Consider the following 55851-nt stretch of genomic DNA (forward strand, 5'->3'; position numbering starts at 1 on the left):
GCCGATGGTACTGCAGGGGGGACCCTGTGGGAGAGTAGGACACCGCCGGACACCATTCACGATGGCCACCCAGAAATGGGTGGCCATCGCTGTTTAACCGGTCGGTCTCTGTTCGAGGACGAACAGGGCCGGCCGGAGCGACGATGACCGTCGTCGCCCGACTCCGGAACGAGGAGCAGCGATGACTCAGCACGACCCGACGCCCTCTCCGGAATCGAGGCCGCTCCAGAACGGCTTCGACGCCGTGGAGGAACACGTCCTGTCAGACGAGCTCCTCCGGATCGAGCAGACTCCGCTCAACGAGAGGGCAGCCGGATACGTCCAGCTGCAGGAGCAGCTGCGCATCCGACTCGAGAACGCGGACCGCGACCGATGACCGACGACTCGCGACTCGACTCGGCTCTCGCCGAACGGGGTATCGCCCGATCCCGCACCCATGCCGCTCGGATGATCGCCGACGGTCTGGTGACGGTGGACGGCGTCCCTGCACTGAAGCCCTCGATCCGCGTGCGCGACGATCAGGACGTCGCGGTCGCCGGCCTCGACCACTACGTCAGCCGCGCCGCCCACAAGCTGCTCGCCGCCCTCGACACCTTCGCGACGGTGCGAGTCGCCGGCCGGAACGCTCTCGACGTCGGGGCGTCGACGGGCGGGTTCTCGCAGGTCCTGCTCGAGCGCGGCGCCGCCTCGGTGATCGCGCTCGACGTCGGGCATGCCCAGCTCGCTCCGCGGATCCGGTCCGACGATCGCGTCCACGTGGTGGAGGGGTTCAATGCGCGGGATCTCACCACCGCCCGGCTCGCCGAAGCCGCCAGGACCGAGATCGTCCCGGACCTGGTCGTGTCCGACGTGTCCTTCATCTCCCTGCGGATGGTTCTGCCTCCCGTCGCCGCCTCTGTGGATCCGCTCGCCGACTTCGTGGTGCTGGTGAAGCCGCAGTTCGAGGTCGGCCGCTTGGGAGTGCGGGAGGGGATCGTCCGGGATCCCGAGCTGCGTCGCGAGGCTCTCTCGGACGTCCTGTGGTCGGCGTGGGACCTGGGGCTCGGCGTCGTCGGGCTGGCCGAGTCGCCACTCCCGGGGGGCGCTGGGAATCGTGAGTATCTGGCGCACCTCCACCGCGACCGCGGAACGATTCCGACAGAATGGAGGGACGCGGTCACCGCGCTCACCACCGGGTGACGCGATCGTGTCCGCCGCTGTCGACCGACCAGAAGGACACACCCTCGATGCAGTCCCCTCGTGACGAGCGCAACATCCTCGTCGTCGCCCACACCGGACGGACGGACTCCCTCGATGCGGCGGTCCTCGTCGTCGAGCGTCTCCGGAACTCCGGCGCCCACCCCGTCCTCTGCGCCGACGACAAGGGCGACATCGTCGCGGTCGCTCCGGATCTGAGCGACGTCGCCGTGCTCGGGTCCGACGTGCCGCTCGAGTCCATCGAGCTCGTGTTCGTGCTCGGCGGGGACGGGACCATCCTCCGCGCAGCGGAGATCGTCCGGTCCGGGACGGCCCCTCTGCTCGGCGTGAACCTCGGCCACGTCGGGTTCCTCGCGGAGAGCGAGCGGGACGATCTCGACGACGCCGTCGCCCGTGCGCTCGACGGCGACTACGCGGTCGAGGAGCGGATGACCCTGCAGGTGCGCGTCAAGATCGACGAGGCCGTCGTCTACGAGACCTGGGCGCTCAACGAGGCCACGGTCGAGAAGGGCAGCCGCGAGCGGATGCTCGAGGTCATGGTGGGCGTCGACGGACGTCCGCTGTCGAGCTTCGGCTGCGACGGCATCGTCGTGTCCACTCCGACCGGTTCCACCGCTTACGCCTTCTCCGGGGGCGGCCCCGTCGTGTGGCCGACCGTCGAGGCGATGCTCCTCGTTCCGCTCAGTGCCCATGCGCTCTTCGCGCGGCCCCTCGTCGTGGGCCCGTCGTCGAGCCTCGCCGTCGAGGTCAAGGAGAGGACCGACGGCGTCGGTGTCCTCTGGGCCGACGGCCGGCGCGCCTACGAGCTGCCGCCGGGAGCGCGCGTCGTCTATCGGCGCTCGCCCGTGCCGGTGCGCTTCGCGCGCCTGCACGACGCCCCCTTCACCGATCGACTCGTGCACAAGTTCGGTCTCCCCATCCGCGGATGGCGGGGGTCGGCGGAGACGGAGTAAGGCCCGATGCTCGAAGAGCTGCAGATCCGCGACCTCGGAGTGATCGCCGAGGCGACGCTCCCGCTCGGACCGGGCTTCACCGCTGTCACCGGCGAGACCGGCGCAGGCAAGACGATGGTGGTCACGGCGCTCGGCCTCGTGCTGGGCGCGCGCTCGGACGCGTCCGCGGTGCGCTCGGGAGCGAAGCAGGCCTGGGTGTCGGGGCGCTGGCTGGTCCCAGAGCAGGGCCCGGTCGCCGAGCGCGTCCACGACGCCGGCGGCGATCTCGACGGCCCGGAGCTGCTCCTCGCGCGCTCGGTCTCGGCGGAGGGACGCGGGCGAGCCGTCGTCGGCGGCCGGAGCGCACCGGTCAGCGTGCTGAGCGAGCTCGCCGATCAGCTGGTCGTCGTGCACGGGCAGTCGGACCAGATCCGCCTCCGCTCCGCCGCGGCGCAGCGCGAGGCGCTCGACCGGTTCGGCGGACCCGGTCTCGCCGACGCCCTCCGCGACTACGCGAGCGCCTTCGAGCGTTGGCGGGCCAACCGGGAGGAGCTCGACTCGCTCACCGAGGCCCGGGAGACGCGCGCCCGCGAAGCCGAACGGCTCCGCTCCGCCCTCGCCGAGATCGAGGTGGTCGCCCCCCAGCGCGGGGAGGACGTCGAGCTCGCGGCGCAGTCCGCCCGGCTCGGGAGCATCGAGCAGCTCCGGCTCGCCGCCGGCGAGGCCCGCGAGGCGATCTCGTCCGAGGAGCTGGACGGGCGGGACGCGCTCGGGCTCCTCGAGACGGCGCGGCGCGTGCTGGAGCGGGCGGCCGAGCACGACGCCGCGCTGCAGCCGACGGTCCAGACGCTCGGCGAGGCGGCGGTGCTCCTCGTCGACGCCGCCGGAGGGCTCTCCTCGTACCTGGCGGAGCTCGACCTCGACGGCGCGCACGACCTGGAGCTGATCGAGAACCGTCGGGCGGAGCTGTCCCTGCTCGCCCGCACCTACGGACCGACGCTGGACGACGTGCTCGACCTGGTGGACTCCTCCGGACTCCGCCTGCTCGAGCTCGACGGCGACGACGAGAGGATCGCGGCTCTCGAGGCCGACACCGCGGCCGACGCGGACCTCGTCGACCGCCTCGCGACCCGGCTGACCGAGCTGCGGACCGCGGCGGCCGCCGAGCTGGGGGAGCGGGTCAGCGACGAGCTCACCGCGCTGGCCATGGCGGATGCGCGCCTGCACGTGAAGGTGACGGCCGCGGGGGAGCCGAGCATCCACGGGCGCGACTCCGTCGAGATGCTGCTCCAGCCGCACACCGGGGCCGCACCCCGGCCCCTCGCCCGCGGAGCCTCGGGAGGCGAGCTCTCGCGGGTGATGCTCGCGATCGAGGTCGTGGTCGCCGCCAACGACCCCGTGCCGACGTTCGTCTTCGACGAGGTCGACGCAGGGGTCGGCGGAGCGGCGGCGATCGAGATCGGCCGACGGCTCGCGCGGCTCGCCGAGACGTCGCAGGTCATCGTGGTGACCCACCTCGCGCAGGTCGCCGCATTCGCCACGAACCACCTCCGCGTCGAGAAGGGCTCGGACGGCGCGGTGACCTCGAGCGCCGTGACGCAGCTCGACTCCGAGGAGCGGGTGTCCGAGATGGCGCGCCTGCTCTCGGGGCTCACCGACTCCGCCAACGCTCTCGCTCATGCGCGGGAGCTCCTCGAATCGAGTCGGCGGGGCTGATCGCGAGCGGCCCTGGACGACATCGATCCGTCCCGGACGGTCCGCCGCCGCCGTTCTGCTGTTACCGTGGAACCCCGTGGTGGACTTTACGAACGCGGGCCTTTCCTCTTCTTCTCCCTCGGATCCCGAGGGCTCCTCCGGGTCCTCGACCCGGAACGCTTCGACGGCCGGGCAGGACGCCCCCTCGAAGATCACGAAGCACATCTTCGTCACCGGCGGTGTCGTCTCCTCGCTCGGCAAGGGACTCACGGCCGCGAGCCTGGGCAACCTGCTGACCGCGCGCGGGCTGCGCGTCGTCATGCAGAAGCTCGACCCGTACCTCAACGTGGACCCGGGGACGATGAACCCGTTCCAGCACGGCGAGGTCTTCGTGACCGACGACGGCGCCGAGACCGATCTCGACATCGGCCACTACGAGCGCTTCCTCGACATCAACCTGAACCAGGCCGCGAACGTCACGACCGGCCAGATCTACTCGCGGGTCATCGCGCGGGAGCGCGCCGGCGAGTACCTCGGCGACACGGTCCAGGTCATCCCGCACATCACGGACGAGATCAAGCGGCGCATGCGCCTCCAGTCGGAGGACGACCCGCAGCCGGACGTCATCATCACCGAGATCGGCGGCACCGTCGGCGACATCGAGAGCCAGCCGTTCATCGAGTCGGCCCGCCAGGTCCGCCACGAGCTCGGCCGCCGCAACGTCTTCTTCGTGCACGTCTCGCTGGTGCCCTTCATGGGCGCCTCCGGCGAGCAGAAGACCAAGCCCACCCAGCACTCCGTCGCGGCGCTGCGCTCGATCGGCATCCAGCCGGACGCGCTGGTGCTGCGGAGCGACCGGCCCGTGTCGGAGTCGAACAAGCGCAAGATCGCGCTGATGTGCGACGTCGACGAGCAGGCCGTGGTCAACGCCAAGGACGTCGCGTCGATCTACGAGATCCCGCAGATGCTCAACGAGCAGGGCCTCGACGCCTACATCATCGACCAGCTGGGCCTCCCGGCCGGCGAGGTCGTCTGGGACGGCTGGTCGCGACTGCTCGAGGCCGTGCACGAGCCCAAGCACGAGGTCACCATCGGCCTGGTCGGGAAGTACATCGACCTGCCCGACGCCTACCTCTCCGTGACGGAGGCTCTGCGGGCCGGCGGCTTCGCGCAGCAGACGAAGGTCGCCATCCGCTGGATCGCCTCCGACGGGCTCGAGGACCCCGAGGCTGCGGCCAAGGCGCTCTCCGAGCTCGACGGCATCTGCGTGCCCGGCGGCTTCGGCATCCGCGGCATCGAGGGCAAGCTCGGCGCGCTGCGCTTCGCGCGGGAGAACGGGATACCGACCCTCGGGCTCTGCCTCGGCCTGCAGTGCATGGTCATCGAGTACGCCCGCAACGAGGCCGGCCTCGAGGGGGCCTCGTCGTCGGAGTTCGACCCGGAGACGGAGTTCCCCGTCATCGCGACGATGGCCGAGCAGGTCGAGATCCTCGCGTCCGGGGACATGGGCGGCACGATGCGCCTCGGCCTCTACACGGCCGAGCTCGCCGAGGGCTCGATCGTCGCCGAGGTGTACGGCGCACCTGAGGCTGCCGAGCGCCACCGTCACCGCTACGAGGTCAACAACCGCTACCGCGACCGGATCGCCGAGGCGGGGCTCTGGTTCTCGGGCCTCTCGCCCGACGGCCACCTCGTGGAGTGCGTCGAGCTGCCCCGCGAGAAGCACCCCTACTACGTGGGCACGCAGGCGCACCCGGAGCTCCGCTCGCGCCCGAACGCCGCGCACCCGCTCTTCCGCGGTCTCGTGACCGCCGCCCTCGAGCGCCAGGAGGCCTCGCGCCTCTTCCCGGCATCGGAGGCGGGCGCCGATGAGTGAGCCGCTGTCGGACGAGCTCGTCGAGCCGGAGGTCCTGACCAGTGAGCGCGTCTTCGACGGAATGGTCTGGGGCGTCCGCGCGGAGACGTTCCGCTACGGCGGCGGCGAGCTGCGCCGGGAGTTCCTCGATCACACGGGAGCTGTCGCCGTGCTGGCCCTCGACGACGACGACCGCGTCGCCCTGATCAAGCAGTACCGTCACCCGGTCCGCACCCGCGAGTGGGAGATCCCGGCCGGCCTGCTCGACGTGGAGGGCGAGGATCCGCTGGTCGCCGCTCAGCGGGAGCTGGGCGAGGAGACGGACCTGCAGGCCGAGCGCTGGGACCTGCTCTCGGAGTTCGCCACCTCGCCGGGCGGCAGCGACGAGGTCGTCCGGATCTACCTGGCCCGCGGGCTCTCGTCCACCGGCTCCGCCTTCGACCGCGAGGCGGAGGAGGCCGACATGGAGCTGCGGTGGGTGCCGCTGGACGAGGCGGTCGAGGCGGTCCTCGCCCGCCGGGTGCAGAACCCCTCGCTGACGATCGCGGTGCTCGCGGCGCACGCGTTCCGCTCGCGCGACTGGGACGGGCTGGGCGACGCGTCCTCGCCGTGGACGCGCCACCCGCGGGTCCGCCACCCCCGGGGGTGAGCCCCCGCGCCTGCGCCGAGGCGTACCTCCGGCAGGCGAGCGTGGAGCGCGGGCTCTCGGCGCACACGCTCGCGGCCTACCGGCGCGACCTGGAGCTCTACCTCGGCTGGCTCGAGGAGCGCGGGACCGTCGATCTGGCGCAGCTCGGACGGGTCGACGTGGGGGAGTTCTCCTCCTGGCTGGCCGCACGCCCGGAGCGGCCGCTCGCGGCGAGCTCGCGCGCACGGATCCTCTCGAGCGTCCGAGGGCTGCACCGCTTCGCCCTCGAGGAGGGGGTCGTCGCGGACGACGTGGCCCGGGACGTGGTGCCGCCGAAGATCCCGATGACCCTGCCGAAGGCGGTCACGGTCGAGCAGATGGCGGCACTGCTCGACGCGGCGCGCGGCGAGGAGCTCGCGGACCTGCGGGACCGGGCCCTGCTGGAGCTGCTCTATGCGACGGGCGCGCGCATCTCGGAGGCGGTGGACCTGAACGTCGACGACGTGGTCGCCGCGGAGGTGGTGCGGCTGACGGGTAAGGGGTCCAAGCAGCGGATGGTGCCGCTCGGCCGCTTCGCCCGCGAGGCGGTCGACGAGTACCTCGTCCGTGCGCGGCCCGAGCTCTCGCGGAGGGGGCGCGCGACGCCGGCGCTCTTCCTGGGGGTCCGCGGGAGCCGCCTGTCGCGGCAGAGCGCCTGGCTGGTCATCCGCGCCGTCGCCGAGAAGGCCGGGCTGGACCGGGAGATCTCGCCGCACACCTTCCGGCACTCGTTCGCGACCCACCTGCTCGCGGGCGGTGCCGACGTCCGCGTGGTGCAGGAGCTCCTCGGGCACGCCTCGGTGGCGACGACGCAGATCTACACGCTGGTGACGGCGGACACGCTCCGGGACGTCTACACGTCCGCGCACCCGCGAGCGCGGCGCTAGAGCCGCGGCCCCGCGCGGCGGGGCGCGGCGGCCGGGGAGCGGGGCGCCGGTACACTCGTCGGAGGCCGCGCGAGAGCGCACGCCGCCACGGAAGCGAGGACGACGCAGGTGACACGCAAGACGGACGACAAGGCCGAGCTCACCGGTCTCGAAGCCCCGACGCTCGGCCCGACCGGCCGCCCCCTGCGCGACTTCCCGCTGCCGGTGGAGCTCACCGGTCACGGCCCCGCTCGGATCATCTCGCTCTGCAACCAGAAGGGCGGCGTCGGCAAGACGACGACGACCATCAACCTGGGCGCGACCCTCGCCGAGTACGGCCGCCGCGTGCTGGCCATCGACTTCGACCCGCAGGGCGCCCTCTCGGCCGGCCTCGGGGTCACGACCTACGACGCCATCACGATCTACGACCTGCTCCTCGGCACCGTGAAGGACCCGGCCGAGGCGATCCGGAGGACCCGCGTGCCGGGCCTGGACGTCATCCCGGCCAACATCGACCTCTCCGCCGCCGAGGTCCATCTCGTCAACGAGGTCGCGCGCGAGCAGATCCTCGCTCGCGTGCTCCGCAAGGTGAGCGCGGACTACGACGTCATCCTGATCGACTGCCAGCCCTCGCTGGGTCTGCTCACGGTCAACGCGCTCACCGCGAGCCACGGCGTCCTCATCCCGCTCGAGTGCGAGTTCTTCGCGCTGCGCGGCGTCGCCCTGCTGATCGAGACGATCGACAAGGTCCGCGACCGGCTCAACCCGGTGATCGAGCTCGACGGCATCCTGCCCACGATGTACGACTCCCGCACCCTGCACTCGCGTGAGGTGCTCGACCGGGTGGTCGACGCCTTCGGCGACAGCGTGCTCGAGACGGTGATCGGCCGCACGGTGAAGTTCCCGGACGCCAGCGTGTCCGGCGTCCCGATCACCCAGTTCGCGCCCGAGCACAACGCCGCGAAGGCGTACCGCAAGCTCGCCAGGGAGCTGATCTCGCGTGGCGCGGTCGCCTGAGGTCCTCCTCGAGGAGCGCGCCGCTCCCACCGGGTTCCACCTCGCGCTGACCAACTTCGAGGGTCCGTTCGACCTCCTGCTGAGCCTCATCGCGAAGCAGCAGGTCGACATCACCGAGATCGCGCTGAGCGCCGTGACGGACGAGTTCCTCTCGTACCTGCACGGGATCGACTCGCTCGAGGGGCTGGACCGCGCGTCGGAGTTCCTCGTCGTCGCCGCGACGCTCCTCGACCTGAAGATCGCCGGACTCCTGCCCCAGGGCGAGCTCGTGGACGCGGAGGACGCGGCGCTGCTGGAGGCGCGAGACCTGCTGTTCGCCCGGCTCCTGCAGTACCGGGCCTTCAAGCAGGTGTCGTCGTGGTTCGCCGAGCGGATCGCGATCGAGACCGCCCGCCACGTGCGCGACGTGCCTCTGGAGGAGGAGTACCGGTCCGCGAAGCCGGAGCTCGTCTGGACCCTGTCGCCCGCCGACTTCGCCGCCCTCGCGACCGTCGCCCTCGCTCCGCGCGAGCTGCCGACGGTGGGCCTGGACCACCTGCACGCCCCGCAGATCAGCATCCGGGAGCAGGCCGCCCACGTCGTGGCGATGCTGCGCGCCCGCGGGAGGGCCACCTTCGGCGAGCTGATCGCGGACGCCGACGAGAAAGGCGTGATCGTCGCGCGCTTCCTGGCCGTGCTCGAGCTCTACCGGCACGCCGCGATCTCGTTCGACCAGCCGGAGCCGCTCGGCGAGCTCACGCTGCGCTGGGTCGCCGAGCAGTGGAGCGATGCGAGCCTCGCCGCGCTCGGAGCCGACTATGACTCCTGACGCCGGCCCCGGGACCGTCGCGTTCGAGATCGACCGGGCGATCGAGGCGATCCTGATGGTCGCGGACGAGCCGCAGCCGCTCGCCTCCCTCGCGACCGCGCTGTCGAGGCCGATCGCCGTGGTCCGCCAGTCGATCGAGCGCCTGGTCGCCGACTACGACGGCGCCGACGGGGCGATCCGCCGGGGCTTCGAGCTGCGCGAGGTCGGTGCCGGCTGGCGGATCTACGTGCGCCGCGAGTACGACCCGGTGGTCAAGGACTTCGTCCTGACGCAGAACCCGACGCGGCTCTCGCAGGCGGCGCTCGAGACGCTCGCCGTGATCGCCTACAAGCAGCCGGTCTCGCGCGGTCAGGTCGCGCAGATCCGCGCGGTCAACGTCGACTCCGTCGCGCGCACCCTCCTCGGCCGCGGCCTCATCGCGGAGGTCGGCCACGACCCCGAGACGGGCGCGGTCCTCTACGGCACCACCGAGCAGCTGCTCGTGCACCTCGGCCTCACCTCGCTCGACGAGCTGCCGAAGATCTCCCCCCTACTGAGCGACGGAAGAGACGGATTCGATGAGCGCGCCTGACAGCGGCCCCGACGGCGAACGACTGCAGAAGGTCCTCGCGGCAGCGGGGGTCGCCTCCCGACGAGTGGTCGAGGAGATGATCGTGGCGCGGCGGATCCGCGTCAACGGCGAGGTGGCGGACGAGCTCGGCCGCCGCATCGACCCGGCGACCGACCGGATCGAGGTCGACGGGGTCGCGGTGCAGCTGGACACCTCGCGCCGCTACGTCATGCTCAACAAGCCGATCGGCGTCGTCAGCTCGCTGGCGGACGAGAACGGACGCACCGACCTCAGCCTCTACACGAAGAACTTCGAGGAGCGGCTGTTCAACGTCGGGCGCCTCGACGCCGAGACCTCGGGCCTGCTGGTGCTGACCAACGACGGCGAGCTCGCCCACGTCCTCGCGCACCCGTCGTTCGGAGTGACGAAGACCTACATCGCGAAGGTGCACGGGCAGGTGCTCCCGCAGACGATCGCGACGCTGACCTCCGGGATCGAGCTCGACGACGGACCGGTGGCCGCCGACAAGGCGCGTCTCCTCGGCCGGCCGGAGGGCCGCTCGAACGCCTCGCTCGTCGAGATCACCCTGCACTCCGGTCGCAACCGGGTCGTGCGCCGGATGATGGCGGCGGTCGGCCACCCGGTGATCGAGCTCGTCCGGCGCCAGTTCGGGCCGCTGCACCTGGGCACCCTGCGCTCGGGCGATCTGCGCGACCTGACCCGGGAGGAGCTGGGCGCGCTGCTCACGATCGCGCGGCAGGGCGGCGAGGCGGTGGCGGCCGCTCCCGCGGTCCCCTCGAAGAAGGTGAGCGCGGGTGCGCGGCGGCCCCGGCCTGACAGCGGCGAGCGCGTCGCCCCGGCGGAGCGCGGCTCGGCCGGGCGATCCTCGGATCGCGGCGGATCGTCCGGACGGTCGTCCGACCGCGGCGGCTCGGCGGGACGGTCGTCCGATCGCGGCGGCTCCTCCGCCGGCGGCGGGCGGAGCGACGGTCCTCCGCGCCGGTCCGGCGCCGACAAGCAGCGCCGCGCCGATCGCTAGGCTGTCGGGGTGAACGAGCTCCTGCACCCCGCGCCGCCCGCGATGCGGACGACCGGGACGGTGCGGGTGGTCGGCTCCGGACTGCTCGGCGCCTCCATCGGCCTCGGCCTCGCCTCCCGCGGGATCGACGTCGTCCTCGACGACGCCTCGCCCGCTAGCCTCTCCCTCGCCATCGACTACGGGGCCGGCCGCGCCGCCTCCCCCGACGACCGGCCCTCCGTCGTCGTCGTCTGCGTCCCCCCTGACGTCACCGCGAGCGTCGTCGAGCGCGAGCTCGCGGCGCACCCCGGAGCCGTCGTCACCGACGTGGCGAGCGTCAAGACCCAGCCGCTGCGCGAGCTGCGCTCCCGCGGCGTCGACCTCGCCCGCTACATCGGCTCGCACCCGATGGCCGGCCGCGAGCGCGGCGGACCGGTCGCCGCGCGGGGAGACCTCTTCGTCGGCAGACCCTGGGTGATCTGCCGCGACGGCGAGACCGCGCCCGACGCGCTCGCAAGGGTGGAGGGCCTCGCTCTCGACCTCGGCGGCACCATCGTCGAGATGGACCCGGAGGAGCACGACCTCTCGGTCGGCCTCGTCTCGCACGCCCCGCAGGTGATCTCGTCACTGCTCGGCCAGCGCCTCCTCGACGCCCCGAACGCGGCGCTCCGCCTCGCCGGGCAGGGCGTCCGCGACGTCTCGCGCCTGGCGGCCTCGGCCCCCGAGCTCTGGATGCAGATCCTGGCCGCGAACCGCGAGCACGTCGTCGCGGTGCTCGACGCCTTCCGCGACGACGTCGCCGCGGTCGCCGACGCGCTCCGCGACCTCGAGGCGCCCGGCTCGCGCCGCGTGCTCGCCGAGCACCTCGCCGCGGGCAACGCCGGAGTGGCGCGCCTGCCCGGCAAGCACGGCCAGGACCAGCGCTTCTCGACCCTGATCGTCCTCGTCGACGACTCTCCCGGAACCCTCGCGCGGCTCCTGGTGGAGATCGGCGAGGCGGGCGTCAACCTCGAGGACGTGCGCCTCGAGCACGCGCAGGGGCGTCGAGTGGGTCTCGCCGAGATCTCGGTCGTGCCCGAGGCGGTCGCGCCGCTGACCGAAGAACTGACCATACGCGGCTGGAGGATCGCCGGATGAGCACCGAGCAGAACAGGCAGGAGGGCGGCCTGAACAGGATGACGCCCGCCCGCCGGGCACAGCAGAGCATCCCGGAGGACGGGGGCGCGGCTCCCGAGCGCGAGGCGCGCTCCGAGGCCGCCGAGCAGGGCGACTTCGGCGAGTCCGTCGTGGTCGCCATCGACGGCCCGGCCGGCAGCGGCAAGTCCAGCGTGTCGAGGGCTGCCGCCCTCCGCCTCGACTTCGAGTTCCTCGACACGGGAGCGGCCTACCGCGCGCTCGCCTGGCACGGGCTCGACCGCGGCCTCGACTTCGAGGACCAGGACGCGATCGTCGACGCGCTCGACGGCTTCGACTACTCCATCGGCACCGACCCCGAGTCGTACTCGGTGTGGGTCGGTCCGACCGAGGTGACCACCGCCATCCGCGAGCCCCGGGTGACCGCGCGCGTCTCGGCCGTGGCGAAGGTCCCCGAGGTCCGTCGGAGGATCACCCTGCTGTTCCGGAGGATCATCGGCGAGACGCGTCGGGAGGGCATCATCGTCGAGGGCCGCGACATCACGACGGTCGTCGCACCGACCGCTCCGGTCCGGATCCTGCTGACGGCGAGCGAAGAGGCTAGAATGGCCAGGCGTTCGCGCGAGGTCACCACGGAATCCGCCGAGGCGACGGGTCAGGCGCTGCGGTCGAGGGACCGCGCCGACTCGCAGGTGGTCGACTTCATGAACGCCGCAGAAGGAGTCACTCTTCTCGACTCCACTCATCTCGACTTCGAGCAGACCGTCGACGCGGTCGTCGCCGAGGTCCGAACTTCGAGAGCAAGGGCCGGTCATGGCACAGGACACGCACGTCGGTGACGACGAGCTGAACTTCGGAGACGACGACCTCGTCGAGCGCCTCGGCGACCTCGACGAGCAGCTCGCCTCCTCGCGCGCGCAGGCGCTCCGCAGCGGACTCGAGGACTACGACCTCGACGAGGAGGACCTCGACCTCCTCGAGTTCGCCGGGGAGGACTCGGACGACGTCCGCTACCTCCCCGCCCTCCCGGTCGTGGCGATCGTGGGCCGCCCCAACGTCGGCAAGTCCGCGCTGGTGAACCGCATACTCGGCCGCCGCGAGGCCGTCGTCGAGGACACCCCGGGCGTCACGCGCGACCGCGTGTCCTACAAGGCGGAGTGGATCGACCGGGCGTTCACCATCGTCGACACCGGCGGCTGGGAGCCCGACGCCCGCGGCATCGACGCCTCCGTCGCCATGCAGGCCGAGATCGCCATCGACCTCGCCGACGCCGTCATCTTCGTCGTCGACGCGAACGTCGGCGCGACCGCGACCGACGAGCACGTCGTGAAGCTGCTGCGCAAGACGAAGAAGCCGGTCTTCCTCGCCGCCAACAAGGTGGACGACGCCCGCCAGGAGCCGAACGCCGCCTCGCTGTGGTCGCTCGGCCTGGGCGAGCCCCGCCCCGTCTCGGCCGTCCACGGCCGCGGCGTCGCCGACCTTCTCGACGCGGTGCTCGAGAAGCTCCCTCTGGAGTCGGCCGTCGCCAAGCGCGAGGTCGGCGGGCCGCGCCGCGTCGCGATCCTCGGCCGCCCAAACGTTGGCAAGTCCAGCCTGCTCAACAAGGCGGCGGGGGAGGAGCGGGTCGTCGTCAACGAGCTCGCCGGCACCACGCGCGACCCGGTCGACGAGCAGGTCGAGATCGCCGGCAAGGTCTGGCGCTTCGTCGACACCGCGGGCATCCGCCGCCGCGTGCACCTCCAGCAGGGCGCCGACTTCTACGCGTCGCTGCGCACCTCGACCGCGCTCGAGAAGGCCGAGGTCGCCGTCGTCGTCCTCGACGTCTCGCAGCCGATCTCGGAGCAGGACGTCCGCATCATCGACCTGGTGCTGGAGTCGGGCCGGGCGCTCGTGCTCGCCTTCAACAAGTGGGACCTCCTCGACGACGAGCGCCGCCGCTACCTCGAGCGCGAGATCGAGACCGACCTCGCCCACGTGGCGTGGGCGCCCCGCGTCAACATCTCGGCCCGCACCGGCCGCCACCTCGAGAAGCTCGTGCCGGCGCTCGAGCTCGCCCTCGAGTCGTGGGACACGCGCATCCCGACGGGCAAGTTCAACGCGTTCCTCGCCGAGCTCACCGCGGCGCACCCGCACCCCCTCCGCGGAGGCAAGCAGCCCCGCGTGCTCTTCGGCACGCAGGCCTCGTCGCGCCCGCCGACATTCGTCCTCTTCACGACCGGGTTCCTCGACCCGGGCTACCGCCGCTACATCGCGCGCCGCCTGCGCGAGATCTACGGCTTCCAGGGGTCGCCGGTGAACGTCAACATGCGCGTCCGCGAGAAGCGCGCGCGCTGAGCGCAGCCGTACCGTGTCCGGCCCGTGGGAGCTCCTCCCGCGGGCCGTCCGCGTCTCCGGGAGGAGCGGTCGTCGAGTCGAGGGGGCGGATGCTGCTGCCGAGGCGTCACGGCCGAGCGGGACAGCTCTCTCGAGAGGGAGCGAGGAGCCGCGCGGTCCGGCTTGCGGAGTTGCGGCCGCCCTCGAGCCGAGCGGTCGACTCTCTCGGCGAGCGTCTGCGCAGCGGCGCCCGACGAGGCCGGTCAGTCGCCGGTGGCGAAGGGCCACCACGGCGGCAGGAGCCGTCGGTAGGCGGCGAGGTAGCTGCCGGGATCGCGGGGCGCGGGCAGACGGAGCCACTGCTCCATCAGGCCGACGGAGCCCGCCGCGAGGAACGAGGCCGTCGCGTCCTCGAGGAAGCCGAGCGGTGCGTCCGCGGCCGGGACGTCGAGGATCCCCGTGTCGAGCGTCGCGGAGACGGCGGTGCGGAAGTGCCCTGCCAGCATCGCGCGGAGGCCCGAGTCCCCGCCGGGGGCGTCGAAGGCGCGGAGGTAGAGGTCGCGGTGGCCGTCCAGGTGGCCGAGGACGCGGGAGGTGCCCTCGCGGATGCTCGCGTCGGTCGCGGCACCGCTCCGGAGCTGCTGGAGGTAGCCCTCCCGGATCGCGTCGAGCTCGTCCTGCAGGGCGGCGCAGAGCAGCTCCGCGGCGGACGAGGCGTGGGCGTAGAAGGTGGAGCGGTTCACGCCGGCGAGATCGGTGATCTCGGAGACGGTGAGGGTGGCGACGTCGCGGCCGGTCGCGAGTTCGACGATCGCCCGGTGCAGGGCCACCTGTGATCGCTTCTGCCGCGCATCCACTGCTGACGCCTCCCGAGCTGCCGACGGCGCGTCGACCCGTGCCGACGCGTTCCGCCCAGCGAGTCTACGGGGCCCGCTCGTTTTCACTTCCGGCGTCGGCATCCGCTAAGGTAGTCGAGTTGCCCGGGCCTCGGCCCGGTCTGCCACGGGCTGTGGCGCAGCTTGGTAGCGCACTTGACTGGGGGTCAAGGGGTCGCAGGTTCAAATCCTGTCAGCCCGACGGAAAGCCCTGATGAGACCACTGGTCGTCGTCAGGGCTTCCGTCGTTTCCGGGCCTCGTCGTGACGCTGCGGACCGCTCACCGGAGCGCTGCGGCGACCTCGGCGAAAGCCACGCGACGTCGAGCGGAGCGCGCCTCCCGCTCGGCGGGATCCCGTGCCCAGAGCGCCTGTCGCGACGGATGGAAGGTGCGGATCACCGTGAGGCCGCGCTCGCGCTCGATCGCCGGGTGCCGCCTGAGGAGGCGCCGCCAGCCGTGATCGGCGTCGCCGCCCTGCAGGAGGACCACCTCGACGTCGGGGGCGAGCGCGAGCAGATGCAGGACGGTCTCGACGCCGGCGTCGAGCTGCTCGGCGTTCGGGGCCCGGTTGATGTACCAGGGGTAGGCGTTCCACGGCAGCAGGTCGGCGGGGGCGAGGCCCACCTCGTCCATCAGCCCGGCCATGAGCTCCGCCGTCGGGTCGTCGTTCTCGGTGCAGAGGAAGCCGCTTCCGATGCCGTCCTGAGTGGCGGGGCCGGGATCGCGGAGGACGCTGAGGACGCGCGCCTCCACTCCGCCGTGCAGGGGCGCGACGTAGGGCAGCCAGCCGCGTCCGTAGGGGTTCCGCAGCTCGTCGACCCAGCGGTTCACGGGAGCCACGTGCGGTGCGTAGCGCTGCTCCCACTGGGCGCGGCGGAAGGAGAGGTCGGCCATGGAGCGGGGCATGTCCGCACCCTAGAGGGTGACCGGGGCGGCGCGGCACCCTTCCTGGTCGTCGGCCGTGCCGGCGGCGTCCGGACTGAGAGGCCGGAGCGGCATGCACGGCGTCTCCCCGACCGCCCGCAAGGGCGGCGGCAGGCCGGCTCCCTAGCGTCGGTGGACGTGACCCACTCCGCTCCGCTCGCCCGCTGGTGGCGCGAACGCTGGTGGGCGCGGCTCACCCTCCTCGCGATCCTGTGCGGTTCGACGGCCCTCACCGGCTGGAATCTCGCCCGGGGCGGAGACGCCGTCTTCTACGAGGCGGCGGCACGGTCGATGTCGGAGTCGTGGCACGCGCTGGCGTTCGGAGCCTTCGATCCCGCCGCCACGGTGACGCTGGACAAGCTGGCGGGGTTCGCGGTGCCGCAGGCGCTGAGCATCCGGCTGTTCGGCATGTCGACGTCGTCGATCGCGCTGCCGCAGCTGATCGAGGGGCTGATCACGGTCGCGGCGTGCTCGGTCGTCGGGCTCCGGTGGGGCGGCCGGGGGCTCGGGCTGGTCGCGGCGGCAGCGGCGGCGAGCACGCCGATCTTCGTGTCGATGTTCGGGCACCCGATGGAGGACGGGCTGCTCACGGCGGCACTCGCCGTGGCGCTGGTGTGGTGGCAGCGCGCGGTGCTGACGGAGCGGTGGTGGCCGCTGCTGATGACCGGGCTGTCCATCGGGATCGGCTTCCAGGCGAAGATGATGCAGGCCTGGTTCGTCCTGCCGGCGCTCGTGGTGGCGACTCTCGTCGGGGTGCGCGGGTGGCGCCGAGCGCTCGCCTGTGCGGGCGGGCTCCTGGCCGTCGCGGTGGGCGCCTCGGTGGCGTGGATGGTCGCGATGCAGGCGGTGCCGGCAGGGGACCGGCCCTACATCGACGGGTCGACGGGGAACGACGTCTTCGCGATGGTGTTCGGGTTCAACGGGCTCGACCGGCTGATCCCGGGAGCGGTGCCCGGCGCCGTCGTCGCTTCCGCCCACGTGGCGACGATGGGCGGAGCAGCGGGGTCTTCGCCGGCCAAGCTGCTGCTGGCGCAGTACGCGACGCAGGTCGGCTGGCTGTATCCCGCGGCGCTCGCCGGGCTGGTGCTCGGCGCCGTGCGCTGGTGGCCGCGGCGGGGGAGGCGGGGAGGTGCCCGCGGTGCCTTCGCCCTCCTGGTCTGCCTCGCGGTGTGGCTGGTGACAGCGGCGGGCGTGCTCTCGGTGGCGACGGTGCCGCACACCGCCTACGTCGCGGCGATCGGAGTGCAGCTGGCGCTCCTCGCGGCGCTGGGCTGGGCGGAAGCGGTGCGGCTGCTCGCGTCGACCCGGGTCGTCGCGCGGCTGGTGCTGCCGCTCCTCCTCGTCGCGCAGACGGCGTGGAGCGCGGTGCTCGCCGTGGGCGGGCAGCTGCCCGCGGTGCTGGGCCTGCCGTTCGCGGCGCTCGCCGGAGCAGGGCTCGTCGTGGTCGCGGTGGCGGCCCGGTGGAGTAGGGGCGGTGCGGCGGCGAGCAGAGGCGCGGCCCGGCATCGTTCGATCGCGCTCGCAGCGGCCGTCGTGATCCTGGCAGGGCCGATCGCGTTCAGCCTCCAGGTGCTCGACGCGTCCCTCGACGGGTCGGGCGGGGACGCGCTCGTCGGCCTGCGCTTCCCGCAGAGGGCCGAGACCTCGGCTCCGTTCGCGGTCTCGTCGCCGGACGCGGTCGGCGGGCACGACTCGATGACCGCCGACGAGACCGCACTGGTCGCCGCTGCTCGTGCCGCCGGCGGCGGGGTGGACGGAGCGCCCCTGTTCCTCACCGACTCCTGGGCGATCTCGGCGCCGATCATCACGGCGACCGGCGCGAGCGTGCTCACCGACGGCGGCTACTCCGGCCAGGCGCGGGTCTTCACCGAGCAGGACGTCGCCGGGATGATCGCGGCAGGACGCACGCCTCTGCTGGTTCTGAAGAACTCGCCGCCACCGACCGAGTCGGTGCGGAAGGCCGTGGTGGCGGACGGATGCACACAGCTGCAGGAGTGGGGGCCGGCGGCGACGGAGTCGGGAGAGCACGCCTCCGCGGTCACCGGGTTCTCGTTGTGGCGGTGCGTGGCGATGCCGCACGGCTCGGCGCGCGGGGTGTCGGGTGCCGGCCAGTGACGCCGTAGGGCAGTTCTCGCCTGGACGAGATCGGCTCCCGCCGGAACGATCGCCCTCGTCCTTGCGCTCGACGGGTCAGGCCAGGCCGAGGAGGTCGAGCGTCCAGGCGTGAGCGAGGACGTTCTCCTGGTGGGACTCCTCGGGCGTCAGTCCGCTGAGGTGACCGCCCGAGGTCGCACGGAGGACGACGTGCGCGGGATCGTCGCGCTCAGCCACTGCCCGGTAGGCGCTTGCGAATTCCGCGATCGCCGACGCGTCGACTCGGGCATCGCGGAGACCGGCTCGAATCCACGCGCGCGGAAGCGGTCGGCTCCGCCCCACCATTGTGGCGATCGTCGCGAGTGGAGAGAGCCCGCTCGCGAGGATCCAGTCAGGGTCACCGAACTCCTCACGGTCGGACGCCGCCGCGGCTGCGGAGCGATCATCGAGCGCGCCGACGGGATCGAGGAAGGGATGCACGAGGTGGAGGCCACGGAGTTCTGCGGGGCGACGGAGGCAGACCGTCGCAGCGACCAGCGCGCCCGCGCTCGCCGCGGTGAGAAGGAGCCGGTGCGAGTCGATCCCTGGAAGCTCACGAAGCAACGCCAGGCAGGCGAGGAGGTCCTCGATCGGGCGCTCGCGGCCGAGGCCGGTCGCCTGCCGATGCCACTCCGGGCCGTTCTCTCCGCCCCCGCGGACATGGCAGTAGGCGATCGCGGCTCCGCGCGCGAGGAGGTCGTCCGTGAAGGGATCGAACGGCCCCTCGAGGCTGATGCCGTAGGCGCCGTAGACGTGGACGACGACGGGACAGCTGTCGGCGCCGTCAGGAGTCATCAGGGTGAGCGGGACGAGGGTGCCGTCCCGGCTCGGCGCAGTGAGTGACGTGACCTTCATCCGTTCTGTGACCTCGGTGGCGAGTGCCTTACCCGGTACAGGGGTGACGCAGTGGGCGCGGTGAGCAGGGGAGGAGACGAGCATGATCGGGTGGCGGGTGATCGGATCGACGGCGGGAACAAGGGTCCCGGCCGCCGGCGCGAGCCAGAGCGCGTCTGCCCCGCCGCCGGGCAGCCACACCGCTCTCCTGCCGGACGACCGACCGAGTACGAAGAGCTCACCCTGGGCCTCCTGCAGGTGCTCCGCCTGAAGGGCCTTCGGAACGGGAACCTCGAGAGGACGCGTCGAGCCGGTCATCCGGACGACTCCGTGCCGTCGATACAGGACCGCGAGGCCGCCCCTGCAGGCGGAGACATCCGCGTTCTCCGTGCCGAGGTCGAGGCGACGGCACGTCGGGGGACTGCTCTCCTCTCCGGTCAGCACCCAGTACCGGGAGTCGCGCGCCCCTCTCGATGCGAGTACGGCGATCGCCCCGGCGACGCTGCGCAGATCGAGCCTCCGAGCCTGATCGGGCTCTTCGAGCAGCACGTGGGGAGTCGTCAGGCTGCGATGCCACCAGACCGCCTGCCAGGGCCGACCCGCGTCGTTCCGCCTTATCCAGAGGAATCCGTCCGAGAACGATCGGATGCGCGGGGAGACGGGGCGCTCGTCCTGAACGATCTCGACGGCTCCGCTCCTGGTCGCGACGGCGACGCGGATGCGGTGATGCTCATCACCGTCCTGATCGCTCACAAGTGCGAAAGCGGCGGCGCCCGGCGAGAGCACCAGAGACTCCTGCGGTGCGATGACGAGGGTGTGCTGCACGGGGCGCCCGTCGGGATCCCGGAGGAGCACCTGCCGGGGGCCTGTCGGCTCCGCGGCTGCGCTCGACGGCTGCAGAGCTGCGAGATGTCGCAGCCGTCCGGCGATCGCAGAAACCCGAGGCGGCAGTGCGTCGCGACCCGTGATCACGTCAGACACCCTGCTCACGCAATACCGGTCCAGGGGGACGGCGAAGCCGAGCCTGCGCGGGAATCAGGAGGATCAGCGAGAGCACGATCCACGAGCCGATGAGGCCGAGAACGACGCTCGGGACCGGCCAGATCACTACCCCTTCGCCCAGTGCTGCGTGACTGACGAGCCAGCAGACCGCGCCGGTGGCGGCGACGGGTGCGGCAGCTGCTGTGGAAGCGGCGAGGGACATCGCGAGGCTCTCGGAGACGACGAGCCCGATGATCTGTCGGCGCTGCAGGCCCGCTGCCTGGAGCAGGGCGATCTCGCGCTCGCGGTTCTGCGCAGAGAGAGCGACGACAGTGGCGCTGGTGGCGAGCATCGACACGGCTACGACTGCGACGATCGTCAGAACATCGGTGAGATCGGCGCGGGTCCCGGGCCGGACCGCCGTCGTCATGGCGACGACGGACTGCACCGCGCACAGGAGCACGGCGATCGCCCCCAGCCCTGCCGTGAGCGGCGCGATCGTGGCGGTGCTGACCTGCACCCGGGCTGCTGCCGCGCGGATTCCGAGAGCCGCGACGACGAGACCCGATCGGGCGGAGAGCGCGTGCAGAGCGCGGAAGACGAGCGCGATCACCTCCGGGCAGAGGAGGTAGACGGCCACGAGGACGCTGCCTCCTACGTCGACGGCCAGGTTGAACATCGGCGCCGGTCCGGTCGCTCCGAGTTCTCGAGCAGAGGCGGATGCCGTGACAAGGCCGGAGGCGATGAGGAGGAGGGCGATGCCGCAGCCGATCCGCACCGCGCGCATCGCCGTACCCGGTCGACCGCTCCCGACTTCACGCAGCGCGGCGCTCGGCGGCGTGCGGGCGGCGCGGCGCGCGGGCAGGACTCCGCCCGCCAGAGCGGTGAGCGTGCCGAGCGCCAGCGTGACCACCGGAGCCCAGGGCGCGAGCGAGAAGCTCGGAAGATCGACCTCGGACGAGACGGCACCGTTGAATGCGGGAACCGCCCAGAACGCCAGCAGTGTCGAGAGGAGCGCTCCGATGCCGGCGCCGAGGAGACTCGCGATGCCGAGCACGAGGAGAGTGACGACGAACACCTGGGCTCGGGAGGCGCCCAGCAGGAGCCAGAGCGCGTGCGTGCGTCCTGTGGCCAGAACGCTCGCTCGGCCGACGATCGTCAGGGCGACCCAGCCGACGAGCGCCACGACAGTGTAGATCGTGATCGAGAGGATCCGGAACTCCCCGAGCGCGACGCCGGCCTCCGTGACAGCGGCGGTGAATGCGGGGTCGCCGGTCCAGGCGAACTGCTGAACGCACAACCCGATCAGCGTCGCCATCAGGGCGACCACAGCGATCGCGGGAGACCATCGGCGCCACTCGTCGGCGAACAGGCGTACGACGTAACGGGACACGAGTCAGGCCCCGGCCTCTTCGAGGATGCTCAGCAGCTCATGGCTGGTGCAGCGTCCGGTCGTCCGCACGGTCCGACCATCGTGCATCACCACGACCGTGTCCGCGAGGGCTGCGGCGTCGAGATCGTGCGTGACCATCACGATCATCTGGCCCTCGTCCGCCATCGTCCTCAGAGTCGACAGGACGACCCGCGAGCTCTGCGAGTCGAGGGCGCCGGTCGGCTCGTCGGCGAAGACGATGCCGGGCCGCCGTGCAAGGGCGCGGCAGAGAGCGGTCCTCTGTTGCTCACCTCCCGAGAGCGTTCGCGCCGGCGCACGGCGCCGGTCGCGCAGGCCGAACGATTCCACGAGTCCACCGATCAGGTCGTGCGGCACGGGTGATCGGTCGAGCCTGAAGGGGAGCGCGATGTTCTCCTCGACATCGAGGAAGGGCACGAGGTTGTACTGCTGGAACACGAACCCGATCTGGGCGCGGAGCATGCGAGCGCGATCGGCCGCTGACAGCCTGTTCACGTCCCGGCCGTTGACCTCGACGACGCCGGACGTCGGCCGGTCCAGTCCGCTGAGGCACATCAGGAGAGAGGACTTGCCGGAGCCGGAGCGGCCGACGACAGCGGTGAGCCCGCCCCCTTCCAGATCGATGTCGCAGCCCCGCAGGACGGTCGTCCGCTGCCGGCCTACGGTGATGACCTGCTCGACGGCTCGAGCCTGGAGGGTGGGGATCATGAGCGTTTCTCCTCGACGAAGGTGGGGACGTCTTACTCGTGAGACGCCCGCGATCCACGTCATGCTGGATCGCTGGCGCCCGGTAGCGACTATCAGCAGTTGCCCCACGTGATCGAGCTGGGCCAGCCCGGGCACGGCGAGATGACGCTGAAGGTGCTGACGCGCGCGGCGTCGTGCGCGTCGGCCTCACCTTCGAGGGTCTGGAAATCGAGGATCCGGTTCATGTGATCACCTCCTCTCCTCGTCTCGGGCCGACTCGGTCAGAGTCCGAACGGCAGGGCGGAGCGTCCGGTCTCGAGCTCGTCGAGCGCTGCGAGCACTCCGAGCGAGCCGGTCAGGTAGTCCGACGAGAGTCGGAGGTTCTGGTTGCCGCGGAAGAAGACGCCGGTGTCGTCGAGCACGGCGTGCAGGCGCAGCGACCGGACGTGCGAGCGGAGGACCTCCTCGAGTTCCGCGCTCGGGCGGTGCAGTACGCGGCGGCGGAGGTAGACGAGGAATCCGGACAGACCGTGGGCGAGTGAGGCCTGCGCGCACTGCTGGTAGGACGCGGCGGCGTCGATGGACGCGAGGGGATCGGCGAAGAGCTCCTCGCCCGTGACCCGCCGCAGCTCCAGGATCGCCAGGCCGGGCCCGGTCGAGCCGATCCCCAGGTAAGGAAGAGTCCTCCATCCCTCATCGAACTCGAGAGTGTTGTTCCGGGTGATCGCACAGCGCGCCAGATCGGCGTCGACGGCTCGTATCGCGAGCGTGATGTACAAGTCGTCGCCAGTGGCTTCGTGGAGTCGGGCGAACAGGATCGCGGCCGCAGACCATCCGTGCAGGAGGCCGACGGAGGCTCCTCGGACGTCCTCATCGAGCAGCGTGGTGAGATGGTGGGCCGCCTCCGACGGGTCCCCTCCGTCTGCGAGCTCGGCGAGCCCTGCACCGGCCCACCCCGACCACAGCGTCGGACCTGAAGGGGCGGCCGAGGGCCTGCGGTCGAGGACCTCGAGTGTGCGCGCGAGTCCTGCCTGGCGAGCCGCGTAGCGAATTCCCTCGCGTCCGCAGAGACCACGCGACCGCACCTGGGCCACGCGAGCGGCGAGCCAGTGATCGGCGGCCTCGAGGTCGACATCTCCGGATCGTCCTAAGACAGCGACGACTCCAGCCGCGCCGTAGGGGAATCCGGCACGGTGGTCCGCGCTGTCGCGGGCGAGGACAGGGATGTCTCCGGGAACGACCGGCGAGTCGTCCGTCCACTGAAGCACCGATGCGACACCGCGGGCGATCTGGCCGCGCAGCTGGTCGTCCGAGAGGGCGGCGAGTCGACCGACGTCTTCGTCGATCGACCTCTGACCGGAGGCGGGGAGTACGTCGAGGGTGGAGGTCCTGATCGACCGCAGCACGGCGGGCGGAACCGCGAGATCGTCTGCGGCTGCTCGGAGGAGCTGCTCGATCTTCGCGACGTTGCCCTGGTCGGCGATCGTCGCTTGGGGGAAGAGGAGATCGAGTTCGAGGATGCCGAGCGACCACTCGTCCGCTTCCGTCCCCTTCAGGCCTTCCAGGGGCTCGTAGCCGGGCGCTCCCTGGCGACAACGCCACTCCGGATCCATTCGATGCGCGAACTCGAAGTCGAGGAAGCACGGGTGCGTGCCGTTCCGCATGATGACGTTCTTCGGGTGGATGTCGCCGAGCAGCCATCCTGCGCGGTGCACGGAGGCGAGAGCGGCGTCGAGGCGAGCGACGGTCGTGGTCAGCCAGGAGGTGTATGCAGGGTCACCGACGCGCCACGGTGCTGGTCGGAGCAGCGGAGTCCTCGTCATCCATTCGCGCTTCAGATCGTTCCCCTCGATGCACTCCATGACCAGGTATCGGTGCTCCCAGGCCGTGAAGGATCCGTAGAAGACGGGTACGCAGTCCAGGGACTGCAGATCGACGAGCACCTCCTCCTCATGAGCCAGGCGAGTCACGGCGTCGACTCCGTCGGCGTCCAACCCGGCGTGCGGGCGCGCCTCCTTGAGGACCACGATCGTCCCGATCGGCACGAATTCGTCGGTCGTCGCTTCAGCGAGATAGACACCACCACCGTTCGAGAAGTGCAGCGCTGAGAGCATCGTGAAGCCGAAGGCGACCTCTTCCTCGTTCTCCGCCCCGACAGTGACGGACTCCGGTAGTGAAGCCCACGGGGGAGGTGTGAACGTCGGCCGCCGGACGTCCTCCACCTCGTTCCCGTCCGCGTCGAGCACCGTCGAGACGAAGCCGCTCTCCGTCTCGGACGGGACGAAGGCGCCGTAACGGAAGTGCACAGGCCCGGACTTCCACCGCCGGTCGGACAGTACGTACGGGCCTCTGAACCCGCGAAGACGGACGTCGAGGTCCTCCAGCGCTCGGGCGAACTCGTCGTCCGAACCGGGATACACGGTGATGAACTTCCCAGCTCCCGCTCGATCGGCGTACTTGCCGTTCTGCATCAGAAGGTGAGAGGTGGTCGAGAGATGCTTGAAAGGCAGTCGGGAGGCGAAGCAGTAGCGTGCAGCAGCGGCGAGGACCTTCTCCGCGTCATCGAGTGTCGACGAGAGGTGGAGCTTCCATCCCTGACGAGGGAGGAGGCAACCGTCCGGCATCCAGTTCCGCCACGGCCGCGACTCCCTCACCTGCCAGTCCTCCGGAGCGAAGGACGCGACGTCGAAGGCGTCGCCATCGATGTCGTCCCCCTCCTCGGCGACCGCGTAGAACGGGTTGCCCGGGCGGCAGTACCGGAGATATTCGAGGTCGAGCGGCATCGCTTCCCTTTCCTGTCCGACTTGTCTCGCGGTGCGGGATGCGGCTCCCGGCGCTGACTTCGAGGCTAGGAAGGTCCGCAGTCGACCACCTCCCGCCGAAGTCACGGATGAGGATGACCGGAGTCACGGTGAGGGCGTGACTGCGGTCACGGGTCGGCATCCCGGAGTCGGAGCTACAGTTGTCGACATGGGCTCAACTCCGGAGACGGCGGCGGAGATCTCCGCGCCGTCAGCGGCAGGACACGAGCGGGTCGCGGTCGCGCCGTCCCTGTCGAGCACCGTGGACAGGACCGTCATCGCACTTCAGGCGATCGCCCTGTGCTGCCTCGTCCTGGCAGGGATCCTGGGCGTCGTGGACTCCGCGCAGAGAGGCACGGGTGCAGCGGTCGCGGTCACATGGCTCGCGCTGGTGCCTGTGATCGCCGGGCTCTGGGCCGTCCGGCCCCGACTGATCCGAGCGGGACACGGGGTCGCCGTGACGACGGTGTCCATCGTCGCGGCGACGCCGGTCGTCGTCTTCGGCCGGCTCGATTTCACGATCCCGGTCCTCCTCCTCGTCGTGGCGTTCGCGGTGGTCGACGTCTCGCTCCGCGCAGGGGCGCACGCGATGATCTGGATCGCCTCCGTCGGACTGGCCCTCCATGTCGGGGGCGCCGTCGGCTCGGGGAGGGCGCTGCTCTCCGGAGTGCTCGACGGTCTGCTCAACGTGGTGCCCGTGGCCGTGCTGATGTGCTTCGGGATCGCCCTGGGACTCTCTCTTCGCGGCTTCGAGAGCGAGCGATCCGCCGACCAGCGTGTGATCAGGCGGTTGCATCGCGCCTCCGAGACGGAGAAGGAGCTGCTGCTGTCGGACGAGCGCGCCCGGAGCGCACGCGAGCTCCACGACGGCCTCGGGTACAAGCTGACCCTCGTCTCGATGAGTCTCGAGCTCGCTGATCGCCTGCGCTCCGCCGATGCCGAGCAGGCGTGGGCCGAGGTCCGCACCGCCCGATCCACGTCGAGCGAGGCTCTCGCGGACATGCGGATGTGGGTACGAGCGCTCAGTCCCTTCCGGGACGCGGGCGCCCGCGGCCTGGCTGCGCTGGAGTTGATCGCGGAGTCCTTCCGCGGCACGGGCGTGACCGTGGATGTGGTCGGCGACGAGGCGTCGGACCGTGTGCTCACCAGCGACGATGAGACCGCGCTCGTCGTCTACCGAGGCGTGCAGGAAGGGCTGACGAACGCTCTGCGGCACGGCGCTGCCCGCAGAGTCCGCATCGATATCGAGACGGACGACGTCCGGCTCGAGCTCTCGCTGCTCAGCGACATCGGCGCGGGAAGGAGCAACGGGATCAGCGACGGCGAGCCTGTGCTGGGGTTCGGGCTGCGCGGCCTCGACGATCGCGCGACGGCTCGCGGAGGTCGGTTGACGGCGCGGCGCATCGGCGACCGGTTCCTCCTGCGCCTCTCGATCCCTCTCGGAGGCGCCGACGGGGAACGGGAGAGCCGCGCCTCGTGACGGAGACGACACCGAGGCGAGTGCTGCTGGTGGAGGACCAGCAGATGATCCGCCGTGGGCTGGTCATGCTCCTCTCGACGGTCGAGGGTGTCGTGGTCTCGGCCCAGGCCGAGAACGGACAGGCTGCTCTGCACATTCTGCGCACGACGGAGGTGGACGTCGTCGTCACCGACGCGCGGATGCCGGTCATGGGCGGCGTGGAGCTCGCCGCCGAGTGTGCGCAGCTCCATCCGCGTCTGCCCGTCCTCCTTCTGACGACCTTCGACGACGACGCGCTCGTGCAGGCGGCCCTCTCGGCCGGCGCTTCCGGATTCCTCCTGAAGGACACCTCGGTGGAGGGTCTCGTCGTGGCCCTCGACGCGGTGATCGCCGGCGGGATGGTGATCGATCCGCGCGTCGCCCGGCCGGCCGTCCAGCCGGGTCGCACCGGCGAGAGCCCGCTGACGCTGCTCACGCGGAGCGAGCGGGTGGTCGCCGAGCTGGTGGCCGAAGGGCGGAACAACAGGGAGATCGCGGCCGCCCTCGTGCTCGCCGAGGGCACCGTGAAGAACCACGTCTCGGCGCTGCTGCGCAAGCTCGGCCTCCGCGACCGCACCGCCCTCGCGCTCACGCTCTACAAAGGCTTCCGCCCCGACGGCGCCTGAAGGCGCTGGTCGGATTGCGGCCCAGGCGCGGCCGTCCTCGGGCGCCCGACCCGCCGCCTATCCTTGAGGGCGATGTCGAACTCCCGCGCCGAGGCCGCCTACCTGCGCTCCCTCGGCGCCTTCCGGACGCCGACCCTGGATCTCCTCCACGGCCGGTACGCCCCGTTCGTCGTCGCCGCCCTGTCGCTCGTGTTCACCGTCGACCGGCAGGCCGTGGCGGTCGCCGACGCGCACGCCGAGGTGGGGGAGCTGCTCGAGGAGCTGCGCTCGGCCGGGTACGACGAGGGCGAGCGCGCTCTGCCGAGCGGCACGGCGCGCGAGGTGTGCCGCTACTGGGTCCGCGTCGGCTGGCTCGTGCCGCAGATCGAGGGCGAGGCCGAGGTCTACCGGCTGAGCGCCCACGCCGTGAGCGCCCTCGAGATCACCGGGCGCACCGGAGGTGGACGCACGCGCGTCTCGAACTCGCGGGTGCGCACCCTGCTGGAGGCGGTCGAGCGGCTGGCCGCGGACGTCGATCCCGACCCGGAGGCCCGCCTCTCGCGGCTCCGCGAGGAGCGGGCGCGCCTGGACGCCGAGATCGCCGCACTCGAGGAGGGCGCCGGTCTCGAGCCGGCCGACGACGAGCAGCTCCTGGAGGAGGCCGAGAACGTGGTGCACCTCGCCCGCGAGCTGCCGGCCGACTTCGCGCGGGTGGCGGAGTCGATCAAGGCGATGCAGCGCGACGTGGTCGCGGACCTGCGCCGCGACGTCCGCCCGACCGGCGAGGTGCTGCGGGAGTACCTCGAGCGAGGTCAGCACGTGATGCAGGCCACCAGCGAGGGCCGTGCGTTCGCCGGAGCCCTCCGCCTCCTGGGCGACCCCGAGCGGATCGACGCGCTCGCCGATCAGCTGCACACCGTGCTCGTGCAGCCGTTCTCCCGCCTGATGGACCCCGCCCAGCGCGCGGAGCTGGCCGCGATCGGCCGCCGGGTGGAGCTGGGCGTGCAGGAGGTCCTGACCGCGCAGCGCCGCGCGTCCCACGTCATCACGGGCCAGGTCCGCACCCACGACCCGGCTCGCGACCGCCAGGTGGACGAGCTGCTGCGCGACGTGATGGCGGGGCTCCAGGAGTGGACGGGCGGGATTTCGCCGGACGCGCCGGTCGCGCCGCTGCGGCACCTGCCCGTCGCCGGGATCGGCCACCTGCGCCAGACCCTGGGAGACGTGCGTCCGGCCGGCGGGCCGGCGCCCCTGGCCGGAGACGACGGCGACGCCGAGTTCGTCGGCGACGACAGCCGGGCCTGGGGCGGTCCCCGCTACGCGGAGCTGGAGGCCTACGTGGCGGAGCTCGGCGACGAGTTCGATCTGGCGGACGCGTTCAGCGCGGCTCCGGAGGACACGCGACGGCCCGTCGACCTGCTCGGGCTGCTCGAGATCGCGCACCGGACGGGCCTCGTCGACCGCGAGGGCTACTCCGTCGTGAGCACGCGCCGACCCGACGGGACCGTGCGCCGCTTCGCCTTCGGATCCGTGACCGCCCGCACCGAGGAGGAGACCGACGATGAGTGACACCCTGGCGACCGACGGGACCGCCGCCGATCCGTTCATCGCGCCCGTGTCGATGGAGGAGGACCCCGACGAGCTCTTCCCCGGCGACCGCGGCGTCCTCGACACCGAGGTGCGCCGGGTGCTCGTGCACGTGCTGCAGCGCCGCTTCCTCCTCGCCGACCGCCACCGCGAGCAGTGGGCCGTGCTCCAGGAGCACCGGCAGCTGATCGAGTCGCGGCTGAACGACCTGTTCGTGCGGCTCGTCGTCGACCACGAGCGCGGGGTCGCCTACAAGCAGCAGGTGCGCTCCGACGAGGTGGAGATGCCGGTGCTGCTGCGCGACCTCCCCTACACCCGCGCCGAGACGCTGGTGCTGGTGCACCTGCGCACGGTCCATCAGCGGGAGTCGGCGGCCGGCGAGGCGTCGGCGCGCGTGGACGTCGAGGAGGTCGAGCAGACGGTGCTCAGCTACTTCGCGGACGCCGAGCGCGACACAGCCCGCCGGCAGCGCATGGTCCGCAAGGCGCTGGAGCGGCTCGGGCGCGACGGCATCGTCGACGAGGAGTCCGCAGGGCGGTACCGGATCAGCTCGATCGTGGAGATCGTGCTGAGCGCGCCGAAGCTGCGGGAGCTGAGCGACTGGCTGCGCGGGCGGGCGGGCGAAGACGCTTCCTCGGTGGTCGCAGAAGCGGCGCCCGCCGAGGAGCCCGGCTCGGACGATCCGGAGGAGGCGGACGACGACGCGCTCGAGGACGACGGCCTCGACGAGGACGCGGACCCGCCCACGGACGGCGTCCTGCCCGGAGTCGATGTCGCGGACGACGAGCCGCTGGACGACGAGCCGCTGGACGACGAGCCGACCGACGACGACACCCCCGACCCGGAGGACGACCCCCGATGACGATGCTCGACACCCTCTTCGGCCTGATCCCCGCCGCCTCCCGCGGTCAGCAGTGGCTCGCCGAGGACCTGCAGCTGGTCAACTGGGGCGGCTACGACGGCGCCCACCGGGTCCGCTTCTCGCCCGGCGCCACGCTCCTCTGCGGCGGCTCCGGCTCCGGCAAGTCCACGCTGATGGACGCCTACATCGCCCTGATGATGCCGCACACCACGCCGTTCAACGGCGCCTCGAACGGCGGAGTGACGGGCCGTCCGCGCGGCGAGGACCAGCGCAACATCCTCTCCTACGCGCGCGGCAAGCTCGACGAGTCGCGCACGGACGAGGGCACGACCATGCGCGTCCTGCGCGGCGACGGAGTCGACACCTGGACCGCCGTCGCGATGACCTGGGTCGACCACGACGGCTCGCGCTTCAGCGCGGTCCGCGCCTGGTACGTCCCGGCCGGCTCCCGGGTGCTCGAGGAGACCGTGCGGATCCGCGCGAGCGCCGAGGGCCCGGTCGACTTCGCCGCGCTCGACCGGGCGGCGGCGCACCGCTTCTCCGACGCGTCGCTGCGCGCGGCGGGCCTGGATCCGCTCGGCACCGACCGCGAGTTCTCGGCGCGTCTGCACGCGGTGCTCGGCATCGGAGCGGCGGGAGCCGGATCGAAGGCGATGAGCCTGCTCGCCCGCATCCAGGCCGGTCAGCAGATCACGACCGTCGACGACCTCTACAAGCGGCTCGTGCTCGAGGAGCCCGAGACCCTGGCCTCCGCCGACGCGGTCGTCGCCCACTTCGACGAGCTCGAGAGCACCCGGCAGCGGATGCTCACCGCGCGCCAGCAGGTCGCGGCACTCGAGCCGTTGCGGGGCCTGCGCCTGCGCATCGCCGCGTCCGCGGAGCGCGTGCGCCTCATCGACGCGCTCGGGGAGTTCGACGCCCCGGTGTCGCCGGCGGCCCTGTGGCGCGCTGAGCAGCGCCTCGGCCTGCTGCGCGACGTCGAGGTCGAGCTGCGCGAGCGCACCCGCGCCGTCGACGCCGTGCTCCGCGAGAAGCGGGCCCTCGCCGAGGCGGCGGAGTCGGAGCGGGACGGGCTCGCCGAGGTGCTGCGGGCCTCCGGCGGCGACCGCCTCGAGACGGCCCAGCGCGAGCTCCGCGAGGTGGAGCGGCGGCTGGGCGCGGCGCGCGAGAACCGCGCCCGGCTCGAGGAGGACCTGCGCGCTCTCGGCGAGCCGGAGACCACCCGCGAGCGGTTCGAGGCGGTGCTCGCCCGGGCGGCGAGCGCGGCCGACGCCAAGCGCAGCACCCGTGCGGCCTGGTCGGACGCGGTCGCCGAGCGGAAGGCCGCGGCGGGCGATCTCGCCGAGCTCGAGGCGGAGCAGCGCTCGGCCTCGGACCGTCGGGACAGCATCCCCCGGCCTCTGCACGAGGCGCGCGAGCGGGTCGCGGAGGCAGCCGGCCTCACCGCCGACGACCTGCCCTTCGTCGGCGAGCTGGTCGAGGTGCGTGCCGAGTTCGAGCCCTGGCGCGAGGCGTTCACGCTCGCCCTCGGCGGCTTCGCGACGACGCTGATGATCGACTCCGCCCACCTCGACCGCTTCCGCCGCGCCATCGACTCCGTCCGGCTCCCGGTCCGGCTCCGCTACGAGGGCGTGGAGACCGGGCTCGAGGAGGTGCGGGGCCTCGACCCGCAGACGCTGCCCGGGCGCCTCGACTACCGCGCCACCGCCTTCACCGGCTGGCTGCAGGACCGGCTCGAGGACCGCTTCGGCTACGTGTGCGTCGACAGCGCTGCGGAGCTCGGGCGCCACCGGCTCGCCCTGACCCTCACCGGTCAGCTCTCGCAGGGGCAGCGCGGTGCGCACGGCGGCCACGGCGCCGCGAACGTCCTCGGCTTCTCCAACACCGGTCGTCTCCGCGAGCTGAACGCCCTGGTCGAGGCGGCCCGGGCCCGCAGCGCGGCGGCCGTCTCGGCGGCGTCGGCGGCGGAGGAGGCCCTCGATGCGCTCGACGACCGGATGACGCGCCACGCCCGCCTCGCGCTGGTGAGCTGGGAGACGGTCGACGTCGAGTCGCTGCTCGCCGAGCAGGAGCGCTGGGAGGCGGTCGGCGCCGAGGCGGCGGAGGCGAACCCCGAGCTCGCCGGGCTGCAGGAGCAGATCGACGGGCTGCGCGGCCGCCTCGAGCGCCTCCGCCAGGAAATCGCGCGCGCCGGTGTGGAGCGCGAGCGGATCGAGGCGGAGTGGGCCGTCGTGGTCGACGACGTCGACGCGAGCCAGGCGGTTCTCGATGCGGCGGAGCAGGCAGGACGCGAGCTCGACGACGACCAGCGCGCCTTCCTCGACGCCCGGTTCACGCTGACCGAGGCCGCGGCGTCCGGCAGCGCCTCGGACGTCCTGGTCCGCTTCGACGCAGCGCTCGCCACGGCAGCGCAGCGACTGGCGGAGGACCGCCGCTCCGCGGCCGAGGCGCACGAGCAGCAGCGCGAGAGCGCCGGCCGGATCATGGCCGGCTTCCTCGACCGCTGGCCGAACCCCAACCTGCTCGCGGACCCCGAGGCGTCCGCGGGCGACTTCGAGCGGCTGCTCGACGCCCTCGAGACCAGCGGCCTGCACCGGCTCGAGACCGAGTGGCGCGACAGCCTGCTCACGCTCTCCGGCAACGACCTCACGAGCTTCGACTCCACGCTCGGCCGCTCACTGCGGGAGATCCGCGAGCGGATCGAGCCGATCAACGTGATCATGCAGGATCTGCCGTTCTACGACGACGGCCACCGTCTGCAGATCACGACGCGCGAGAACCAGTCGGAGGTGCGCCGTCGCTTCCGCCGCGAGCTCCGCGAGGTGCGCGCGCAGATCCAGGCCGTGTCCGCGGAGGAGGAGCGCGAGCAGGTCTACCGGCGGATGTCCCGGCTCATCCAGCGGCTGCGGCGCACCGCGCCCGACTTCGGCGACCTCGTCGACGTCCGCAACCACGTCCGGGTCAGCGCCGAGCGCGTGGACGCCGTCACCCGAGCGCACGTGGCGCTGTACGACCACATCGGCGAGAAGTCCGGCGGGGAGTCGCAGGAGCTGATCGCCTTCATCGTCGGAGCGGCGCTGCGCTACCAGCTCGGCGACGCGGGAGCCGACCGCCCCCGGTACGCCCCGGTCTTCATGGACGAGGCGCTGATCAAGGCCGACGCCCACTTCACCAAGCGGGCGATCGGTGCGTGGCGCGGTCTCGGCTTCCAGCTCGTGATCGGCGCCCCGAACGACAAGTACAGCGCGATCGAGCCGCACGTCGAGGTGGAGTACGACATCCTCAAGGACACGCGCGGACGCTCCTGGGCCAGGCCGAAGGTGGGCCTGGCCCCCTAGGGCTTCGTGCCGATCTTCGCGTGGCTGCGCGAGTAGGCGAAGTAGATCGCGAAGCCCACGGCCAGCCAGATCAGGAAGCGCAGCCAGGTCTCGATCGAGAGGTTGAGCATCAGGTAGGTGCAGATCAGGGCCGAGAGCAGCGGGAGCCACGGGTTCAGCGGGACCCGGAAGCCGCGCTTCAGGTCGGGCCGCTTGCGGCGCAGCACCACGACGCCGACCGAGACCAGCACGAACGCCGAGAGCGTTCCGATGTTGACCATCTCCTCGAGCACGCCGATCGGAGTGAGCCCGGCGAGCAGCGCGACGACGATGGTCACGACCACGGAGGTGAACCACGGCGTGCGCAGGCGCGGGTGGACGGTGGCCAGGCGCCGGGGGAGGAGCCCGTCGCGCGCCATCGCGAAGATGATGCGCGTCGCTCCGATCAGCAGCGTCAGCACGACGGTGGTCAGACCGGCGACGGCGCCGGCCGAGATGACCGTCGCCATCCAGGTCTGCCCGTGGTAGGCGAACGCATTGGCGAGCGCGGCCGACGGGTCGAGCTCGCGGTAGGGGACCATGCCGGTCACGACGAGGGCGACGGCGCAGTACAGGACCGTGCAGATGATCAGCGAGGCGATGATGCCGATGGGCAGGTCGCGCTGGGGGCGGCGGGTCTCCTCCGCGGTCGTCGCGACGACGTCGAACCCGATGTAGGCGAAGAACACCAGGGAGGCGCCGGCGATGATGCCGCCGACGCCGAACGTGGCCGGCTCGATGCCCGAGAGGAACTGGAGCAGCGGCTGGGTCAGACCGGACGCGGACTGCGAGGGCTCGGCGGCGGGGACGAACGGGGTGTAGTTGGCGGTGTTCACGAACTGCAGGCCCGCGATGATGACGAACAGGACGATGAACAGCTTGATCGCGACGAGCACCAGGTTGACGCGCAGCGATTCCTTGATCCCGAAGGTCATCAGCGCGCCGAGCGCGAGGACGAGCAGGATCGCCGGCACGTCGACCACGCCGCCGTAGGTGAGCGCCGGCGGGAGGGTCACTCCCAGCTGCTGCAGCAGCGACCCGAGGTACGCGCTCCACCCCTGCGCGACCACGCTCGCTCCGAGGAACAGCTCGAGGATCAGGTCCCAGCCGATGATCCAGGCGAAGAGCTCGCCGAGGGAGGCGTAGGAGAAGGTGTAGGCGGAGCCCGACACCGGGACCGTGGAGGCGAACTCGGCGTAGCACATGGCCGCGAGGGCGCAGGCGAATGCGGCGACGACGAAGCTCAGGACGATCGCCGGTCCGGCGATGTCGTGGGCGGCGCGGCCGGTGAGGGTGAAGATGCCGGCGCCGATGACGACTCCGACGCCGAAGACCGTGAGATCGAGCGCGGTCAGCGACTTCTTGAGCTTGTACTCGGGCTCATCGGTGTCGGCGATCGACTGCTCGACGGACTTGGTGCGGAGGAGGCTCACGGTGGTTCTCTCTGTGGGCTGCGGGGTGGAGGCGCGAGGGCCACTGGGGAGGATAGCGGGGCGGGCGCCTCTGCCGCGCCGGGCGTCGCGCGAGTACGCTTCCCGGCCATGAGCAGGATCTTCTCCGTGGCGTTCGCCGACGTGCACCCCCTCTACGTGGCGAAGGCGGAGCGCAAGGGCCGGACGAGGGAGGAGGTCGACGAGGCGGTCCGCTGGCTCACCGGCTTCTCGGACGAGGAGCTGGCCCGGCACCTCGAGAGCAGGACGACCTTCGAGGAGTTCTTCGCGGCGGCGCGCCTGCCTCCGCAGGCCTCGGCGATCACAGGGATGATCTGCGGCGTGCGGGTCGAGACGATCGAGGATCCGCTGATGCAGCGCATCCGGTACCTCGACAAGCTGATCGACGAGATCGCGAAGGGACGGCCGATGGCGAAGGTGCTGCGGGCTCCCGCGGCCGGCTGAGCCGCCGGCCCCGAGCGCTCCTCCACAGGCGCCGATTCGCTCCGGTTCTCCCCGGTCGGGGCCGGCGGGATCTCGCGCCGCCGGCGACGCGAGCAGGGTGTCGGACATGACATCCACACAGCGAACCCCTGCTCTTCCGTCCCGCCGCCGCGATCCCGAAGTCCTGCGGGCGAGCGCGATCCAGGACCTCCTGGCGGCCGTCCCCTCCATCATCGGCATCCGTCCGGAGGAGTCCGTCGTGGTGGTGCCGTTCCTCGGCACGCGCGCCGGGGGAGGCTTCCGGATCCCGCTCCCGGAGACGCTGCGCGGGATGGAGGCGGAGGCGCTGGCGGGCGGCTGCGCGGCCATGATGGAGACGATGCCGCGGGCCACCGGTGTGCTGGTGGTGGTCTGCACCCGTGCGGGCTACGCCGAGGAGCGGGGGATCCCGCATCTCGACCTCGGCCACGCGGTGCTCCGGCGCCTGGAGCGCACGCGGCTGGACATCATCGCCGTGGCCTGCATCGCCGCCGACGGATGGGGGCGCTACACGGACGCCGAGGAGTGCCGCAGGCCACGTCCGCTCCTCGAGATCGAGCGGAGCGAGACCGGCGTCCTCGCCCGAGCGGTGGCCGACGAGCCACTGGACATCGACGCGCTCTCCGTGCTGCCGCCGGTCACCGAGGAGGATCGCGCGCTCGTCGCGGAGGTGCTTCGCCGGCCGCCCCTGGTCGGCGACACGGAACGGCTCGTCGAGCGCTGGCTCAGCGGACCGCGGGACGTCCGCCGCGAAGGACTGATCGTGCGGACCCTGCAGTCGCCGCCCCTCCGCGACCGGGTGACCGTGCAGATCGCGCGGAGCCCGCAGGCAGGAGTGGGAGTGCCGCCCGGCGCGGTGGGCGACGCCCGCGCCGGAACGGACGACGACCACGACCTCGAGCTGTCGGCCCTGCTGCTCGGCAGCGGGCGTGCTCCGGAGCGCGGCCGTCTGGCGCGGGCGACCGGGCTCCTCGCCCGCGCCGCCGCGCTGGCGCCGGAGGAGGCGCGCTCCTCCGTGCTCACCGTTCTCGCGTGGTGCTGGTGGGCGAGGGGAGTCTCGAGCCTCGCGGGGCTCCACCTCGACGAGGCGCTGCGGCTCGACCCCGACGACTCGATGGCCCGGCTCTACGCCTCGCTGTTCGCGGCCCGCCCCCTGCCGGACTGGGTGCTCGCGGCCGCTGCCGAGGCCCTCGATGCCGCGAGCGCCTGAGGTCGGGCGCCGGTCGGTGCGCTCGCCCCGGAGACGGATGCTCTTGCGCGGGGGAGGGGACGGCCCTAATATGCAACCATATGGTTGTACGAATGGACGCCGACATCGACCTGCTCTTCCGGGCGCTGGCCGACAGCACCCGCCGCGACATCGTCGCCCGGGTGCTGGTCGGCGAGCAGTCCGTCTCCGCACTCGCGGCGCGCTACGAGATGTCGTTCGCGGCGGTGCAGAAGCACGTGGCCGTCCTCGAGCGGGCGGCACTCGTCCGCAAGCGGAGGAGGGGGCGGGAGCAGCTGGTGCAGGGCGAGGTCGCCGCAGTGCGGCGGGCGTCGCGCCTGCTCGACGCCTACGAGCAGCTGTGGGCGGGGAGGATCGACCGCATGTCGGACCTCCTCGACGAGGAGTGACACCCGCGAGCCGACCGGCGCGCGGGATCTGCTGGAGGGAGAGGCGCGATGAGCGTGCTGCAGTCCGTCAAGGACATCGAGGAACTGACCCTGACCGTGACCGCCGAATTCGACGCGGGGATCGAGCGCGTCTGGCTCCTCTGGACGGATCCGCGCCGCCTCGAGCGCTGGTGGGGGCCGCCGACCTGGCCGGCGACCTTCGAGCGGCACGAGCCGGTCGAGGGTGGACGGAGCGCCTACGTCATGACGGGACCGGACGGCGAGCAGGCGCGCGGCTGGTGGCGCGTGACCCGGGTGGAGGAGCCGACGCGGTTCGAGTTCGAGGACGGCTTCGCCGACGAGCGCGGCGACCCGGTCGACGCGCTGGGGATCACCCGGGCCACGGTCACCCTCGACGAGATCGAGCCGGGGCGCACGCGGATGGTCCTCCGCAGCCGTTTCGAGTCGGTCGAGCAGCTCGAGCAGATGGTCCAGATGGGCATGGAGGAGGGACTCCGCCAGGCGATGGGGCAGATCGACGCGATCCTGCTCGAGGACTGAGTCGGCGCCCATGGAGGTTCGGCGCTCGCCGCGCCGAGCCTCCGCGCTACTGCTCGGGGTCGGTGAGGGCGGCGGCGTAGGCGCGGACGGAGCGCTGGTACCGGGGGAGCCCCGGAGCCAGCGCCTCCAGCGCGATCCGCAGGGCCTCGTCGACGCGCCCGGCGCTGTGCAGGGCGAGCGCGAGGAACACCTCCCGCGCGGAGCCCACCGCGGGGTGCGCGGCGGCGCCGGCGAGGAGGTCGATCGCCTCATCGGTGCGGCCGAGGTTCCGGAGTGTCGAGGCGTACTGGATCGTCAACCGCGCCCGCCGCTCGTCATCCAGGCCGGCGGCGAGGGCGCGCTCGTACTCGACCGCCGCCTCCGCCTCGTGTCCCGCGCTGTCGAGGGCGCCGCCCAGCTCGAAAGCGGCGATTCCGTCGTGTCCCGGGTAGCGGGCTGCGAGGACGCGCATCCGCTCGACGACGCCGTCCGGGTCGTCCTGAGCGTCGAGGCGCTCGACCGCCGCGAGCCAGAGGGCGAGCGCGTCGGTCTCGGGGCGATCGGGGTCGGAGGCGCGTGTCTCGGTCACGCCTCCGACGCTACCGCGCCCGCACAGTGCGGCGGAGCGGGGCTACGAGGCGGTCGAGTCGGCGCCGTCGTCGTCCGACCCGCCGTCGTCGGAGCCGGAGGTGCCCGCTCCGACCGGCGCGGCGCGTCGCCCGGCCTCGATCAGGGCGGTCGACGCAGCCGCTCCGCCGATCAGGGCGAACAGCGCCCAGCCGGCTCCCCACTTGCGCTTGCCGATCAGGGCGTCGAACGAGAGCGCGCCGGGGCCGTCCGCGACGATCGCGGCCGTCGCCGCGACGAGGACGGCATTGTACTCCCACCCGCCGCCCGCGTTCCACAGGCCGTTGCTCCAGTGCACCTTGCGCACGGCGGTGACCATCGTGGCGACGAGTCCGGCGGCGGCGAGCGGAGTCGCGGCGCCGAGGGCGAGAGCGGCGCCTCCGGCCGTCTCGGTCACCGCTGCGGCGACGGCGTTGCGCCGGGCCGGATGCATCTCCAGGCTCGACATCATCTGCTCGGTGCCGTCGAGGCCGGGGCCGTCGAACGAGCCCCGCAGCTTCTGCAGACCGTGTCCGACGAAGAGCCCGCCGACGGCGAGACGGAGAACGAGTGAGCCGACCTTCATGGTGACCTCCGGGGTGGGGTGGGGACGTGTAGTGCGAGGGTCCCGGCTGCGCCGCGCCCGGTCAAGGGGTCGCGCCCGGTGAGCGGGCCGCGCGGGAGGCGTGCGCGCTCGGGGAGGGCTCAGAGCAGCGCGTAGGCGGAGGCGTCCATCATCACGGTGCCGTCGGTGCACACCTGGAGCTCGGCCGGGGCGCGGACCGCGCCGTCCGGGGCGTCGAGGACCTCGGCGACGAGGAACGCGGAGGTCCCGACCGCGCAGCCGTAGGCGCCGGGGGAGTGCCAGGCGACCCGGACGTCCGCCCGGGCGCCGGGGACGAGGATCACGGGAGCATCGGGGTTCGGGCCGGACGCGTCGGCGACCGCGCTGATCCGGTTCCCGTCGGCGTCGGTCGCGTAGACGCCGGGGATGCCCGCGAGAGCGCAGTCCGAGGAGGAGGTGCTGGTGAGCACGAGGTCGAAGGCGCTGTTCCCGGCACCCGACGCGTCGGGGTCGGGGCGGTACTCCATCGTCAGGTCGGAGCCCGTGCAGCGCGCCGCCGCCGGATCCGCGGCGGGAGAACCGGTCGACGAGGGCTCGGGGGTCGCCGTGACCGTCACGGTCACGGCGGGAGTCGGCGTCGGAGCGGGAGTCGGCGAAGAGGTCGCGGTCGCGGTCGGCGTCGGGAGCGGCGTCCGCGCGGACGGGGCTCCGCCGCTGCCCGCGCAGCCGGTGAGGACGAGGACGAGTGCTGCTGCTGCCAGCGCGGAGGCGCCGGTCCGGTGCGAGAACGTGCTCATGTCCGCAGTCTGCCACCGCCCGGACCGATCGGCCCCGCGGATCCGCGAGCATTCTCGGAGGTCCCGGTCAGGGAGGCGGAGGACGGATGCGGCGGGCGTCCGGAGGTGCCCCTCCCCGCGCCCGCCGCACCGGGGTCGGCGCTAGACGCGGACGACCATCTTCCCGGTGTTGCCGCCGCGCATCATCGAGAGGAACGCGTCCACGGCGTGGTCGATGCCGTCGACGACGGTCTCGTCGTAGGCGATCTCTCCGTCGGCGAACCAGCCGGCCATCAGCCGGTTGAACTCCGCCGCGTGGTCGAGGTAGCCGGACAGCGTGAAGCCGCGCAGCGTGAGACCGCGGGTGATGATGTTCGCCATGTTGTCGGGGCCGGGCGTTTTCTCGGTGCTGTTGTAGCCGGCGATCGCTCCGCAGAGCGCCGCGCGGCCGCCGTCGCGGAAGGCGTCGAGGGCCGCTTCGAGGTGGTCGCCGCCGACGTTGTCGAAGTACACGTCGATCCCGTCGGGCGCGGCCTCGGCCAGCTGCTCGCGGACCGGGCCGGAGTGGTAGTCGAAGGCGGCGTCGTAGCCGTACTTCTCGGTCAGCAGGGCGACCTTCTCGGCCGAGCCCGCGGATCCGACGACCCGCTCGGCTCCGAGGAGGCGCGCGATCTGACCGGCGGCCGAGCCGACGGCTCCCGCGGCGCCCGAGACGAAGACGGTGTCGCCCTCCTTCATGCCCGCGATGGCGGTGAGCCCGACGTACGCGGTGAGTCCGGTCATCCCGAGGATGCCGAGGCGGAGCGAGAGCGGCACTCCGGGGATCTCGGGGACGACGCGGAACTGCGACGACTCGGCCTGCACGACGTCGCGCCAGCCGAGCTGGTGCAGGACCGCGCTGCCGACGGGGAACGCGGGGTCGTCGGAGACGGTCACCCGGCCGACGGCACCGCCGGTCATGGTCTCGCCGAGGGCGAAGGGCGGGGTGTAGCTCTTCACGTCGTTCATGCGGCCGCGCATGTAGGGGTCGACCGAGAGGAAGGCGTTCTCGACGCGGATCTCGCCCGCAGCGGGATCGCCGTACTCGACGGTCGCGGTCCGGAAGTCCTCGGCGACGGGCCAGCCGTCGGGGCGGCGGACGAGCTGGATCTGGGTGCTGGTGACGGTGCTCACAGGACCTTTCGTGGTGGATGAGGGGATCAGAGTGAGAGGCCGACGGCGAGCGCGATCACCGCGAGCAGACCCGGGGTCATCTGGGTCAGCGCGGCGCGGCGCTTGGTCGGAGCGGAGAGGAGCAGGACGAGTGCTGCGGCGACCATCGATCCGGCGCCGGCGAACACGAGGGCCGCGCCGACGGCGGTGGCGCCGATCGCGACGGCGACGATGCCCGCCGCGGTGACGACGGCGAGGAAGAGGTTGTAGAAGCCCTGGTTGTAGGCCATCTCCTTCGTCGCCTCCGCCTCGCCGGCGGTCGTGCCGAACGTCGATCGGGCGCGCGAGGTCGTCCAGAGGACCGACTCGAGCACGAAGATGTAGACGTGCAGCGCCGCGGCGAGAGCGGCGAGCACCAGTCCGAGAACGATCACGGCGGGCCTCCAGGCGATGGTCGTGATGCGGAGGGCTCCGCACCGATTGTGTAACGACCAGTCCACAATATACTGGAGCGAGCGGTCCGCGCCAGTGCGGCGCCGCAGCTGTCACCCCTCAGGAGGAGCACCGTGGGTCGCACGCAGGGCTTCGACACCGAGCAGGTCGTCCGCGCCGCCCGCGCCGTCTTCTGGGAGAGCGGCTTCGAGGAGGCGTCGCTCCCGGACCTGGAGTCCGCGACCGGACTGCGCCGCTCCAGCCTCTACCACGCCTTCGGCAGCAAGCGCGGGCTCTTCGACGCTGCCGTGCAGAGCTACCTCGACGAGGTGGTGCGGCCCCGGCTCGCCCCGCTCGTCGATCCGCGAGGGGCGTCGCCGACGGCGCTCGAGGAGTACTTCGCCGGGCTGCGGGCGGCGCTCGCCGACTCCCGCACGCTCTCGGCGAGGAGCGGCTGCCTGCTGCTCAACGCCGCGGGCGCGCCGATCGCGCGCGACGACGCCGTGCGCGAGGTGATCGCCGACTACCGGGCCGAGCTGCTGGGCGCACTGCGCACCGGAGCGCTGGCCCGCTGGCCCGACGCGCAGGCGTGGGCGTCGGCTCAGGCGGACGTCCTCGTGTCGCTGCTGGTGGCCGCGCTCGTGCTGGCCCGCGTCGATCCGGCGCAGTCGCTCGCCACCGTGGACGCCGCGCTCGCGCTCGTCCGGTCCTCCGCGCCCTGACGGCCGGCGCGACGAACGCCGGAGCACCGCTCTCGCGCCGGGCCCGCCCTCGCACCCGGCGCGCCGGGTCGGTCCGCACAGCACGACGCCCCCGTGCGCCTCGCGTCCCCGTGGGACGGATGCGCGCGGGGGCGTCGGGCGGGCGGGTTCAGTCGGTTCCGGCGTCGAACGCCGCACCCTCCGAGGCCAGGTCGGTGGCGCGTCCGAGCGCATCGGCCGCTGCGGACCCGCCGCCCTCGGTGATCGCGTCGGCCTCGCCGATCTCGAGCTCGCCGACGAGCTCGGCGGTCGGACCGCCGACGAGGCCGGCGGCCGCGTACTGCTCGAGCCGCGAGCGGGAGTCGGCGATGTCGAGGTTGCGCATCGTGAGCTGCCCGATGCGGTCCTCGGGGCCGAAGGCGGCGTCGCCGACCCGCTCCATCGAGAGCTTGTCCGGGTGGTAGCTCAGCGCGGGGCCGGTCGTGTCGAGGATCGTGTAGTCGTCGCCGCGGCGCAGACGCAGGGTGACCTCCCCGGAGACGGCCGAGCCGACCCAGCGCTGGATGGACTCGCGCAGCATCAGCGACTGCGGGTCGAGCCAGCGGCCCTCGTACATCAGGCGGCCGAGACGGCGGCCCTCCGAGTGGTACTGGGCGACGGTGTCCTCGTTGTGGATCGCGTTCAGCAGGCGCTCGTAGGCGATGTGCAGCAGCGCCATGCCGGGGGCCTCGTAGATGCCGCGGCTCTTGGCCTCGATGATCCGGTTCTCGATCTGGTCCGAGACGCCGAGCCCGTGGCGTCCGCCGATCGCGTTCGCCTCGAGCACGAGCGCGACGGCGTCCGAGAACTCGACGCCGTTCAGCGCGACGGGGCGGCCGGCCTCGAAGCGCACCGAGACGACCTCGGAGGCGATCTCGACCTCGTCGCGCCACGACGCGACCCCCATGATCGGCTCGACGAGCTCGAGGCCGCTGGAGAGCTCCTCGAGGCGCTTGGCCTCGTGGGTGGCGCCCCAGATGTTGGCGTCGGTCGAGTAGGCCTTCTCGGTGGCGTCGCGGTAGGGGAAGCCGCGGGCGACCAGCCACTCCGACATCTCGGTGCGGCCGCCGAGCTCGTTGACGAACTGCACGTCGAGCCAGGGCTTGTAGATGCGCAGGCGGGGGTTGGCGAGCAGGCCGTAGCGGTAGAACCGCTCGATGTCGTTGCCCTTGTAGGTCGAGCCGTCGCCCCAGATGTCGACGCCGTCCTCGCGCATGGCGCGGACGAGGAGGGTGCCGGTCACGGCGCGGCCGAGGGGGGTGGTGTTGAAGTAGGTCTTGCCGCCGGAGCGGATGTGGAAAGCGCCGCACTGCAGGGCGACGAGCCCCTCCTCGACCAGCGCGCTCTTCGCGTCGACGAGGCGCGAGATCTCGGCGCCGTACTGGGCCGCGCGGGACGGGACGCTCTCGATGTCGGGCTCGTCGTACTGGCCGATGTCGGCCGTGTACGTGCAGGGCACCGCGCCCTTCTCGCGCATCCAGGCGACGGCGACGGATGTGTCGAGGCCTCCCGAGAATGCGATTCCGACACGCTCGCCCACGGGCAGACTGCTCAACACTTTCGACATGCCTCCGATTTTAGGAGGAACGGGGACCTCCTCCGTGCCGCGGGAGGTCCGAGCCGCCTCCCGGGGCGCCCGCGCGGGGTGCGCTCCGGCCGTGGGAGCACGTCCTCCGTCGATCCGCGTCGATCGCCGCCGCCCCCGACCGGGGCGCGCGAGCCGGCCGGAGGCTCCGTGGTCCGGAGGCGGCGCCCGCGCAGCCGGCGCGGATCGCCCGCTCCGGCTGAGTGGTTCCTCGCGGCCCGGATGGACGGCCGTGGCGAGCGCGTGCCAGGCTCCGCTCGACCCCGGCTTCCGCCGCCGCCGCCTCCGAAAGGGCTCTCCGTGCCACGACCTCCTCATCGCCTCGCGGCGATGGCCCTCGCCTGCCTGCTCGCCGCGGGCGGTTCCGCCGCTCTGGCGCCGTCCGCCCTCGCGACGCAGGCCGTCGCCGAGACTCCGACCGCCTTCGTCCCGGGGGAGACTCCGCCCGCAGAGGCGCGCGGATTGCAGACCTACACGAACGCCCTCCTCGGCGGCGACTCGCTCGACGCGGGCGAGCGCATCTTCTCGAACGGAGACTCCGCGAGCTTCGAGATGCAGGCGGACGGCAACGCCGTGATCTACGACGCCGGGCGCCGCCCCGTCTGGAGCACCAGGACCCAGGGCACCGGAGCGACCACGGTGCGGATGCAGGAGGACGGCAACCTCGTCGTCGTGACCGGCTCCGGCACGCCCGTCTGGGCGTCCGGGACCGCGGGAGAGACCGGCGCGCTCGCCCTCATCCAGGACGACGGGCAGCTCGTGCTCGTCCGCCCGAACGGGGACACGGCCTGGTCCTCTGCCGACGAGCAGGAGCCCGAGCCGGAGCCGATCGCCGACGTCCTCGACAGCGGGCGCGAGCTCTCTCCGGGACAGCAGCTGACCGCCTCCGACGGCCGCTCGCGCGCCGCTATGCAGAGCGACGGCAATCTCGTCGTCTACGTGGACGGATCGCCGCGCTGGAGCTCCGTCACCTCCGGAGCGGGCAACCGCCTCGCGATGCAGACCGACGGGAACGCGGTGGTCTCGGCCCCCGGGTCCGGCGTGCGCTGGCAGGCGGGAACGCCCGGGAACCCGGGCGCGCGGATGCGGATGCAGAACGACGGCAACCTGGTGATCACCGCCGCCTCCGGACGGCCGCTCTGGGCGAGCTCGACCTCGCGCGCGCCCGAGATCCGAGACGTCCTCTCCTCCGGCTCGCGGCTCAGCCGGGGACAGCAGCTCACCTCGCCGGACGGCCGGTCGCGCGCCTCCCTGCAGGGCGACGGCAATCTCGCGGTCTACTCGCGGGGGGACGTCCGCTGGGGCGCCGGCACCCAGGGCGAGGGCGAGACGCTCTCGATGCAGTCGGACGGCAACGCCGTGGTCACCTCCGCCTCGGGCCGACCCCTCTGGGCCTCGGGTACGGCGGGCAACCCGGGATCCCGCCTGCAGATGCAGAACGACGGCAACCTGGTCGTCTACTCCGCCTCGGGCCGCGGGCTGTGGGCGAGCGACACTCCTCCGGCGCCGCCCGCGCCCGCCGTCCGGGACACCCTCTCCTCCGGGAACCGGCTGACCGCCGGTCAGCTGCTGCGCTCCTCCGACGGAGGAAGCGAGGCGGTCATGCAGGGCGACGGCAACCTCGTCGTCTACTCGCGCGGCTCGGCCCGCTGGGCGGCCGGCACGTCCGGAGGCGGCAACCGGCTCGAGATGCAGTCCGACGGCAACGCCGTGGTCTACGCGGGCTCCGGCGGAGCGCGCTGGCAGTCCGGCACGGCGGGCAGCCCGGGCTCCCGGATGGTCATGCAGAACGACGGCAATCTGGTGATCTACTCGCCGCAGGGCCGCGCACTCTGGGCGAGCACGCAGGCCGCGGCACCGGCGCCGGCACCGGCGCCCGGCCCGGGACGACCTGCTTATCCCGGCGACGCTGTGAACTGCGACGACTTCCCGGACCAGGCCTCAGCTCAGCGGTACTTCGACCTGTACGACCCGTACTACGGCGATGTCGCAGGGCTCGACAGGGACGACGACGGGTTCGCCTGCGAGTCCAACTGAAGGCAGCGAAGGTCCGCCCCTGCCGGAGGGGCGGGCCTTCGGCCGTCCTCCGACGACGAGAGCCTCACCCTCCTCTCTCAGGTCCGAGCGGTCCCCTGCAGGCCTCCGGGCCACGCTCGCGGGTATCGAGTGGCGAAGACGACCCGCCTGCGCGAGAGGCTCTCCGGCGGACGACCATCGACAAGGCGCCCTGCGCACTGATGCTCCGCTGCCGCCCGAGCTCCCGCGCCGCCGGGCGACCCGGCATGCTGGGGCAGGACTCCGCCGACGACGCGGATCGGAAGGACGCCATGACCCCGACGACCCCCTCCAGCCGCGAGAGCCTGCTGGTCACCCCTGACGAGCTCGCCGAGCTCATGGCCTCCACCGAGCCGCCGCTCGTCCTCGACGTGCGCTGGCGCCTCGACCGGCCCGACGGCCGCCCGGAGTACCTCGCGGGTCACCTGCCCGGCGCGGTGCACGTCGACCTCGATCACGAGCTGGCCGCCCACGGCGAGCCGGAGGAGGGGCGCCACCCGCTGCCTCCGATCGAGGTGCTGCAGGAGGCGGCGCGCGGCTGGGGGCTCCGCCGGGGCCGGTCCGTCGTCGTGTACGACGACGCGCGTAGCGTCCCGGCCGCGCGGGCCTGGTGGCTGCTGCGGGCGACGGGAGTGGAGGACGTCCGCCTGCTCGACGGGTCGCTCGCCGGCTGGATCCGCTCGGGGCGGGAGCTCGAGACGGGCGACGTCCCGCGCGAGCGGGGCGACGTCGAGCTGGCCTACGGTCGGCTCCCGGTGCTGGACATCGACGAGGCGGCGGCGCTGCCCTCGGCGGGCGTCCTGCTCGACGCCCGCGCCCCTGAGCGGTACCGCGGCGAGGTCGAGCCGATCGACCCGCGGGCGGGCCACATCCCCGGCGCTCGGAACGCTCCGGCGTCCGCGGCGCTCGACTCCGAGGGGCGGTTCCGGCCCGCCTCCGACCTGCGCGCGGGATTCGAGGCGCTCGGCGTACGGGAGGACGCCCCCGTCGGCGTGTACTGCGGCAGCGGCGTCTCGGCCGCGGTCGACGTCGTCGCGCTCACGCTCGCGGGCTTCGCGCCGGCGCTCTACCCGGGATCCTGGTCGCAGTGGTCGAGCACGCCGGGCCGGACGGTGGCGACCGGGTCGGAGGCCTGAACCGCCTTCTTCGGATCGCCCGCGGAGCTCAGCTGAGGCGGGAGTGCTCGCCGAGGTGGTGCCAGGTGCGGTTGTGGTAGACGAGCGGCGCCGTGGTCTCGGAGTCCTCGGGCACGTGGGCCTCGAGGGCGTGCACGGCGACGATCGTGGACGATCCCGCCTCCATGCGGTTGATCACCGTGCCGCGGATCCAGGCGGCGGCGCCCGGGAAGAACGGCTCGCCCGTGGGCAGCCGCGACCAGAGCGACGTGTCGGCGAAGCGGTCGATGCCGCTGGTCGAGCCCAGGCGCGCCAGGTCGAGCTGCTCCGCCCCGAGCAGGTGCACGACCAGCGTCTCGGACGCCTGGATGGCCGGAGAGCTGGACGAGGCGGACGAGAGTGAGAAGACGAACAGCGGCGGCTCGGCGCTCACCGAGAAGACGGAGGTCGCGGTCAGGGCGACCGGGCCGGTGCCCGGGTCGGCGGTGATCAGCGCGACTCCGGCGGCGTGGTTGCGGAACGCGAGCTTGAAGTCCTCCGGGGAGAGTCCGGCGAAGGCGCGGTGCTCCGGCTCGCGGTCCGGGGTGGTGGCGAGGTTCTCGCGGCTCATCGGAGACTCCTGATCGATCGAGGGTGCGGCACGGGGTGGTGGCCCGCCGTCGCGCCGCAGCACGGCTCCTCCAGACTGGCGCACCGGCCGGGGGAGGGCCGCCCCATTGCGGAGTATGACGCCGCCACCTCGGGGAACGCCGATCCGCCGCTCCCTGTTCCCGATCACGCCGGATCGGGTGCCCGTCGTCGGCGCCGGCCTCCGCGCGCCCGTCGCTCGCCCTCAGCGCAACCCGTCGCTGCGGCCGCGGTCTGCGCGCAGACTCGAGGGCATGGCCCACCGTCAGCGCACGTCCACCGCGCATCCCGAGAGCAAGACCTGCGCCTCCTGCGGTCGCGAGATCGAGTGGCGCGCGAAGTGGGCACGGGACTGGGAGGACGTCCGCTACTGCTCGGACGCCTGCCGCCGTCGCGGAGTCGGTCCGGAGGAGGCGCGCCTCGAGGAGGAGATCCGCACCGTCCTGCTCGCGCGAGCGGCGTCGTCGACGGCGTGCCCGTCCGAGGTCGCGCGCCGGGTCGGCGGCGAGGAGTGGCGGCCGCTGATGGAGCCCGTGCGCCGGGCCGCGCGCCGCCTGGTCGACCGGGGCGAGATCGACATCGTGCAGGGCGGACAGGTCGTCGACCCCTCGCGGGCGAAGGGCCCGATCCGCCTGCGGAGGCGACCCGGCGGACCCCTGTCGCCGGGCGGCGCCGCGGGCTAGCCTCAGCAGATGCCCAGCAGCGACGCCGTCGTCCTCACCGTCCCCGGACCGCACGGCGACCGGGAGGTGCGGATCTCGAGCCCCGAGCGCGTGCTGTTCCCGGAGCCGGGCATCACCAAGCGCGAGGTCGCGGAGTACCTGATCGCCGTCGGCGAGCCGTTCGTCGCGGCGAACGGCGGCCGCCCCGTCTCGCTGCAGCGGTTCTCCTCCGGGATCGAGGGCGAGCAGTTCTTCTCGAAGAACCCGCCCAAGGGCGCGCCCGAGTACGTCCGGTCCGTCCCGGTGACGTACCCGAGCGGGCGGGTGCATCCGCAGCTCGTGATCGACGAGCCCGCGGCCGCCGTCTGGGCGGCGCAGATGAACACCGTCGTCTTCCACCCGTGGGCGTCCCGCGCCGATGCGCCCGACCTGCCCGACCAGCTCCGGATCGACCTCGACCCGCAGCCCGGCACCGACGTCGCCGACGCGGTCGTCGCCGCGCACGCGCTGCGGGAGGTCCTGCGGGAGGCCGGCCTCGACCCGTTCGTGAAGACGTCCGGCAACCGCGGCCTGCACGTCTTCGCGCCGATCGTCGCCGAGCACGAGTTCCTCGACGTCCGCCACGCGGTGATCGCCGCGGCGCGCGAGCTGGAGCGGCGGATGCCCGAGCAGGTCACGACGGCATGGTGGAAGGAGGAGCGCGGCGAGCGGATCTTCGTCGACTTCAACCAGGCCAACCGCGACCGGACGATCGCCGGTGCCTACAGCCCGCGGCCGCTCGCGCACGCTCCCGTCTCCACTCCGCTGGACTGGGACGAGCTCGACGGCGTCGACCCGCGGGCCTTCACGATCCGCACGGTCCCGGCGCGCCTCGCCGAGCGCGGTGATCCGTGGGCACGGATGCACGACGCCCCCGGCCGCCTCGACGCCCTGCTCGGCTGGTGGGAGCGCGATGTCGCCGCCGGCCTCGGCGAGCTGCCGTTCCCGCCCGACTTCCCCAAGATGCCGGGCGAGCCGCCCCGCGTGCAGCCCAGCCGCGCGAAGAAGGCCTAGCCGAGGACGTCGCCGAGGTCGTACGCGGTCGGCTGCTCCAGCTGCTCCATGGTGCAGGAGGCGGCGTCGCGGTCCGGGCGCCAGCGCTCGAACTGCACGGTGTGCCGGAAGCGGTCGCCCTCGCGCTGGTCGTAGCGGACCTCGAGCACGAGCTCGGGACGCAGACGCACGAAGGAGGTGTCGCGGCCGCTCGAGAACCGGCTCCGCTCGCCCTCGCCGCGCACCGGTGCTCCCTCCGCGTCGCGCTCGACCGCGGGTGCGAGCTCCTCCAGCAGCTGCACGCGACGCTCGTCGCTGAAGGCCGAGGCCCCGCCGACCTGGCGGACCTCTCCGTCGTCGCCGTGCAGGCCGAGCAGGATCGAGCCCACGCCCGGCTTGGAGGCGTGCTCGCGGTACCCGATCGCGATCACGTCGGCCGTGCGGTGGTGCTTGACCTTGAGCACGGCGCGCTTCCCGGGGGAGTAGGGCGCGGCCAGGGGCTTCGCCACGACGCCGTCCAGTCCTGCGCCCTCGAAGCGCTCCAGCCAGTCGCGCGCCAGGGCCTCGTCGTCGGTGGCGCGGCCGAGGTGCAGCGGATGCGGGACGCCGGCCATCACCGCGGCGAGCGCCTCCCGCCGCGCCGAGTACGGCTCCTCGAGCATGCTGCGCCCGTCCACGGCGAGCAGGTCGAAGGCGACGAGCATCGCCGGGGTGGTCTCCGCCAGCATCCTCACGCGGCTCGCGGCCGGATGGATGCGCTGCGAGAGCAGGTCCCAGTCGAGCCGCTGGGCACCCGGCTCGCCGGTCGCCAGGACGATCTCGCCGTCGAGCACGCAGCCGTCGGGGAGCAGCCGGAGGAAGGCCTCGACGAGCTCGGGGAAGTACCGGGTCAGCGGCTTGGAGCCGCGGCTCCCGATCTCGCACTCCCCGCCGGAGACCGAGACGATCGCGCGGAACCCGTCCCACTTCGGCTCGTAGGAGTATCCGCCCGCGACGGCGGTCTGCTCCGGCACCGCAGGAACGGCCTTGGCGAGCATCGGGGCGACGGGGAGCGCGAACGGGAGGTCCATGCCCTGATCATCCCGGCCGCGGTCTCGGACCGCACCCCCTTCCGGAAGGCTGTGGACCGGGACGTTCCCGGCCCGCCGCGGAGGTTCGAGGCGTAGCGTTCCCGGCATGAGCATTGACTGGAAGCGCTGGACGCCCGTCGCCGTCGTCCCCGCGGTCGTCGTCGCCGCGGCCGTCGCCCTCCCCCTCTCGGCGAGCGCCGCGGGAGACCTCCCCGAGAAGTCCGCCGCCGACCTCCTCGCCTTCGTCGCCGAGAGCGACACCACGGCGTTCTCCGGCGAGATCCGGCAGACCTCGGACCTCGGCCTGCCCGACCTCTCGGCGCTCGGCGGCTCGGCCGGCTCGGCGTCCGCCGACCCCGCCGACTCCCTCGTCGAGCTCGCCACGGGCTCGCACCAGGCGCGCGTGTACGTCGACGCCGAGAAGGGCGCGCGCCTCCAGGTGCTCGACCGGCTGGCCGAGCGCGACGTCGTCGCCTCGACGACCGACGGAGTCTGGATCTACGACTCGAGCGCGAACACCGCCACCCACCTCGTGCCTCCCGCGGGCGGAGCCCCCGAGGCCTCGCCGGGCGATCAGGTCGTCACGCCGTCGTCCGCCGCCGAGCAGCTGCTCGCCGCGATCGACCCGACGACCACGGTCGCGGTCGGCTCGGACGTCAGCGTCGCCGGGCGCGACGCGTACGAGCTCGTGCTCACGCCCCGCGACGGCGGCACCCTCGTGGGCTCGGTGACCGTCTCGGTCGACGGCGAGACGGGCCTCCCGCTCGGAGTGGCGGTGACGGCCCGCGGGGGCACCGCGCCCGCGTTCAGCGTCGCGTACACGAGCATCGACTTCTCGACGCCCGACGCGTCCCTCTTCTCCTTCACGCCCCCGGCCGGCGCCGAGGTGACGGAGCAGGCCGCTCCGGTCGACGACGCGGCGGACGCCTCCGACGCGCCCGCCGCGGGCACGGCCGAGCACTCCGACGTCGCCACCACGGGCTCCGGCTGGACGAGCGTCGTCGAGCTGCCCGCCGGTGACGCCGACGCGCTCTCCTCGCTCGACGCGGTCACCACGCCGGTCGACGGCGGCCGCATCCTCTCCTCCGCCCTGCTGACCGTCCTCGTCACCGACGACGGACGCGTCCTCGCCGGCGCGGTCCCGGCCGAGGCGCTCCGCGACGCGGCCTCCGCTCGGTGACGGCGGGCGAGCTCGCAGTCGAGACGCGGGGCCTCACCAAGCGCTTCGGGCGCCAGGAGGCGGTCTCCGGTCTCGACCTCGCCGTTCCCCGCGGCGCCGTCTTCGGCTTCCTCGGCCCGAACGGCTCGGGCAAGACAACGACGATCCGGATGCTGCTCGCCCTCGCCGCGCCGACCGTGGGCAGCATCACCGTCCTCGGGCAGGCGATGCCCCGGCGCGCGGCCGAGGTCCTGCCCCGGGTGGGGGCGCTGGTCGAGGGGCCGGGCTTCTACCCGTTCCTCTCCGGAGCGGCCAACCTCCGGCGCTTCGACGCCGCGGAGGCGGGCACCTCGTCCCGCACCCGCGACACCCGCGCGAAGGAGGCCCTCGCCCGCGTCGGCCTCTCGGCCGCGGCGCGCAAGAAGGTCGGCTCCTACTCCCTGGGGATGAAGCAGCGGCTCGGCATCGCGGTCGCCCTGCTCTCGCCGCGCGACCTGATCGTGCTGGACGAGCCCACGAACGGCCTCGACCCGCAGGGCACCCGCGAGGTCCGCGCTCTGGTGCGCGGACTGAACCAGGACGGCACGACCGTCCTCGTCTCCAGCCACCTCCTCGCCGAGATCGAGCAGCTCTGCACCCACGCCGCCGTCATGCGCACCGGGCGCCTCGTCGCCCAGGGCGGGCTCGACGAGCTGCGCGGGGACGCCGCCTCGGTCGAGCTGCTGACGCCCGACCGCGAGCGCGCGATCGTGGCCCTGCACACCCGGGGTCTGGAGCCGCGCACCGCGCCGGGCCCGCACCCCGCCGATCCGCCGCTGGTCGTCGCCGCTCTGCCGCCCGGGCTCGCGGCCGAGACGCTGGTGGCCGACCTCGTGCGGGCCGACGTCCGCGTCCGCGGGTTCGCCGTCCGCCGCCCCTCGCTCGAGGAGCGCTTCGTCGAGCTGACCGGGGAGGGCTTCGATGTCGAGCGCTGACGCGACCGTCCGCCGCGCGGGGATCGGGTCCCTGCTCGCCTCCGAGCTCGCCCTGCTCTTCCGCCGGCGCCGTACCTGGGCGCTGCTCGCGGCCCTGGCCGCCATCCCGATCCTGCTCGCCGTCGCGGTGCGGCTCTCGGGCGGGGACGGAGGCGGGCCGTCCTTCGTGGGAGCGATCGCCGGCAACGGCCTCTTCACCGGCTTCGCGGCCATCACGGTCGCCGTCCCGCTGTTCCTCCCGCTCACGGTCGGGGTCGTCGCCGGCGACGCGATCGCGGGCGAGGCCTCGCTCGGGACGCTGCGCTACCTGCTGGTCAGCCCCGTCGGCCGCGTGCGGCTGCTCGCGGTGAAGTTCGCCGCCTCCCTCGCCTTCTGCCTCGCCGCAGCACTCACCGTCATGGTGGTCGGGATCCTGATCGGCCTGACGCTCTTCCCGGCGGGACCGGTGACGCTGCTCTCCGGCAGCACCGTCCCGCTCGCCGACGCGATCGGCCGGGCCCTGGCGATCGCCGTGTACGCGGCGCTCTCGCTGGTCGGGCTCTCGGCGATCGGCCTCTTCATCTCGACGCTGACCGATGTGCCGGTCGGCGCCATGGCGGCCACCGTGGTCGTCTCCATCGCGGCGCAGATCGTCGGCTCGCTCTCGCAGCTGGACGCCCTCCACCCGTTCCTGCTGACCGATCGGTGGTTCGACTTCGCCGACCTCCTGCGCGACCCGATCTCGTGGACCTCCTTCGGCGAGAACGCGCTGCTCCAGCTCGCCTACGTCGCCGTGTTCGGGTCGCTCGCGATCGGCCGCTTCACCACTCGCGACGTCCTCTCCTGATCCGGGGGACGACGGAGGCCGCCCTTCCGCACTGCGGTGGGGGCGGCCTCCGGGTCGACGGGGTCAGCCCTGCGGAGCGATCCCGAAGCTGACGGAGCCGCCCTCGTCCACCTGCGCGTCGAGGACCTTGTCGCCGAGAGCGACGGAGGCGGCGACGTCGAGGAACACGCGCGCTCCGTCCTGCTCCACGACGGCGTCCGTCGTCTCGGGGGCCGCGGCGACCGCGACAGCGAAGTTGCGGGCGTCGAGATCGGTGCCGCTGATGCGCAGGCCTCCCTCGACGGGGGTCTCGGTCTGCCCGGTGATGGTCTTGACGACGGTGCTGGCGTTGTCGGTGAGCGTGAGCATCGGGTCGTTCCTTCCGTCCGTGGTCGATGAGGGGGCCACGTTGCCGGGATCCGGCGGCACCCTCAAGGCGGCGGAGCGGATGTGGAGGGGATGCACACCTGGACGGTCCGGGGAGTCGCGGCGCTCGCCGGAGCCTCGCCGGGCCGGGGGCGCCGCATCGCCTGCCACACTGGCCGGATGCATCCCGCCGACTCCTGCCCCTGCGGAAGCCGCCGCCACTACGCCGACTGCTGCCGCCCCGCCCACCTCGGCGAGGAGCCCTCGCCGACGGCGGAGCGCCTGATGCGCAGCCGCTACAGCGCGAACGTCCTCGGCAGCGCCCCCTACCTGCTCGCGAGCTGGCACCCCTCGACCCGGCCGCGCCGCATCGACCTCGATCCCGACCTCCAGTGGCGCCGGCTCCAGATCGTCGACACCTCGTTCGGCGGGGAGGGCGACGAGGAGGGCCTGGTCGAGTTCCGCGCCTCCTACCGCTCGCCCGCCGGCCCAGGCCTCGTGCACGAGCGCAGCCGCTTCCTGCGCGAGGACGGTCGCTGGCTCTACGCCGACGGCGAGATGCTCGGCGACGAGACCTGATCCGTCCTGGCCGTCCTACTCTGGAGGCATGGCCAAGGACTTCCGCCGGGCGGACGACGCGTCGCGCTACGAGCTCCACCTCGACGGCGCCCTGGTGGGCGTCCTCGACTACCGCGAGGCGCCCGGCAGCGTCTCCCTCGTCCGCTCCTTCACGACCCCGCCCTTCCGAGGCCGCGGGCTCGCAGGGGAGCTGGTCTCCTTCGCCGTCGACGACATCGAGGCCGCCGGCGGGCGGAGCGTCGTACCGATGTGCTGGTACGTCGGGCAGTGGTTCGAGCAGCACCCCGAGAAGGCGCACCTCCTCGCTCTCTCCTGAGCCGCTCACTCACTCGCGGACCGCGGGCTCCACTCCGGCCAGGTCCGGGCCGAGGCCGATGTCGACCAGGCGCAGACGGCCCGCGTAGGAGTCGCCCGGAGGCAGCAGCAGACCGGCCTTGATCGCGCCGAAGGCGACCGTCACATCGGCGCGCAGCACGGTGGGATCGGGGACCGACCCGTCGTCGGGATGGACGCCGCTCGGCAGGTCGACCGCGACGACCACCGGGCGCTCGGCCCGCCGCTCGAGCGCGTCGAGCACCGCCTCGACGACGACGCGCGGCCGTCCCCGCAGCGCGGGCTCCGTCGCTCCGATGCCGAGGATCCCGTCGACCAGGACATCCGCCCGCGCCACCGCCGCGGCGAGGCCGGGCGCGTCGTCGGCCGGCACCTGCCCGCAGCCCTCGTCGAGCGCCACGGCGAGGCCCCGGCGGTGCACCCGCTCGGCCGTGAGGACGAGGACGACGTCGGTTCCGGAGGAGGAGAGCTCGGCGGCCGCGTAGAGCGCGTCACCGCCGTTGTCGCCCGGACCGACCAGGACGAGCACCGAGGCCGGACGGGAGCGGTCGGAGCGCCCGGCGAGCACGAGACGCAGCTCGCGGGCGAGGCCGTCGGCGGCGCGCTGCATCAGCGGCTCCCGCCGGGCCAGGTGCGGAGCCTCGGCGGCCCGCACCTGCGCGGACGTGTATCCCTCGACCATGCGCTCCACTGTGCGCGCGGCGCTGCGGGCGTGCAACCCCGTCAGCTCTCCTGCACCGCCCGGTCCGACTCCTCGACGATCGCCCGCATCGCGGCCTCCGCAGCGTCCGCGTCGCCCGAGGCGACGGCGGCGGCCACCGCCCGGTGCAGCCGCACCGCGGTGGAGTCGGCCTCGCGCGGCATGAGCGCATTGCGGGTGCGGCCGGCGAGGACCTCGGCGACCAGATCGCCCAGCTGCGCGAGCATCCGGTTGCCGGACGCGGCCAGGAGGGAGCGGTGGAAGGCGGTGTCGGCGGCGAGGTAGGCGGACTGGTCGGCTGCGCGGGAGTGGGTGGAGAGGGCGTCGCCCGCCTCCGTGAGCGCCCGCCGCTGCTCCTCGGTCGCGTTCGCCGCTGCGAGCCTTGCGGCGAGCGGCTCCACCCCGAGTCGGAGCTCGCTGAGCTGGTGCAGCTGGCGCCGCCGGTCCGGGCCGTCCAGTCCCCATGCGACGACCCGCGTGTCCAGGGCGTTCCAGCACTCCGGAGGCTGGACCCGCGTCCCCGCGCGGCGGCGGGACGTCACGAGCCCGAGCGTCTCGAGGACGCGCACCGCCTCCCGCATCACCGAGCGGGAGACCCCGCGCCGCTCCGCACGCTCGTCGGCGCTGAAGGTGGTGCCCGGCGCGAGCTCGCCGCGCACGATCTGCGAGCCGAGCTCGTCCAGCACCGAGTGGTGCAGCGAGGGCGTCGGCGCGGGCATGCGGTCATCCTGCCATCGCCGGAGTCGCGCCCCGGCCGATCTTCGGGCATGATCGGGACACACGCAGGTTATGTCGGACAAAAGCCGGCCGCTGGCCGTCGGCTCGACCAAGGACGCTCATGACACCGACCCTCCTCCCCGCCCTCCGCGCCGCCGCCGGGGACGCGCCGGCCACCACCGCCGGGCAGGGGCAGCTGATCCTCGCCGCCGTCGTCGGCATCGCCGTGATCGTCGTGCTGATCACCTGGCTGAAGCTGCACCCCTTCGTCTCCCTGCTGATCGGAGCGCTGACGACGGGCCTGATCGCGGGGCTGGCGGCGGCGGACGCGGTCGCCAGCTTCGCGCTGGGGTTCGGTAACACCATGGGCGGCGTCGGCATCCTCATCGGCCTCGGCGCGATGTACGGCAAGCTCCTCGCCGACTCGGGCGGCGCGGACCGCATCGTGGACACCCTCATCGCCCGCTCGAGCACTCGCGCGCTGCCCTGGATGATGGGCTTCGTCGGCGCGCTGATCGGGCTGCCGATGTTCTTCGAGGTCGGGCTCGTGCTGCTGATCCCGGTCGTGATCCTGGTCGCCCGCCGGAGCGGTCTGCCGCTGATGAAGGTGGCGATCCCGACGCTCGCCGGCCTCTCGGTGATGCACGGCCTCGTCCCGCCCCACCCCGGACCGCTGGTCGCGATCGACGCACTCGGCGCGAACCTCGGCGTGACCCTCGCGTTCGGCGTCCTGGTCGCGGTCCCCACCGTCGTCGTCGCCGGCCCGCTCTTCGGCCGGGTCGCCGCCCGCTGGGCGCCGGTGGAGACGCCGCCGCTCTTCGGCGAGGGCGCGGGCGAGACGCGCGAGCACCGCCCGGGCTTCGCCGCCGCGGTCGCGAGCATCCTGCTGCCGGTCGTGCTGATGCTGGGCAAGGCGATCGCCGACATCGCGGCCCCGGGCTCCACGGACGCCTGGAAGGGCGCCCTCGACTTCCTCGGCACGCCGACCATCGCGCTGGGGATCGCGCTCCTGGCCGGTCTGGTCCTGCTCGGCCGCGGCGGCCGGATGAACCGCACCGAGCTGCAGGCCTCGCTCTCGAGCTCGCTGCCGCCGATCGCGGGCATCCTGCTCATCGTCGGCGCGGGCGGCGGTTTCAAGCAGGTCC

53 protein-coding genes, 1 tRNA gene and 1 pseudogene (1 of these 55 only partly in view) are annotated in these 55851 nt (G+C 72.8%); 36 read left to right on the plus strand and 19 right to left on the minus strand.

Features of this window, described 5'->3' with window-relative positions:
• Positions 1–181: 181 nt before the first annotated feature.
• The 14 genes and pseudogenes from C5C54_RS10030 to der all read left to right on the plus strand — a co-directional run bounded on the left by C5C54_RS10030 (position 182) and on the right by der (position 14073).
• On the plus strand, positions 182–376 hold the full coding sequence (locus C5C54_RS10030; RefSeq protein WP_104225427.1) for a hypothetical protein: 195 nt from the start codon (positions 182–184) through the stop codon (positions 374–376).
• Entirely contained in the window at positions 373–1179 is an 807-nt protein-coding gene (locus C5C54_RS10035; protein ID WP_104288276.1) for a TlyA family RNA methyltransferase, read from the plus strand. The genes C5C54_RS10030 and C5C54_RS10035 overlap by 4 nt, the downstream gene beginning before the upstream one ends.
• Positions 1180–1226: 47 nt before the next feature.
• The gene (locus C5C54_RS10040) at positions 1227–2150 is read left to right on the plus strand and encodes an NAD kinase (RefSeq protein ID WP_104222498.1); all 924 of its coding nucleotides are present in this window, start codon (positions 1227–1229) and stop codon (positions 2148–2150) included.
• 6 nt (positions 2151–2156) lie between these two features.
• On the plus strand, positions 2157–3845 hold the full coding sequence (gene recN / locus C5C54_RS10045) for a DNA repair protein RecN (RefSeq protein ID WP_104288277.1): 1689 nt from the start codon (positions 2157–2159) through the stop codon (positions 3843–3845).
• A gap of 190 nt (positions 3846–4035) precedes the next feature.
• Positions 4036–5700: a CTP synthase gene (locus tag C5C54_RS10050; RefSeq protein ID WP_104269193.1), complete on the plus strand. Its 1665-nt coding sequence runs from the start codon at positions 4036–4038 to the stop codon at positions 5698–5700.
• A complete protein-coding gene (locus tag C5C54_RS10055) occupies positions 5693–6328 on the plus strand; it encodes an NUDIX hydrolase (RefSeq protein WP_104288278.1) in 636 nt (211 codons plus the stop codon). The genes C5C54_RS10050 and C5C54_RS10055 overlap by 8 nt, the downstream gene beginning before the upstream one ends.
• Complete coding sequence (gene xerD / locus C5C54_RS10060) at positions 6325–7233, plus strand: site-specific tyrosine recombinase XerD (protein WP_104238573.1); 909 nt, start codon at positions 6325–6327, stop codon at positions 7231–7233. The genes C5C54_RS10055 and xerD overlap by 4 nt, the downstream gene beginning before the upstream one ends.
• Positions 7234–7341: 108 nt before the next feature.
• Positions 7342–8229: a ParA family protein gene (locus C5C54_RS10065; RefSeq protein ID WP_104222502.1), complete on the plus strand. Its 888-nt coding sequence runs from the start codon at positions 7342–7344 to the stop codon at positions 8227–8229.
• The gene (locus C5C54_RS10070; protein WP_104267431.1) at positions 8213–9037 is read left to right on the plus strand and encodes a ScpA family protein; all 825 of its coding nucleotides are present in this window, start codon (positions 8213–8215) and stop codon (positions 9035–9037) included. The genes C5C54_RS10065 and C5C54_RS10070 overlap by 17 nt, the downstream gene beginning before the upstream one ends.
• Positions 9027–9608 (plus strand): SMC-Scp complex subunit ScpB, encoded by a 582-nt coding sequence (gene scpB / locus C5C54_RS10075; RefSeq protein WP_104238575.1) that lies wholly within the window; start codon positions 9027–9029, stop codon positions 9606–9608. The genes C5C54_RS10070 and scpB overlap by 11 nt, the downstream gene beginning before the upstream one ends.
• A pseudogene (locus C5C54_RS10080) lies at positions 9595–10353 on the plus strand (pseudouridine synthase); the annotation flags it as partial. The gene scpB and the pseudogene C5C54_RS10080, both read left to right, overlap by 14 nt.
• Before the next feature lie 315 nt (positions 10354–10668).
• Positions 10669–11742 carry a prephenate dehydrogenase gene (locus C5C54_RS10085; protein WP_104288302.1) on the plus strand — a complete coding sequence of 358 codons (1074 nt, stop codon included), beginning with the start codon at positions 10669–10671 and terminating at the stop codon, positions 11740–11742.
• Positions 11739–12578 carry a (d)CMP kinase gene (gene cmk / locus C5C54_RS10090; RefSeq protein ID WP_258063288.1) on the plus strand — a complete coding sequence of 280 codons (840 nt, stop codon included), beginning with the start codon at positions 11739–11741 and terminating at the stop codon, positions 12576–12578. Before C5C54_RS10085 ends, cmk begins: the two co-directional genes overlap by 4 nt.
• Positions 12553–14073, plus strand: a complete 1521-nt coding sequence (gene der / locus C5C54_RS10095; RefSeq protein WP_104288279.1) for a ribosome biogenesis GTPase Der — start codon at positions 12553–12555, stop codon at positions 14071–14073. Before cmk ends, der begins: the two co-directional genes overlap by 26 nt.
• Before the next feature lie 242 nt (positions 14074–14315).
• Here der and C5C54_RS10100 read toward each other — a convergent pair whose 3' ends face one another.
• Positions 14316–14909, minus strand: a complete 594-nt coding sequence (locus C5C54_RS10100) for a TetR/AcrR family transcriptional regulator (protein WP_181069118.1) — start codon at positions 14907–14909, stop codon at positions 14316–14318.
• Positions 14910–15055: 146 nt separating this feature from the next.
• Between C5C54_RS10100 and C5C54_RS10105 the strand changes: the two genes are divergently transcribed.
• Positions 15056–15129: transfer RNA gene (locus C5C54_RS10105), tRNA-Pro, on the plus strand.
• A gap of 78 nt (positions 15130–15207) precedes the next feature.
• Here the strand turns inward: C5C54_RS10105 and C5C54_RS18330 are convergent.
• Complete coding sequence (locus tag C5C54_RS18330; protein ID WP_104273319.1) at positions 15208–15834, minus strand: uracil-DNA glycosylase; 627 nt, start codon at positions 15832–15834, stop codon at positions 15208–15210.
• Positions 15835–15990: 156 nt separating this feature from the next.
• Here C5C54_RS18330 and C5C54_RS10115 point away from each other — a divergent pair, with 156 nt between their 5' ends.
• Complete coding sequence (locus C5C54_RS10115) at positions 15991–17967, plus strand: glycosyltransferase family 39 protein (protein WP_104288304.1); 1977 nt, start codon at positions 15991–15993, stop codon at positions 17965–17967.
• A gap of 75 nt (positions 17968–18042) precedes the next feature.
• Here C5C54_RS10115 and C5C54_RS10120 read toward each other — a convergent pair whose 3' ends face one another.
• The 5 genes from C5C54_RS10120 to lanKC all read right to left on the minus strand — a co-directional run bounded on the left by C5C54_RS10120 (position 18043) and on the right by lanKC (position 24681).
• A complete protein-coding gene (locus C5C54_RS10120; RefSeq protein ID WP_146078818.1) occupies positions 18043–19644 on the minus strand; it encodes a prolyl oligopeptidase family serine peptidase in 1602 nt (533 codons plus the stop codon).
• 148 nt (positions 19645–19792) lie between these two features.
• A complete protein-coding gene (locus C5C54_RS10125) occupies positions 19793–21193 on the minus strand; it encodes an FtsX-like permease family protein (protein ID WP_104288280.1) in 1401 nt (466 codons plus the stop codon).
• 3 nt (positions 21194–21196) lie between these two features.
• Entirely contained in the window at positions 21197–21919 is a 723-nt protein-coding gene (locus tag C5C54_RS10130) for an ABC transporter ATP-binding protein (protein WP_104225415.1), read from the minus strand.
• Between the two features lie 92 nt (positions 21920–22011).
• On the minus strand, positions 22012–22143 hold the full coding sequence (locus C5C54_RS18335) for a hypothetical protein (RefSeq protein ID WP_258059251.1): 132 nt from the start codon (positions 22141–22143) through the stop codon (positions 22012–22014).
• 36 nt (positions 22144–22179) lie between these two features.
• On the minus strand, positions 22180–24681 hold the full coding sequence (gene lanKC, locus C5C54_RS10135) for a class III lanthionine synthetase LanKC (RefSeq protein ID WP_104288281.1): 2502 nt from the start codon (positions 24679–24681) through the stop codon (positions 22180–22182).
• A gap of 187 nt (positions 24682–24868) precedes the next feature.
• Between lanKC and C5C54_RS10140 the strand changes: the two genes are divergently transcribed.
• The 5 genes from C5C54_RS10140 (at position 24869) to C5C54_RS10160 (ending at position 32589) form a co-directional block, all read left to right on the plus strand.
• Positions 24869–26179, plus strand: a complete 1311-nt coding sequence (locus C5C54_RS10140) for a sensor histidine kinase (protein WP_104222531.1) — start codon at positions 24869–24871, stop codon at positions 26177–26179.
• 29 nt (positions 26180–26208) lie between these two features.
• On the plus strand, positions 26209–26823 hold the full coding sequence (locus tag C5C54_RS10145) for a response regulator transcription factor (protein WP_258063291.1): 615 nt from the start codon (positions 26209–26211) through the stop codon (positions 26821–26823).
• Positions 26824–26895: 72 nt separating this feature from the next.
• Positions 26896–28371 (plus strand): DUF3375 domain-containing protein, encoded by a 1476-nt coding sequence (locus tag C5C54_RS10150; protein ID WP_104247174.1) that lies wholly within the window; start codon positions 26896–26898, stop codon positions 28369–28371.
• Positions 28364–29251, plus strand: coding sequence for a DUF4194 domain-containing protein (locus C5C54_RS10155; protein ID WP_104288282.1), 888 nt, complete (start codon positions 28364–28366; stop codon positions 29249–29251). Before C5C54_RS10150 ends, C5C54_RS10155 begins: the two co-directional genes overlap by 8 nt.
• On the plus strand, positions 29248–32589 hold the full coding sequence (locus C5C54_RS10160) for an ATP-binding protein (protein WP_104288283.1): 3342 nt from the start codon (positions 29248–29250) through the stop codon (positions 32587–32589). Before C5C54_RS10155 ends, C5C54_RS10160 begins: the two co-directional genes overlap by 4 nt.
• On the opposite strand, the gene C5C54_RS10165 is transcribed toward C5C54_RS10160, so the two are convergent.
• A complete protein-coding gene (locus C5C54_RS10165) occupies positions 32586–34040 on the minus strand; it encodes an amino acid permease (protein WP_104269175.1) in 1455 nt (484 codons plus the stop codon). The genes C5C54_RS10160 and C5C54_RS10165 overlap by 4 nt on opposite strands.
• 108 nt (positions 34041–34148) lie before the next feature.
• Here C5C54_RS10165 and C5C54_RS10170 point away from each other — a divergent pair, with 108 nt between their 5' ends.
• The 4 genes from C5C54_RS10170 to C5C54_RS10185 all read left to right on the plus strand — a co-directional run bounded on the left by C5C54_RS10170 (position 34149) and on the right by C5C54_RS10185 (position 36677).
• Positions 34149–34502: a DUF2200 domain-containing protein gene (locus C5C54_RS10170; protein WP_104257296.1), complete on the plus strand. Its 354-nt coding sequence runs from the start codon at positions 34149–34151 to the stop codon at positions 34500–34502.
• A gap of 106 nt (positions 34503–34608) precedes the next feature.
• Positions 34609–35730: a DUF4192 family protein gene (locus C5C54_RS10175; RefSeq protein ID WP_104288284.1), complete on the plus strand. Its 1122-nt coding sequence runs from the start codon at positions 34609–34611 to the stop codon at positions 35728–35730.
• A 92-nt stretch (positions 35731–35822) separates the two neighbouring features.
• Positions 35823–36137: an ArsR/SmtB family transcription factor gene (locus tag C5C54_RS10180; RefSeq protein WP_374953252.1), complete on the plus strand. Its 315-nt coding sequence runs from the start codon at positions 35823–35825 to the stop codon at positions 36135–36137.
• 48 nt (positions 36138–36185) lie between these two features.
• Positions 36186–36677, plus strand: a complete 492-nt coding sequence (locus C5C54_RS10185) for an SRPBCC domain-containing protein (RefSeq protein WP_104261127.1) — start codon at positions 36186–36188, stop codon at positions 36675–36677.
• Between the two features lie 46 nt (positions 36678–36723).
• Here C5C54_RS10185 and C5C54_RS10190 read toward each other — a convergent pair whose 3' ends face one another.
• The 5 genes from C5C54_RS10190 to C5C54_RS10210 all read right to left on the minus strand — a co-directional run bounded on the left by C5C54_RS10190 (position 36724) and on the right by C5C54_RS10210 (position 40189).
• On the minus strand, positions 36724–37245 hold the full coding sequence (locus C5C54_RS10190) for a tetratricopeptide repeat protein (protein WP_258059938.1): 522 nt from the start codon (positions 37243–37245) through the stop codon (positions 36724–36726).
• A gap of 42 nt (positions 37246–37287) precedes the next feature.
• Positions 37288–37848 carry a DoxX family protein gene (locus C5C54_RS10195; RefSeq protein WP_104222539.1) on the minus strand — a complete coding sequence of 187 codons (561 nt, stop codon included), beginning with the start codon at positions 37846–37848 and terminating at the stop codon, positions 37288–37290.
• A 119-nt stretch (positions 37849–37967) separates the two neighbouring features.
• Complete coding sequence (locus tag C5C54_RS10200; RefSeq protein ID WP_104288285.1) at positions 37968–38624, minus strand: DUF4232 domain-containing protein; 657 nt, start codon at positions 38622–38624, stop codon at positions 37968–37970.
• A 141-nt stretch (positions 38625–38765) separates the two neighbouring features.
• A complete protein-coding gene (locus tag C5C54_RS10205) occupies positions 38766–39776 on the minus strand; it encodes an NADP-dependent oxidoreductase (RefSeq protein ID WP_104288286.1) in 1011 nt (336 codons plus the stop codon).
• A 26-nt stretch (positions 39777–39802) separates the two neighbouring features.
• Positions 39803–40189 (minus strand): DUF1304 domain-containing protein, encoded by a 387-nt coding sequence (locus tag C5C54_RS10210; RefSeq protein ID WP_104269170.1) that lies wholly within the window; start codon positions 40187–40189, stop codon positions 39803–39805.
• 132 nt (positions 40190–40321) lie between these two features.
• On the opposite strand from C5C54_RS10210, the gene C5C54_RS10215 reads away from it, so the two are divergent.
• Positions 40322–40909 (plus strand): TetR/AcrR family transcriptional regulator, encoded by a 588-nt coding sequence (locus C5C54_RS10215; protein ID WP_104247166.1) that lies wholly within the window; start codon positions 40322–40324, stop codon positions 40907–40909.
• 148 nt (positions 40910–41057) lie between these two features.
• Here the strand turns inward: C5C54_RS10215 and argG are convergent, their stop codons facing one another.
• Entirely contained in the window at positions 41058–42494 is a 1437-nt protein-coding gene (gene argG / locus C5C54_RS10220) for an argininosuccinate synthase (protein WP_104222545.1), read from the minus strand.
• Positions 42495–42842: 348 nt separating this feature from the next.
• On the opposite strand from argG, the gene C5C54_RS10225 reads away from it, so the two are divergent.
• Both C5C54_RS10225 and C5C54_RS10230 read left to right on the plus strand, forming a co-directional pair.
• Entirely contained in the window at positions 42843–44549 is a 1707-nt protein-coding gene (locus C5C54_RS10225; RefSeq protein WP_181127873.1) for an excalibur calcium-binding domain-containing protein, read from the plus strand.
• A 290-nt stretch (positions 44550–44839) separates the two neighbouring features.
• Positions 44840–45703: a sulfurtransferase gene (locus C5C54_RS10230; protein ID WP_104288305.1), complete on the plus strand. Its 864-nt coding sequence runs from the start codon at positions 44840–44842 to the stop codon at positions 45701–45703.
• Positions 45704–45731: 28 nt separating this feature from the next.
• Here the strand turns inward: C5C54_RS10230 and C5C54_RS10235 are convergent, their stop codons facing one another.
• Positions 45732–46292 carry a flavin reductase family protein gene (locus C5C54_RS10235; RefSeq protein ID WP_104222547.1) on the minus strand — a complete coding sequence of 187 codons (561 nt, stop codon included), beginning with the start codon at positions 46290–46292 and terminating at the stop codon, positions 45732–45734.
• Positions 46293–46563: 271 nt separating this feature from the next.
• Between C5C54_RS10235 and C5C54_RS10240 the strand changes: the two genes are divergently transcribed.
• Positions 46564–46992, plus strand: a complete 429-nt coding sequence (locus C5C54_RS10240) for a DUF2256 and DUF3253 domain-containing protein (protein ID WP_104233370.1) — start codon at positions 46564–46566, stop codon at positions 46990–46992.
• A 9-nt stretch (positions 46993–47001) separates the two neighbouring features.
• Positions 47002–48024 (plus strand): non-homologous end-joining DNA ligase, encoded by a 1023-nt coding sequence (gene ligD, locus C5C54_RS10245; protein ID WP_181028781.1) that lies wholly within the window; start codon positions 47002–47004, stop codon positions 48022–48024.
• Here ligD and C5C54_RS10250 read toward each other — a convergent pair.
• Complete coding sequence (locus C5C54_RS10250) at positions 48021–49073, minus strand: ATP-dependent DNA ligase (RefSeq protein ID WP_104225401.1); 1053 nt, start codon at positions 49071–49073, stop codon at positions 48021–48023. The genes ligD and C5C54_RS10250 overlap by 4 nt on opposite strands.
• Positions 49074–49179: 106 nt before the next feature.
• Here C5C54_RS10250 and C5C54_RS10255 point away from each other — a divergent pair, with 106 nt between their 5' ends.
• From C5C54_RS10255 to C5C54_RS10265, 3 genes are read left to right on the plus strand one after another with little or no spacing between them, the layout of a single operon-like run.
• Positions 49180–50253 (plus strand): DUF2092 domain-containing protein, encoded by a 1074-nt coding sequence (locus tag C5C54_RS10255; RefSeq protein WP_104288288.1) that lies wholly within the window; start codon positions 49180–49182, stop codon positions 50251–50253.
• Positions 50250–51206, plus strand: coding sequence for an ABC transporter ATP-binding protein (locus C5C54_RS10260; RefSeq protein WP_104288289.1), 957 nt, complete (start codon positions 50250–50252; stop codon positions 51204–51206). Before C5C54_RS10255 ends, C5C54_RS10260 begins: the two co-directional genes overlap by 4 nt.
• A complete protein-coding gene (locus C5C54_RS10265) occupies positions 51193–52032 on the plus strand; it encodes an ABC transporter permease (RefSeq protein WP_104288290.1) in 840 nt (279 codons plus the stop codon). Before C5C54_RS10260 ends, C5C54_RS10265 begins: the two co-directional genes overlap by 14 nt.
• A 63-nt stretch (positions 52033–52095) precedes the next feature.
• Here C5C54_RS10265 and C5C54_RS10270 read toward each other — a convergent pair whose 3' ends face one another.
• Positions 52096–52380: a hypothetical protein gene (locus C5C54_RS10270; RefSeq protein WP_104225397.1), complete on the minus strand. Its 285-nt coding sequence runs from the start codon at positions 52378–52380 to the stop codon at positions 52096–52098.
• A 177-nt stretch (positions 52381–52557) separates the two neighbouring features.
• On the opposite strand from C5C54_RS10270, the gene C5C54_RS10275 reads away from it, so the two are divergent.
• Together C5C54_RS10275 and C5C54_RS10280 are read left to right on the plus strand one after the other, a co-directional pair.
• Positions 52558–52956 (plus strand): YchJ family protein, encoded by a 399-nt coding sequence (locus C5C54_RS10275; RefSeq protein ID WP_104288307.1) that lies wholly within the window; start codon positions 52558–52560, stop codon positions 52954–52956.
• A 28-nt stretch (positions 52957–52984) separates the two neighbouring features.
• Positions 52985–53272: a GNAT family N-acetyltransferase gene (locus C5C54_RS10280; RefSeq protein ID WP_104288291.1), complete on the plus strand. Its 288-nt coding sequence runs from the start codon at positions 52985–52987 to the stop codon at positions 53270–53272.
• 9 nt (positions 53273–53281) lie between these two features.
• Here the strand turns inward: C5C54_RS10280 and C5C54_RS10285 are convergent, their stop codons facing one another.
• The gene (locus C5C54_RS10285; protein ID WP_104267409.1) at positions 53282–53971 is read right to left on the minus strand and encodes an NAD(P)H-hydrate epimerase; all 690 of its coding nucleotides are present in this window, start codon (positions 53969–53971) and stop codon (positions 53282–53284) included.
• 41 nt (positions 53972–54012) lie between these two features.
• Positions 54013–54708, minus strand: a complete 696-nt coding sequence (locus C5C54_RS10290; RefSeq protein ID WP_104225394.1) for a FadR/GntR family transcriptional regulator — start codon at positions 54706–54708, stop codon at positions 54013–54015.
• Positions 54709–54827: 119 nt separating this feature from the next.
• Between C5C54_RS10290 and C5C54_RS10295 the strand changes: the two genes are divergently transcribed.
• A protein-coding gene (locus tag C5C54_RS10295) for a GntP family permease (RefSeq protein WP_104288292.1) crosses the window boundary here: on the plus strand, positions 54828–55851 show its 5' portion. 383 nt of this gene lie beyond the right edge of the window; 1024 of the gene's 1407 nt are visible here — the first part of the coding sequence; its start codon is at positions 54828–54830; its stop codon lies off the right edge, out of view.

The organism is Rathayibacter sp. AY1F2, from assembly GCF_002930885.1.
Taxonomy (GTDB): domain Bacteria; phylum Actinomycetota; class Actinomycetes; order Actinomycetales; family Microbacteriaceae; genus Rathayibacter.

Bases quoted from the DNA above. Each gene is read 5' to 3' on its own strand.
- cmk (WP_258063288.1), top strand. From the start codon at position 11,739: ATGAGCACCGAGCAGAACAGGCAGGAGGGCGGCCTGAACAGGATGACG.
- C5C54_RS10175 (WP_104288284.1), top strand. From the start codon at position 34,609: ATGACATCCACACAGCGAACCCCTGCTCTTCCGTCCCGCCGCCGCGAT.
- C5C54_RS10170 (WP_104257296.1), top strand. From the start codon at position 34,149: ATGAGCAGGATCTTCTCCGTGGCGTTCGCCGACGTGCACCCCCTCTAC.
- recN (WP_104288277.1), top strand. From the start codon at position 2,157: ATGCTCGAAGAGCTGCAGATCCGCGACCTCGGAGTGATCGCCGAGGCG.
- C5C54_RS10225 (WP_181127873.1), top strand. From the start codon at position 42,843: ATGGCCCTCGCCTGCCTGCTCGCCGCGGGCGGTTCCGCCGCTCTGGCG.
- ligD (WP_181028781.1), top strand. From the start codon at position 47,002: ATGCCCAGCAGCGACGCCGTCGTCCTCACCGTCCCCGGACCGCACGGC.
- C5C54_RS10250 (WP_104225401.1), bottom strand. From the start codon at position 49,073: ATGGACCTCCCGTTCGCGCTCCCCGTCGCCCCGATGCTCGCCAAGGCC.
- argG (WP_104222545.1), bottom strand. From the start codon at position 42,494: ATGTCGAAAGTGTTGAGCAGTCTGCCCGTGGGCGAGCGTGTCGGAATC.
- C5C54_RS10030 (WP_104225427.1), top strand. From the start codon at position 182: ATGACTCAGCACGACCCGACGCCCTCTCCGGAATCGAGGCCGCTCCAG.
- C5C54_RS10200 (WP_104288285.1), bottom strand. From the start codon at position 38,624: ATGAGCACGTTCTCGCACCGGACCGGCGCCTCCGCGCTGGCAGCAGCA.
- C5C54_RS10230 (WP_104288305.1), top strand. From the start codon at position 44,840: ATGACCCCGACGACCCCCTCCAGCCGCGAGAGCCTGCTGGTCACCCCT.
- C5C54_RS10290 (WP_104225394.1), bottom strand. From the start codon at position 54,708: ATGCCCGCGCCGACGCCCTCGCTGCACCACTCGGTGCTGGACGAGCTC.
- C5C54_RS10035 (WP_104288276.1), top strand. From the start codon at position 373: ATGACCGACGACTCGCGACTCGACTCGGCTCTCGCCGAACGGGGTATC.
- C5C54_RS10130 (WP_104225415.1), bottom strand. From the start codon at position 21,919: ATGATCCCCACCCTCCAGGCTCGAGCCGTCGAGCAGGTCATCACCGTA.
- C5C54_RS10085 (WP_104288302.1), top strand. From the start codon at position 10,669: ATGCGGACGACCGGGACGGTGCGGGTGGTCGGCTCCGGACTGCTCGGC.
- C5C54_RS10140 (WP_104222531.1), top strand. From the start codon at position 24,869: ATGGGCTCAACTCCGGAGACGGCGGCGGAGATCTCCGCGCCGTCAGCG.
- C5C54_RS10235 (WP_104222547.1), bottom strand. From the start codon at position 46,292: ATGAGCCGCGAGAACCTCGCCACCACCCCGGACCGCGAGCCGGAGCAC.
- lanKC (WP_104288281.1), bottom strand. From the start codon at position 24,681: ATGCCGCTCGACCTCGAATATCTCCGGTACTGCCGCCCGGGCAACCCG.
- C5C54_RS10280 (WP_104288291.1), top strand. From the start codon at position 52,985: ATGGCCAAGGACTTCCGCCGGGCGGACGACGCGTCGCGCTACGAGCTC.
- C5C54_RS10055 (WP_104288278.1), top strand. From the start codon at position 5,693: ATGAGTGAGCCGCTGTCGGACGAGCTCGTCGAGCCGGAGGTCCTGACC.
- C5C54_RS10255 (WP_104288288.1), top strand. From the start codon at position 49,180: ATGAGCATTGACTGGAAGCGCTGGACGCCCGTCGCCGTCGTCCCCGCG.
- C5C54_RS10195 (WP_104222539.1), bottom strand. From the start codon at position 37,848: ATGAAGGTCGGCTCACTCGTTCTCCGTCTCGCCGTCGGCGGGCTCTTC.
- scpB (WP_104238575.1), top strand. From the start codon at position 9,027: ATGACTCCTGACGCCGGCCCCGGGACCGTCGCGTTCGAGATCGACCGG.
- C5C54_RS10240 (WP_104233370.1), top strand. From the start codon at position 46,564: ATGGCCCACCGTCAGCGCACGTCCACCGCGCATCCCGAGAGCAAGACC.
- C5C54_RS10275 (WP_104288307.1), top strand. From the start codon at position 52,558: ATGCATCCCGCCGACTCCTGCCCCTGCGGAAGCCGCCGCCACTACGCC.
- C5C54_RS10270 (WP_104225397.1), bottom strand. From the start codon at position 52,380: ATGCTCACGCTCACCGACAACGCCAGCACCGTCGTCAAGACCATCACC.
- C5C54_RS10155 (WP_104288282.1), top strand. From the start codon at position 28,364: ATGAGTGACACCCTGGCGACCGACGGGACCGCCGCCGATCCGTTCATC.
- C5C54_RS10180 (WP_374953252.1), top strand. From the start codon at position 35,823: ATGGACGCCGACATCGACCTGCTCTTCCGGGCGCTGGCCGACAGCACC.
- C5C54_RS10265 (WP_104288290.1), top strand. From the start codon at position 51,193: ATGTCGAGCGCTGACGCGACCGTCCGCCGCGCGGGGATCGGGTCCCTG.
- C5C54_RS10160 (WP_104288283.1), top strand. From the start codon at position 29,248: ATGACGATGCTCGACACCCTCTTCGGCCTGATCCCCGCCGCCTCCCGC.
- C5C54_RS10150 (WP_104247174.1), top strand. From the start codon at position 26,896: ATGTCGAACTCCCGCGCCGAGGCCGCCTACCTGCGCTCCCTCGGCGCC.
- C5C54_RS10185 (WP_104261127.1), top strand. From the start codon at position 36,186: ATGAGCGTGCTGCAGTCCGTCAAGGACATCGAGGAACTGACCCTGACC.
- C5C54_RS18330 (WP_104273319.1), bottom strand. From the start codon at position 15,834: ATGCCCCGCTCCATGGCCGACCTCTCCTTCCGCCGCGCCCAGTGGGAG.
- C5C54_RS18335 (WP_258059251.1), bottom strand. From the start codon at position 22,143: ATGAACCGGATCCTCGATTTCCAGACCCTCGAAGGTGAGGCCGACGCG.
- der (WP_104288279.1), top strand. From the start codon at position 12,553: ATGGCACAGGACACGCACGTCGGTGACGACGAGCTGAACTTCGGAGAC.
- C5C54_RS10285 (WP_104267409.1), bottom strand. From the start codon at position 53,971: ATGGTCGAGGGATACACGTCCGCGCAGGTGCGGGCCGCCGAGGCTCCG.
- C5C54_RS10040 (WP_104222498.1), top strand. From the start codon at position 1,227: ATGCAGTCCCCTCGTGACGAGCGCAACATCCTCGTCGTCGCCCACACC.